This is a genomic window from Gardnerella nova, assembly GCF_049244055.1.
Lineage (GTDB): Bacteria > Actinomycetota > Actinomycetes > Actinomycetales > Bifidobacteriaceae > Bifidobacterium > Bifidobacterium vaginale_H.
On sequence record NZ_CP058369.1, the window covers coordinates 1,268,292 to 1,325,962 of the forward strand.

At 46.4% G+C, this 57,671-nt stretch carries 40 protein-coding genes, 1 other RNA gene and 1 riboswitch (1 of these 42 only partly in view); of the genes, 9 read left to right on the forward strand and 32 right to left on the reverse strand.

Features of this window, described 5'->3' with window-relative positions; translation table 11 throughout:
* Window positions 1-1,016 precede the first annotated feature (1,016 nt).
* Window positions 1,017-2,888, reverse strand: a complete 1,872-nt coding sequence (gene metG, locus HXT56_RS04965; protein WP_421777922.1) for a methionine--tRNA ligase — start codon at window positions 2,886-2,888, stop codon at window positions 1,017-1,019.
* Between the two features lie 276 nt (window positions 2,889-3,164).
* Here metG and HXT56_RS04970 point away from each other — a divergent pair, with 276 nt between their 5' ends.
* Window positions 3,165-3,821 carry a hypothetical protein gene (locus HXT56_RS04970; protein WP_421777923.1) on the forward strand — a complete coding sequence of 219 codons (657 nt, stop codon included), beginning with the start codon at window positions 3,165-3,167 and terminating at the stop codon, window positions 3,819-3,821.
* Entirely contained in the window at window positions 3,818-4,081 is a 264-nt protein-coding gene (locus tag HXT56_RS04975) for a hypothetical protein (protein ID WP_116712386.1), read from the forward strand. The genes HXT56_RS04970 and HXT56_RS04975 overlap by 4 nt, the downstream gene beginning before the upstream one ends.
* Window positions 4,082-4,184: 103 nt before the next feature.
* On the opposite strand, the gene rsmI is transcribed toward HXT56_RS04975, so the two are convergent.
* From rsmI to HXT56_RS05035, 12 genes are all read right to left on the reverse strand, one after another.
* The gene (gene rsmI, locus HXT56_RS04980) at window positions 4,185-5,126 is read right to left on the reverse strand and encodes a 16S rRNA (cytidine(1402)-2'-O)-methyltransferase (protein WP_421777924.1); all 942 of its coding nucleotides are present in this window, start codon (window positions 5,124-5,126) and stop codon (window positions 4,185-4,187) included.
* A gap of 123 nt (window positions 5,127-5,249) precedes the next feature.
* The gene (locus HXT56_RS04985) at window positions 5,250-5,558 is read right to left on the reverse strand and encodes a hypothetical protein (protein ID WP_421777925.1); all 309 of its coding nucleotides are present in this window, start codon (window positions 5,556-5,558) and stop codon (window positions 5,250-5,252) included.
* Window positions 5,559-5,607: 49 nt separating this feature from the next.
* Window positions 5,608-5,895: a hypothetical protein gene (locus HXT56_RS04990; RefSeq protein ID WP_421777926.1), complete on the reverse strand. Its 288-nt coding sequence runs from the start codon at window positions 5,893-5,895 to the stop codon at window positions 5,608-5,610.
* A 171-nt stretch (window positions 5,896-6,066) separates the two neighbouring features.
* Window positions 6,067-7,584 (reverse strand): formate--tetrahydrofolate ligase, encoded by a 1,518-nt coding sequence (locus HXT56_RS04995; protein WP_421777927.1) that lies wholly within the window; start codon window positions 7,582-7,584, stop codon window positions 6,067-6,069.
* 243 nt (window positions 7,585-7,827) lie between these two features.
* Window positions 7,828-9,429, reverse strand: coding sequence for a C69 family dipeptidase (locus HXT56_RS05000; RefSeq protein ID WP_421777928.1), 1,602 nt, complete (start codon window positions 9,427-9,429; stop codon window positions 7,828-7,830).
* A 68-nt stretch (window positions 9,430-9,497) separates the two neighbouring features.
* Window positions 9,498-10,049: a YbhB/YbcL family Raf kinase inhibitor-like protein gene (locus HXT56_RS05005; protein ID WP_421777929.1), complete on the reverse strand. Its 552-nt coding sequence runs from the start codon at window positions 10,047-10,049 to the stop codon at window positions 9,498-9,500.
* A gap of 96 nt (window positions 10,050-10,145) precedes the next feature.
* Entirely contained in the window at window positions 10,146-11,300 is a 1,155-nt protein-coding gene (locus HXT56_RS05010) for a DNA polymerase III subunit delta' (RefSeq protein ID WP_421777930.1), read from the reverse strand.
* 44 nt (window positions 11,301-11,344) lie between these two features.
* Window positions 11,345-12,040: a dTMP kinase gene (gene tmk / locus HXT56_RS05015; protein WP_421777931.1), complete on the reverse strand. Its 696-nt coding sequence runs from the start codon at window positions 12,038-12,040 to the stop codon at window positions 11,345-11,347.
* Between the two features lie 22 nt (window positions 12,041-12,062).
* Window positions 12,063-14,996, reverse strand: a complete 2,934-nt coding sequence (topA, locus tag HXT56_RS05020) for a type I DNA topoisomerase (protein WP_421777932.1) — start codon at window positions 14,994-14,996, stop codon at window positions 12,063-12,065.
* Between the two features lie 215 nt (window positions 14,997-15,211).
* Window positions 15,212-16,645, reverse strand: a complete 1,434-nt coding sequence (locus tag HXT56_RS05025; RefSeq protein WP_421777933.1) for a phosphoesterase — start codon at window positions 16,643-16,645, stop codon at window positions 15,212-15,214.
* Window positions 16,646-16,707: 62 nt separating this feature from the next.
* Window positions 16,708-16,804, reverse strand: an RNA gene (gene ffs / locus HXT56_RS05030) — signal recognition particle sRNA small type.
* Window positions 16,805-16,862: 58 nt separating this feature from the next.
* Window positions 16,863-18,005 carry an inositol-3-phosphate synthase gene (locus HXT56_RS05035; protein ID WP_421777934.1) on the reverse strand — a complete coding sequence of 381 codons (1,143 nt, stop codon included), beginning with the start codon at window positions 18,003-18,005 and terminating at the stop codon, window positions 16,863-16,865.
* 203 nt (window positions 18,006-18,208) lie between these two features.
* Between HXT56_RS05035 and HXT56_RS05040 the strand changes: the two genes are divergently transcribed.
* Window positions 18,209-20,611: a transglycosylase domain-containing protein gene (locus HXT56_RS05040; protein ID WP_421778497.1), complete on the forward strand. Its 2,403-nt coding sequence runs from the start codon at window positions 18,209-18,211 to the stop codon at window positions 20,609-20,611.
* A 94-nt stretch (window positions 20,612-20,705) separates the two neighbouring features.
* On the opposite strand, the gene HXT56_RS05045 is transcribed toward HXT56_RS05040, so the two are convergent.
* The 14 genes from HXT56_RS05045 to HXT56_RS05110 form a co-directional block, all read right to left on the reverse strand.
* Window positions 20,706-21,452, reverse strand: coding sequence for an HAD family hydrolase (locus tag HXT56_RS05045; RefSeq protein WP_421777935.1), 747 nt, complete (start codon window positions 21,450-21,452; stop codon window positions 20,706-20,708).
* A 52-nt stretch (window positions 21,453-21,504) separates the two neighbouring features.
* Window positions 21,505-22,098 carry a heat shock protein transcriptional repressor HspR gene (locus HXT56_RS05050; RefSeq protein ID WP_421777936.1) on the reverse strand — a complete coding sequence of 198 codons (594 nt, stop codon included), beginning with the start codon at window positions 22,096-22,098 and terminating at the stop codon, window positions 21,505-21,507.
* 188 nt (window positions 22,099-22,286) lie between these two features.
* Window positions 22,287-23,354, reverse strand: coding sequence for a DnaJ C-terminal domain-containing protein (locus HXT56_RS05055; RefSeq protein WP_421777937.1), 1,068 nt, complete (start codon window positions 23,352-23,354; stop codon window positions 22,287-22,289).
* Between the two features lie 170 nt (window positions 23,355-23,524).
* Entirely contained in the window at window positions 23,525-24,265 is a 741-nt protein-coding gene (grpE, locus tag HXT56_RS05060; RefSeq protein ID WP_116712373.1) for a nucleotide exchange factor GrpE, read from the reverse strand.
* Window positions 24,265-26,160, reverse strand: a complete 1,896-nt coding sequence (gene dnaK / locus HXT56_RS05065; protein WP_116712372.1) for a molecular chaperone DnaK — start codon at window positions 26,158-26,160, stop codon at window positions 24,265-24,267. The genes grpE and dnaK overlap by 1 nt, the downstream gene beginning before the upstream one ends.
* 246 nt (window positions 26,161-26,406) lie before the next feature.
* Window positions 26,407-27,147 carry a HesA/MoeB/ThiF family protein gene (locus tag HXT56_RS05070; protein ID WP_421777938.1) on the reverse strand — a complete coding sequence of 247 codons (741 nt, stop codon included), beginning with the start codon at window positions 27,145-27,147 and terminating at the stop codon, window positions 26,407-26,409.
* Window positions 27,144-27,968 (reverse strand): thiazole synthase, encoded by an 825-nt coding sequence (locus HXT56_RS05075; protein WP_421777939.1) that lies wholly within the window; start codon window positions 27,966-27,968, stop codon window positions 27,144-27,146. Before HXT56_RS05075 ends, HXT56_RS05070 begins: the two co-directional genes overlap by 4 nt.
* Window positions 27,969-28,006: 38 nt before the next feature.
* A complete protein-coding gene (gene thiS / locus HXT56_RS05080) occupies window positions 28,007-28,213 on the reverse strand; it encodes a sulfur carrier protein ThiS (protein ID WP_421777940.1) in 207 nt (68 codons plus the stop codon).
* 66 nt (window positions 28,214-28,279) lie between these two features.
* Entirely contained in the window at window positions 28,280-29,350 is a 1,071-nt protein-coding gene (gene thiO, locus HXT56_RS05085; RefSeq protein WP_004129299.1) for a glycine oxidase ThiO, read from the reverse strand.
* A riboswitch (TPP riboswitch) is annotated at window positions 29,342-29,446 on the reverse strand. Its footprint overlaps the gene before it by 9 nt.
* Before the next feature lie 377 nt (window positions 29,447-29,823).
* Complete coding sequence (locus tag HXT56_RS05090) at window positions 29,824-35,784, reverse strand: peptidase (RefSeq protein WP_421777941.1); 5,961 nt, start codon at window positions 35,782-35,784, stop codon at window positions 29,824-29,826.
* Between the two features lie 545 nt (window positions 35,785-36,329).
* Complete coding sequence (locus tag HXT56_RS05095; protein WP_421778498.1) at window positions 36,330-39,098, reverse strand: TIM-barrel domain-containing protein; 2,769 nt, start codon at window positions 39,096-39,098, stop codon at window positions 36,330-36,332.
* A gap of 128 nt (window positions 39,099-39,226) precedes the next feature.
* Complete coding sequence (locus tag HXT56_RS05100) at window positions 39,227-40,138, reverse strand: carbohydrate ABC transporter permease (RefSeq protein ID WP_250310037.1); 912 nt, start codon at window positions 40,136-40,138, stop codon at window positions 39,227-39,229.
* Window positions 40,135-41,070 (reverse strand): carbohydrate ABC transporter permease, encoded by a 936-nt coding sequence (locus HXT56_RS05105; protein WP_116712644.1) that lies wholly within the window; start codon window positions 41,068-41,070, stop codon window positions 40,135-40,137. The genes HXT56_RS05100 and HXT56_RS05105 overlap by 4 nt, the downstream gene beginning before the upstream one ends.
* 48 nt (window positions 41,071-41,118) lie before the next feature.
* On the reverse strand, window positions 41,119-42,504 hold the full coding sequence (locus HXT56_RS05110; RefSeq protein ID WP_421777942.1) for an extracellular solute-binding protein: 1,386 nt from the start codon (window positions 42,502-42,504) through the stop codon (window positions 41,119-41,121).
* 279 nt (window positions 42,505-42,783) lie between these two features.
* Here HXT56_RS05110 and HXT56_RS05115 point away from each other — a divergent pair, with 279 nt between their 5' ends.
* A complete protein-coding gene (locus HXT56_RS05115; RefSeq protein WP_421777943.1) occupies window positions 42,784-43,809 on the forward strand; it encodes a LacI family DNA-binding transcriptional regulator in 1,026 nt (341 codons plus the stop codon).
* A 53-nt stretch (window positions 43,810-43,862) separates the two neighbouring features.
* Here HXT56_RS05115 and HXT56_RS05120 read toward each other — a convergent pair whose 3' ends face one another.
* Window positions 43,863-44,639, reverse strand: coding sequence for a TraX family protein (locus HXT56_RS05120; RefSeq protein ID WP_116712647.1), 777 nt, complete (start codon window positions 44,637-44,639; stop codon window positions 43,863-43,865).
* 140 nt (window positions 44,640-44,779) lie between these two features.
* On the reverse strand, window positions 44,780-46,486 hold the full coding sequence (locus HXT56_RS05125; protein WP_421777944.1) for an alpha-amylase family glycosyl hydrolase: 1,707 nt from the start codon (window positions 46,484-46,486) through the stop codon (window positions 44,780-44,782).
* Between the two features lie 262 nt (window positions 46,487-46,748).
* Between HXT56_RS05125 and HXT56_RS05130 the strand changes: the two genes are divergently transcribed.
* The 5 genes from HXT56_RS05130 (at window position 46,749) to malQ (ending at window position 55,445) form a co-directional block, all read left to right on the forward strand.
* Entirely contained in the window at window positions 46,749-47,978 is a 1,230-nt protein-coding gene (locus tag HXT56_RS05130) for an extracellular solute-binding protein (RefSeq protein ID WP_116712649.1), read from the forward strand.
* Window positions 47,979-48,147: 169 nt separating this feature from the next.
* Complete coding sequence (locus HXT56_RS05135) at window positions 48,148-49,545, forward strand: carbohydrate ABC transporter permease (protein WP_116712650.1); 1,398 nt, start codon at window positions 48,148-48,150, stop codon at window positions 49,543-49,545.
* Window positions 49,542-50,462: a sugar ABC transporter permease gene (locus HXT56_RS05140; protein WP_116712651.1), complete on the forward strand. Its 921-nt coding sequence runs from the start codon at window positions 49,542-49,544 to the stop codon at window positions 50,460-50,462. Before HXT56_RS05135 ends, HXT56_RS05140 begins: the two co-directional genes overlap by 4 nt.
* 379 nt (window positions 50,463-50,841) lie before the next feature.
* Window positions 50,842-52,857, forward strand: a complete 2,016-nt coding sequence (gene pulA, locus HXT56_RS05145) for a type I pullulanase (RefSeq protein ID WP_421777945.1) — start codon at window positions 50,842-50,844, stop codon at window positions 52,855-52,857.
* A gap of 344 nt (window positions 52,858-53,201) precedes the next feature.
* Complete coding sequence (malQ, locus tag HXT56_RS05150) at window positions 53,202-55,445, forward strand: 4-alpha-glucanotransferase (protein ID WP_250310030.1); 2,244 nt, start codon at window positions 53,202-53,204, stop codon at window positions 55,443-55,445.
* 451 nt (window positions 55,446-55,896) lie between these two features.
* On the opposite strand, the gene HXT56_RS05155 is transcribed toward malQ, so the two are convergent.
* The 3 genes from HXT56_RS05155 to HXT56_RS05165 form a co-directional block, all read right to left on the reverse strand.
* The gene (locus HXT56_RS05155) at window positions 55,897-56,502 is read right to left on the reverse strand and encodes a DUF624 domain-containing protein (RefSeq protein WP_421777946.1); all 606 of its coding nucleotides are present in this window, start codon (window positions 56,500-56,502) and stop codon (window positions 55,897-55,899) included.
* Window positions 56,503-56,653: 151 nt separating this feature from the next.
* On the reverse strand, window positions 56,654-57,487 hold the full coding sequence (locus tag HXT56_RS05160) for a carbohydrate ABC transporter permease (RefSeq protein ID WP_116712655.1): 834 nt from the start codon (window positions 57,485-57,487) through the stop codon (window positions 56,654-56,656).
* A protein-coding gene (locus tag HXT56_RS05165; protein WP_116712656.1) for a carbohydrate ABC transporter permease crosses the window boundary here: on the reverse strand, window positions 57,484-57,671 show its 3' end. The gene runs 667 nt beyond the window's last position; 188 of the gene's 855 nt are visible here — the last part of the coding sequence; its start codon lies beyond the right edge, outside the window; the stop codon is at window positions 57,484-57,486. The genes HXT56_RS05160 and HXT56_RS05165 overlap by 4 nt, the downstream gene beginning before the upstream one ends.

Sequence of the window (57,671 nt, forward strand, 5' to 3'; positions counted from 1 at the left end):
TTTTGGAACATTTGCGGGAGCTTTAACTGGGTTTTGTAGCTGTTTTGGCTGGTGTTTGGCTGCGCGACGTAAATAGTTACTCTTATGAGCCTCGAAAGTTTTCAGCATCGCAAGTCCCGTCCTTCGTCGCTCTGGTTGTTAAAGGTTCTAATGTCTGCTTCGTTCTCTATGAATGTTGCTTCCTCAGTCCTCTTTTATTGCTCTGCCCGAAAACTTTTGAGGCTCTACCACACGAAAGTTTGTACAGCTCAAGCAGTTCCTATATTCCACTCGCAAATTCACCCACCATTATTTTTTGGTGTGGTAGGAGTTTCTGGTGTTGTGTGTGCAGCAGCAATAACGCTAGTGTTCTCTAGGCAATAAATACTCAACGTCCGCGGAGCAATACTGTTAAAGCCCACTAATCAACAAATACTCACTGTTCGCAGAAGCAATACTGCAAAGCTACAGGAACATTTGCGGGAGTTTTTTCTCCGGGTTTTGTAGCTGTTTTGGCGTTATTTTGGAACATTTGCCGGAAAATTCCCGGCGTTTGTTGTTGTTTTGGTGGTTTTATGGAACATTTGCCGGAGATAGTTCCGACAGTTTCTTTACAACGCTGTAAAGAAACTATCACTTTTTAGCGAGATTCCGACAGTTTCTTTACACGCCTGTAAAGTATTAATCGTTTTTTCGCAAAATTCCGACATTTCCTTTACACGCACGTATAGAAAATGTCACCTTTAGCGATTTGGAACATGGGTTATAGACCAAACTTTGCGAATACTCGCAAACTATAAAAAGAAGCCCGGCGGGGAAGAAAACCCGCCGGGGCAGAGAGAAAGAGAGAAGAAGGTTTCAATTATGGGGTTCGCGAACGAACCTCGCTAATGGCGAACCATTAACATTTGTTAGTATAGCTAAACATTCGTTCAAAGAAAAGAGGTTTTTCCTTAAAATTTCCTTAAAATATTTTCCAATAAGAAAACAACCGCTATTTTTTACTATGCTACGACAATTTAGCTAAATTTTTCAACCTATTCCCCACTATTTTCCAAAGATTTTTTTGCCGCAGCTAAACGTTCAGCTTCAGCACGCTGACGTTCAACCAACGCAGAAGCAAAACGCTCAAGCTCTTCATCCACAGCTTCCTTAGGAATCTTCGCAAAAATAGGCGTTGGCTTCGGCACAGGCGTGCCAGCAACCAACTCTTCACTCTCCCAAGGATGCACCGTCTCACCCAAACGATAATCACCAGTAATAATCGGATACTTAAAGTCCGGATTATCCAAATCCTCTACTTCCTCAATACGAGGTAACGGGGAGAACACACCAGTACCACCAAGCGCTTCCCAGACCTTTTGCGCAGAATGAGGCAAGAATGGAGCAAGCAAGTGATTAGCATCCGACACAGCTTGGGCCGCAACATGCAGTACGGTTCCTAGGCGCGCTTCATCATCCTTAATCTTCCAAGGCTCGGTAGCGGAAATATATTTATTAATATCCGCAACCACACGCATAGCTTCAGTAAGAGCATTCTTCTGATGGTGACGCTCAATCAAACCGCCAACCAAAGCAAAAGCGTCAGAAGTCTGATCGAGCAAAGCACGATCCATAGCAGTCATCGAATCTTCATCAAGTGGAGGAATAACACCAAAATTCTTGTTAATAAGATTTGCTACGCGGTTGACAAGATTACCCCAACTTGCGGCAAGCTCCTCATTATTGTGACGAGCAAACTCAGACCAAGTAAAATCGGCGTCGGAATTTTCCGGACCTGCAATAGAAATGTAATAGCGAACCGCATCCACAGGGTAACGAGCCAAAATATCCTTCACATAAATCACAATGCCACGCGAAGAACTAAACTTCTTACCTTCCATAGTCATGAACTCAGAAGCCACAACCTGCTCCGGCATATTAAGCGGGCCATAAACGCCTGCCTCGCCGCCCTTAGAGCCTGCTCCGTTATAGGCGAGCATTTCCGAAGGCCAAATCTGAGAATGGAAAGTAATATTATCTTTACCCATAAAGTAGTAGCCAGGAGACTTAGGATCACACCACCAGTCGCGCCAAGCATCCGGCTTACCTTGGCGACGCGCCCATTCGATAGACGCAGACAAGTAACCGATTACCGCATCAAACCACACGTACAAACGCTTATTTGGATTATCAACCCAACCTTCCACAGGAACCGGAATACCCCAGTCGATATCGCGCGTAATAGCACGCGGCTTTACTTCCTTAAACAAACCAAGCGAGAAATTAATAACGTTTGTGCGCCAGCCGTCACGAGAACGAAGCCAATTAACATTTGCTTCAGCCAACGCCGGCAAATCGAGGAAATAATGCTCAGTTTCTTCAAAACGAGGCGTTTCACCATTAATCTTAGAAATTGGGTTAATCAATTCATCAGGATCAAGCTCATTGCCACACGCATCACACTGGTCGCCGCGAGCGCCATCCGCGCCACACAACGGGCATGTACCTTCGATATAGCGATCCGGCAAAGTGCGTCCAGTGGAAGGAGAAATAGCAACCTTCTGCGTACCCTTATAAATATAACCGTTCTTCAAACACTGTCGGAACATCTCCTGCACAACATGTTCGTGATTTGCGGTAGTTGTGCGCGTAAACAAATCGTAGCTCAAGCCCAAATCGCACAAATCTTTAGTAATCACGCGATTATAACGGTTCGCAAGCTCCTGCGCACTCACGCCTTCTTTATCTGCCTCAACCAAAATTGGCGTGCCGTGTTCATCTGTACCCGACACCATCAATACGTCATTGCCTTTCATGCGCTCGTAGCGCGCATACACGTCTGAAGGAACTCCAAATCCAGCAACGTGACCAATATGACGAGGGCCGTTAGCATACGGCCAAGCAACATTCACCAAAATATGACTCATAGCCCAATATTATCTTGTTCAGCGCGGACAGTGCTAGTACTTGCATACACATATCCACAACTTTTTAACGCACTATGGCGCACGCAAAACTCTCAAGTTAATCTCATCTCTATGCACAAACAAGACACTTCGCAAACGCAACAACAATAGACCTCACCCCAAGGTCAGCGAAGTCAAATATACCGAGAAAGAAGGTGAGTTATGCAACACAACCAGATGCTACACGCCGCGCCCGCTCTGCCAGCAGCACACAACCCCCTGCCAGCAGCACACGCGTTGACAACACCCCAGGAACACTACGCTATTCGCACCAACGCAAATCTCCAGATCAGCGCAACTTTGGAAGACGTCAATAAATCTAGCAACAATGAATTCCCAACATTACTTGGCAACAGTCAACTTCCAGGACCTATGTGCATGAAAAAACTTTCTCAATTGGGAGTATTCAACCAGCTGAGCACGCAAAGCGGATATACGCAATCCCTGGCACTTTCCACCAAAGGGCGAGGCAAAATTATAAGTAATCTCATACCAGAGGAGAGTATTGTCTGTTCATTTACCGCAGCCTGGGTATGGTTAGGCGGAACATTCCCGGTAAATATCGATATTATTAACTACAGCAATTGTCGAAGGAAGCCGCACGATCACGCAATACGCTCATTTCGCAGACAGCTTAGTGACGAAGATTATGTTGTTATTGGAGACGTTCGAGTAACTACTCCGGAACGTACTATTTGCGATTTAGCGTATACGCCATGCGAAAACGAATATTACGAACCGTATCGAAAAAGTGTTGCGCACTCATTAATAGAGCGCTATTGCATCGATTTGAATAATTGCATACGGATTCTTAACGCAAACCCCTACTTCCCCGGTTCCGTTCGCGCACGTGAGTGGATACATCATCTTAAAGAAGAAATGAGGACAACATGACAAAACCGACGCAAGCAGTGCAGCCGACGCCACCACCGCAACCTCCAATAATACTTACGCCACAAGTTGCTATAAATCCAGACACTCCAACGAAAATACTATGGCATATTGCGAAACATATTCCAGAGTTGCGTCGATGGGTTATTGCAAATCCCGCCGCCGACGCCAAATTATTAGAATACATTGCACAACAAGGCGGTCCAGATGTGCGATATAGTTTCGACATACTATTTGCAGCGTACGATTATTGCCAACGTTAAGTAAAGGTTAGTTTAACTTTCGTTTCGCTGATACTCGTCTTAATGCAGAGTGTTACCTTTTTGCAAAACACGTTACTCTTGTACGTTACTTTTGTACGTTACTCTACTCTTGTACATCACCTTTGCGCTTCAGCACTGCTTCATACACTTGCTTGCGATGAGCGAAAGAACCGTCCGCAAATGGATGCTCCCGTACTACTTTAGTAATCGCTTCTTTAATGCGTAAGCCTTCCGTTTCGGCGCAATTAATTGCAAGATCGGCAAGCGCTTCCACACTTAAATCGGTACTTTCTTCCCGCACTTCATCATCGTTAGCGCCACCAATAACCAGCACTATTTCGCCGCGAGGAGGATCCGCCAAAACGCCGTCACGAATACTCTGCACGCTTCCGCGACGAATCTCCTCAAAATCTTTGGTGAGTTCTCGGCACAATGCCATTGGTCGATTAGGGCCGAGCACAGCTAGCACGTCCTCCATGGCTTCCGCAATGCGGTGTGGAGCCTCATAGAACACAATCGTTCGACGCTCTGCGCGCAACGAACGCAAATGCTGCTGACGCTCACCAGATTTGCGCGGCAAGAAGCCTTCGTAGCAGAAGCGGTCAGTTGGGAGCCCGGAAAGCGCAAGCGCATCCAGAACAGCGCTAGGACCTGGAGCACAGGTAACAGGAAGACCACGCTCGATTGCGCGACGAACAATAGCTAAGCCAGGATCGTTAATAGTTGGCATGCCAGCATCGGAAACTACAAGAACTTTAGCGCCTTGCTCCACTTCATCGAGTAGGCCGTCCGCCTTATTGCGCTCGTTGTGATCGTGGTAAGCGACAACTCGCCCAACGACGTGAACGCCAAGACGGTTTGCTAAATCGTAGAGGCGGCGCGTATCTTCAGCCGCCACAATATCCGCTGTTTCAAGGAGATTGATTAGTCGCGCAGAAGCGTCACCCATATTGCCAATAGGAGTTGCTGCGAGAAAGACTTTGCCGCATTCATTGCGATTTTCTGAAGTATTATTTTTAGTTTCTTCAGATTCAATCTCGCTCATTTTTACTCCTAGCCAACTACTGATATGCGTTATACGCACCATATACGCTTATTACTTTACAGCCGAGTATATTACTACATTTGCGCAATAAAATGCCCGCAGGGTGCGCAGCGGCTATACAGCCTAAACTGATTGCAATTCTTTATGACGCCTAATTAATAACGAACGTAGATACTCGCTAATTGTAGATTCGCCCTCTTTTTTTGCATCTTCCGCAATTTTATCCTTCCAGGATTTAGGTATACGAAATTGAATAATCGTGGACGCTTCAAGATCACTCATAATAGGTGGTCGTCCAACAAGCGCAACATGAGCGTCTTCCATATTGTCAGTATCTGTAAGGTTCATTATTAAATTATTCATATGTTCGCGCGCTTCGTTACCTTCTCGCTGAACAATAGTGGTCCCATTATGTTCAATTACTTTGGCCATGCTTTTACCTTCTAAATCCATAAATAATCTTATATAAACAAACTATAAACTATTTTACCCTGTATCTCTTTATCCAATCATCAAAAGGTAAATCCCAAAATGATTTTTCGCCACTTCCAGCATGATAAATACGCAAAGTATTTTTTTCAATTTTCATAACAATACCAATAGATTGCATTAATACATCATTATGCTTACCAGTTAAACGTATATACAAAACACCTTTATACTCCATTTCTTCTGTTCTTATTGGGTTCTCTACAGCATAAGCAATATCTTCTGGAGTTAAGCCATGCTTATTACTATGATCTTCAAATATGATTCTTATTCTCTTCATAAGAATATTGTAATACAATATTGTATTACAATAAATAGGTAAGTAAATAAATTTTTAAAATTTAAGAATAATAAAATGCCCGCAGGGTGCATAGAAGCTCCCGCGGGCATATTTACAAAGTGCAATTAAAAGCACAATTAAAGTGCGATTGAGTCAAACGCACCAAATAAATCACACGATTTTTGGCATAGGAGTTGTGAGAGAAGAAGTAAGATTCACTTGCACAACGCCAGCACCAGCGTGAACTTCAACCTTCTTTAAGGTAACAGTACGCTCCTCAAACGGCTTGTGATCGTCGTCAGTCATAGTCGCAGGAGACTTAACTGCCACCAACGCAAGGCTGTCAAAATCAACGCCAGCATTTGCGCACAAATCAGCAGCTGCAGATAATGAATCCTCAAAACCATCTTTTTCAATCACACGCTCAGACGGCACGCCATACGCTTCTTCACACAGCAACTTAACGCGATCCAAAAGCGCTTGACCTCTGCGACTTTCTGGCACTTGCGTTTCAGCATCAGCACTAATTACCGACACAAAATCGTCAAGCTGATCCGCCAAACCATCGCCGCCATCGCGGAACAAATTGCCAACAATCGGCTCACGGAAGCCCAACGTCTTAGCCTGCTCCAACAATTCAGGCACTTGATCATCCTCGCCTTCCCACAAATTAATAAGCGGGAAAGTAGGAATATTAAGCGACTCAAGGCGAGCAACATGGAACGGATAACGCCAAGCCAAGGTTTCGTCATCGCGCCAAGTCGTCGCGCGCGTAACAACCACAGCCGCAGCCGGCCATGCAGCACCAAATTCGCGAGAAGCAATATCCAACCACTTTTGAGCGCCAGCATCCGTGCCGTATCCTGCTTCAACAACTACAACATCGTGTTCAGCGCAAGCCATTTCAACGCTTACCAAACTTGGAATACCAAGCGAAACGTTTGCGAACGGACCGCAATGCACATAAATCGGAGAGCCGTTAATAGTTTCCGTTTTTGCAGGCTTTACAGCATCGGCGAGAATATTCGTAATACGCCACAAGTCAACAAAATCGCCAAACTTAACAGGCTTACCATCCTTCGTGCCAGCAATCATAGCGGCAACACGCTCGGAAATTTCATCCATACTACGAGACAACACCACAATTTGCATAAGCTCGCAAGTTGGCGTCAACACCACACGCTCAGGAACAGTGCCCTTGCCAAAATCAACAGCAATACTGCGCAACGAGCGCGAAGGAACCTCACTTACACGAGGCACCAAAATGGTATCAAGCAAGCCATCGTCAATCGCCTTTTCAGCGAACGAAACTAGTAAATTCTGAGCACAGGCAATAGCAGCCATCTCGCCACACAAGCCCCAGTCAATCAGCTCAGGGTGTGCAAGCGAAGACTTACCGCCGCCACTTGCGCCACCTTTAGAACCAGCTGCCGTAATGCCCATGCTTGGCTGACGAAGAACCGCAGCCGCATCTACACCACGCTCGCGCAACGCATCCACCAAAGCAATAGTGGTGGTTGTTTTGCCCTCGCCACGAGATGCTTTAAGAGGAGTATCCGCAGTAACCAGAAGCACTTTGCCATGCTTTCGAGGCTCCTCAGGATGCTGTTTCAAATAATTTAGATACCCAAAAGCATCAATTTTTTTAACCAAACCGAAAGTCGTAGTGTATGAATCAAGAATGCTCATGTACCCCTCTTTCATAGGCATGCTAAGCACAACAATGCGTGCAAATAACGTAAAACGACAAGATTTATACTATACGATTGCTCGCTCGCAGCATAGTCACCACGCGCAATATCTATGCGCGTTATTACTAACTTCTATAGCGAAATAACAAAAGGTAACAAAAGCGCCTCCCTTATGAAATAAAAAGTTCATTTCACGAGGGAGGCTCTTAAGGAAGGCACTTAATTATTAAAAAATTTAACTTTAGTGATCAGAACGATTAAAACCATTCTTCATACGCATGCTGGTAATGTACAGCACAGTGTCGAGCAAAGAATCGGTTTCTTTCTTCAACTTTGCTGCCATATCGTCATTTGCTTCAGCCAAAGCCTCACGCACTTTTTCGTTACGAAGCTCCGCAATAATCGCTTCAGGATCGCGAACTAAATCATCGTAATCTTCATCGCCTTCGCGCTCCGGCTCGTAATCAGCCAAAGAAAGGCCAAGAAGATCCGCCACCGTAGCATCCGTAGCCTTTACCATTGCGTGGCCAAGGGAACCAACAGTTTCCTGGTAGCGCTCGATTGCGTTGGCAGTGTCGTTAAAAGCAGCGTCCGCAAGAGCTGCAATAATACGATTTTCCCAGTAGAAGTTTTCGCTTGTTACGCGAGTAGTGGTGTCTTCCAAATACTTTGGAGTGCGATTTACGTTTGGATAGAACGGAATCAAAGAGTTGAAAGGATTAGATCCGTAGGTAATCCACTGAATTGCGCGCATTGCTTCCGGCATATAAGGGCGGATTTGCATTACAGCAAGCTCACTTTGACGGTTAATTCCAATCGGACGCAACATGTGGCGAGTATGCTCGTCACCAAGCTTGCCGTAAGGATCGTATTCGGTGCCCTGGTAGTGAGAGCTGAGTACGTACTTAATATCCTCAATCGTCACCTTACGTTCTGGCTGACGCGCCCAAGGAATATCGTTGCTGTCCGGACGATGGTCAGCATCTTTACCGTCCCACACTTCGTCATACGGATTCAAGAAACGCTCCATAAACCATGCGCGAGGCGTGTTGTACACGTGATCGGCATCCGAATGAGAACCGAAAGCGTCGCGAGGATTGAACGGAGAAGCGTTTTCAACCGACAAATCCAAATGATTTTCTTCAATAAACTCAAGCAAATCAGCCGAGCAGATATGCTCTTCCTGATCGCCAAAAGCATCGTCTAAATCAAACTCGTCAATCCCAAGCTGGTTTGGCATCACAACATAAGCCTCATCCGGCACACGCTTAGCAATCCAATGATGGCCGCCAACGGTTTCGAACCACCAAATCTCGTTCACGTCAGAAAAAGCAACGCCGTTCATCTCGTAAGTGCCATACTTTTCAAGCAACGCACCCAAGCGCTCAACGCCTTCGCGAGCGCTACGAATATAAGGCAAAACAAGCGTTAGGAAATCTTCCTCACCAATTCCGCCTGGAACTTCCGGCTTGTAGTCAGCATCGCCAACTTTGCCTTGTGCTTTCTGCAATTCAACCATCGGATCAGCGCCTAGCACACGCTCGTTGGAAGTAAGCGTTTCGGTTGCGCTCATTGCGACGTTTGCTTCGTTAACGCCAGCTTCTCCCCAAATTCCTTCGCGCAAGTCCGCGTTTGGCACGCTAGTGTACTGCATTGGATTGTCTGGCAACTCAACCGTTACGTGGCTAAGAACAGACTTGTAAACGCGCGGCTGATCTTCCGGCTTTACTACCACTAAACGTTTTGGATTAAATTCGCCATTCGCGGAATCTTCGTTACGCGCGATAAGCGTGGACCCGTCGTAGCTTGCGCCGCGTCCGACGAGAATTGTTGTGCATGCCATATTTGCATCCTCTTTGTTGAAATTGTTTATTTATTCTTACCGATTGATTCTATCGCCGATGGCGAAAGTTATGCGCGGCCAGTTAAGAACATGCCACCAGCGTCGACAACAGTTCCACTATTTCGCACTTCGCACAGTAATTCATTCATATAAAATCCTTGCTGAAGATGCGGCAACGGACGTTCACTTCCGAACACTTCAAGCATGTACTCGTGGTCTTTATCTGGCGGCTGTGGGCCGTTATAACGCGTAGTTACAGACGGATCTGTGCAACCGACAAATCTACTTGCCTGCGAATTTCGACCTTGTAATGCTTCCGGAATCATAGCCGACATTGTTCTGGAAAAATCTGCCGGAATTTGCAGCGCGTGAGAATCGTTAAAATCGAACATTAACGCCTCTACCGGAACGTTGGCAACCGTCCAATGAATCCATTCAAAACCGCATACCGGTATGGCATCGTCGTCAACAAATCGCCAATGCAAATAATGCGCGCGAGGATCAAGATTATCGATATAAAACGGGAAGGAAACTACCGGCACTCCACCAATTTTGTTCTGCTCCGGTGCAGCTTTGGAGTATTCATCAGGCACGATAGTGAAATCTGTAGAAATGTTCATACTGTAAGTATCTACTATCTCAATGACTATCCGCAACTAGCAACTAACAAGTAGCGAAATCAAACAAACCTAATGGTAATCACTCCACAATCGCAATCACAACAGAGAACACAACAACGCCTCAAAGACGAGTGTTGCGTTACCGTTACCAGCTAAACGACGCCGGGCGGTAGCAATACTATCCACGCACAACAGCGCGTGAGAAGAAGTAAGCCTTTGCGCTAATTGCACAATCCCAGACTGAAACTCTTGGTTAATAAACGGCGCAACCTCCTGCGCGTTGTTGAGCACTACAAGAACGTCGCGATATACGCTAGCTATAGCACTCAGAGAACGGCTGAGGACATCGCGACTTACGCGCGTAACTTTGCGCTTTACGTCATCTTTTTTGCCGATCGCATTGTAAGCAGTACGCAACTTAGGCGGTACACGATCACTTTGAGACAAACCGTTAATACGACGAAACTCTTGCTGCTGAATCTCAACATTTCGCTGCACTTCGTCCTCTGCTTGCGCCGTCGCTTCCTCAATCAGCATGGCCGCAAGTAACACAGCGTCACTAGCGTCGTGCATACGCAACAAGCCAGCAACCAACTCGTCCCGCCTACTCAACGCACGTTCATCAGTCGCATAAAGCAATGCTGTGGCAACATCCCCCTGAGAAAGTCTAGCCGAACGACTAGCAAGCTTATTATCTGCGCCAGTTTTCGCAGCAACATACTCCGCTACCGCTTGAGTGTCAGGAGTAGTTAATTGCACACGTTGCGTGCGTGAACGAATTGTTGGAAGCACCTGTTGCGCGTCTGAAGCGCACAAAAGCCATATTGTGTGCTCGCTCGGCTCCTCAATCTCTTTAAGCAGAACGTTAGTGCTGCGTTCAAGCATGCGTTCAACATCTTCAATAATGATAATTCGCCACGGCGCAATACTCGGCATTTGCTCCGACAAGCCGATTACTTCGCGCACAGCATCAACGCTGAGGGTTACACCATCCGTATGTAACGTGCGAACATCCGGGTGAGAACCAGCAAGCACTTCGCGAGCCTCTTTGCTGAGCTGGCTATCCTCACTTTCGCCATGATCTGGACTTTCAAGAGCCGCAGCAAAAGCGTGTGCGACTTGGGAGGTGCCGACACCAGCAGCGCCACAAATAAGCCAAGATTGCGGTATATCACTAGGACTTGCACACGCAACTTTTCGCAACCGCGCAACAACCTGCGTCTGCCCGACTACAGCATCCCACACGCTCATCGCTTCACCCCCCTAAATTTCACTGTTAGCGCATCTTATTCGAATTAAATTTTTGCAATTAAATTATTTACATCATTAGAAATAAGCTCAGCTAACGATTTCGCAGAACAAGTGGCGTCAAGCACGCGGTAGCGATCCTCATTTTCATGCGCTAAATCCAAAAAAGCCTCACGCGTGCGTCTTGCGAAATCAATTCCAGCAGATTCCATGCGGTCCTGCTTACGATGCAAACGCTCAAAAGCTGCTTCCGGCTGCATATCCAGTAAATACGTGCGATCAGGCCACAAAGAACCCGTAGCCCACTCGCTCAATTCGCGCACATCGTCCATTGTTAATTCTCGCCCGCCAGCTTGGTATGCCAGCGAAGAGTCGATATAACGATCCGTAATTACTACTGCACCGCGATTAAGTGCAGGGCGAATTATTTCAGCCACGTGTTGAGCGCGATCGGCCGCAAACAATAGAGCTTCAGTCCTAGAGGCCACAAAAGATCCGTGCAACAGTATTTTGCGCAGGGACTTGCCCAGTTCCGTTCCGCCAGGTTCGCGCGTCACCACTACTTCACGACCTAAAGATTGCAGATGATTCCGAAGAGCCTCAACTTGCGTGGTTTTACCGACGCCATCAATGCCCTCAAAAGATATAAACAACCCTTTGTTTTCAGCCGCTTCAGCACCGCCGCAACCGCAGTTTCCGCCGCATGCGCAACCGCCAGAAAAATCACTACCGTAAGATTCCATAAGTCAACCCTACTTATAATCTTTACTCTTCTGCTTTTGCTGACGCTACTTTTTTAGCAGCTGACTTCGCAGTCGACTTGGCAGTTGCTTTCTTTGCAGGTGTCTTTTTTGCTGTCGTCTTCTTTGCGGCAGCTGATTTTGTAGCTGACTTCGCAGTCGACTTAGCAGCGCTTTTAGTCGTACGCTTCTTACGCTTTACAGGACCTGCAGCACGCTTTTGCGCTAACAGCTCAAACGCAACCTGCGGATCAACTGACTCAGGCGTGTACTGTTTTGGCAAAGTGCGATTCGTTTCGCCGTCGGTAATATAAGCGCCATAGAAACCATCTTTAATTACCACCGGCTTACCAGTTTCCGGATCCGCACCAAGCTCACGAAGCGGCGGCTTAGCTGCACCTCTAGTACGCTTACCGTACTTTGGTTGCGCAAACAAAGCTTGAGCTTCTTCTAAAGTCGTACTAAAAATAGCGTCTTCACTTGCAAGCGAACGCGTCTCCGGCTTGGATTCTACCGTTTCTCCCGCAGCAGTGTCCACAGCAGCATAAGTTTTGGTTAAGTACGGGCCGTAACGTCCGTTACTTGCTTCAATTCGTGCAAGTTTTACTACGCCTTCGGAATCAACTTCCTCATACTCACCCACCAAACGCGGCAAGTTCAAAAGTCGCAAAGCATCTTGCAAACTTAAAGTTGCAGGATCCATAGTCTTAAACAAAGACGCCATTTTTGGACGTGGCTTAGTCGTTTTTGCTTCAGTTTTAGAAGATTTAGCAGACTTGGAAGTCTTATCGGAAGGGTTTTCAGATTCGTTTTCGGAATCATCCTGCGCTTCTACCAACGCCACGTACGGGCCAAAACGACCGTTTCGCACTTCCACAGTACCGCCAGTTTCCGGATCGGTACCAAGAACGCGCGGACCTTCCGCATTATTCTCGAGCAACTCATGAGCCACGGCAACAGTAAGCTCATCTGGAGCCAACGTTTCCGGCAGCGAAGCGTGACGAGGATTACCTTCCGCATCTAAATGCTCAGTATCTTCCAAATATGGGCCGTAACGGCCAACGCGCACATGCAACCCATCGCCGATATCAATCGTGTTGATTTCGCGCGCGTCAATTTCACCAAGTTCCGCAACCTGCTGCTGCAATCCACTCTGAGCATCGTCAGAAGATTGAGCAGAACCATCGCCAGAACCAAAATAGAATCTAGTCAACCAATCGCGACCGGTTTCTTCACCATGCGCAATCCTGTCCAGGCCATTTTCCATATCTGCAGTAAACGCGTAGTCAACATACTTTGGGAAATTAGCTTCCAACAGCTTAATCACAGCGAAAGCGAGCCAAGAAGGAATTAACGCACGCCCACGCTCGTACACATATCCGCGATCAATAATCGTCGAAATAATACTCGCGTACGTAGAAGGTCGGCCAATTTCCTTAGCTTCCAACGTTTTTACTAACGACGCTTCCGTATAACGGGCAGGAGGCTGCGTTTCGTGATCGTGAGCTGTAACTTCGCGAGCAGCAAGCACATCGCCAGCTTCCATCGGAGGTAGCGCTTTAGTCTCCTCACCCTCAGAGGCGGCAGTTCCGAACACTTTCATAAAACCGGCAAACGTAATTACCGTGCCAGAAGCTTGGAATAATGCAGTACCAAACTCCCCAGCCTCAGCATTCAGCTTAACCGTCGCAGTAAAACCGGTAGCGTCAGCCATTTGAGAAGCAAGAGTGCGCTGCCAAATAAGCGTATACAACTTCAACTGATCTGCAGGAAGTTTGTCAGCGAGACTTGCAGGATTTTGGAAATGCGCTCCAGCTGGACGAATACACTCATGCGCTTCCTGAGCGCCGGCAGTGGTGGTTGCATACTGCTTAGGAGAATCAGCAACGTACTCAGCGCCAAAAGCTTCACGCGCAGCAGCACGCGCGGCCTTAATTGCTTCTTTAGAAAGCGTTACCGAATCCGTACGCATGTAAGTAATGTAGCCGTTTTCGTACAAAGATTGCGCCGCACGCATAGTTTGGCGAGAGCTCATTGACAAACGATTTCCAGCCGTCTGCTGCAAAGTTGACGTAGTAAAAGGCGGCAAAGGACGACGACGATACGGCTTAGTCTCCATATCTTTCACTACAAAATCTACATTCTGCAGCGATTTTGCAAGATTGCCAGCAAACGTAGCGTCTATATGTAGGGCAGATTGAGACTCACCTTTAGGAGTAATTAATTCGCCATTTGCGTTGAAATCCTTAGAACCAGCCAAACGCTGACCGTTCAGCTCGCTCATGCGCGCTTCAAACTCAACGTCCTTACCTTCAGCACTAGGAGCACTCAAAGTGGCACTAATATCCCAATAAGACGCCTTAGTAAACGCCATTCGCTCGCGTTCGCGCTCAACAATAAGTCGGGTAGCAACAGACTGCACGCGTCCAGCCGAAAGTCCCGGACCAACTTTGCGCCACAACACTGGCGAAAGTTCGTAACCGTACAATCGATCAAGCACACGCCTCGTTTCCTGAGCATCAACCATATTGTCGTCAACGTCACGCGTGTTACTTAACGAAGATTGAATAGCATCTTTCGTAATTTCGTGGAAAACCATGCGCTTAACCGGCACTTTTGGTTTCAAAGCTTCCACCAAATGCCAAGCAATAGCCTCACCTTCGCGATCCTCATCAGTTGCCAGATACAGTTCGTCAGCTTTGGCGAGCGCATCCTTCAAATCAGCAACCGTTTTCTTTTTATCCGCCCCAACCACATAGTACGGAGCAAAACCATGATCGACATCTACACCAAACTTGCCGAACGCTGCTTTGCGTGAAGCCGGCACCTGGCTTGGCTGAGCGAGGTCGCGAATATGCCCCACCGACGCCATCACGGTGTATCCATTACCCAAATACCCGCCAATCTTTCGCGCCTTCGTGGGAGACTCCACAATGACAAGCTTATGTTCCGCTGCCATATTCGCTCCTTTCTTCAAACAATCAAACATATAAGCGTAAACTTTGTACGTTTCACGCTAACTGTATCGCAAATATATGCTATACGTCTATCAAATTCCACCTCGGTGGATAAAAGCAGATAGAGTAGACATATTGGTGCAAAACGCACAATATTACACGTAACACAACACGCCGTTAGCTGGTTTGTTATACAACATTTTTACGCAAGTATTCACTAAGCAGCTGGCGGCGGAGTCGGCGGCGCGCCAACTAAACCGAGCCTACTTAATGGAGCCGCTGTCGCATGGCGCATAACCATGATAACACCATACACCAGTAGGGTTATTCCAATAATCACCCAGTACGTAGCAATATACGACACATTCGACGCCCAACGAGCAGCAACGGAAACTCCCGGCATAATTTGCCATATAAGATACGCAGAATATAAGCAAGACAACACGCCTAAAGTGATCATGGAGCTACCAACAATCTGTACGCTCATTGAAGAACACCGGTGTTCTGGATTATCCATACCACTCGAACGAGTACATGCCAACACACCCAGCGTAACAGCTCCCACAATAAGCACAGACATAAGCACATCTGCCGACCGGTGCCAATGACCCGCAATTAACGAAAGCTCAACCAGCACGTTCACAACCGCAGACAAAAGAGCCACCCACGCACGCCACCTACGAGACACTGCGCAAACAAGAAGTGCGCACGCTGCGGAAATAAGCAGAGCATGCCCAGAAGGTGCGGAATTTGCAGCCAAATATTCAATATGCACAAGTAACGGACGCGGCAAAATCTTCTTCAACGGCTCCGCTGCGGCAGAAACAACAATAATTGCAGCACACTGTCCAAGCAGCCACCAACGTTTGCGCACGCAGACAATTACCAACGCAACTATCGCAAGAATAATACCGAGCGCAACAACCGCTATCGAATTACATATTGGACGCAAGAGAAAAGCAAGCCAAGATGGCACACCTTGGGTACCAAAACCGTCAATAAGCATTTCTTCGTAACTTTGTCCGGCAACTGTTCTCACCGTCATAAACCACAAAGCTACCGCCGACGTCAAAAAGCCAATTGCGAGAACAACGCACCATAGTATGGTAGACAATCGCGGACGTTTCATAAGCGGATCGACTTGCGCTACTTCATCGTCTGCGGAAGAAAAATCTTGCGCTAGCGAATTGGCGACTTTTTGCGCAGTATTCGCACCTAACGCACTATTTGTTACTAACGCAGTATCCATCTGCGAAAGAACGGGATTAGTGACATCAGAGCTTACTGTACCGTCGTCGGAGGCAACAGCACTATTCGAATCCAATGACTCAAAATCGGTAGAACGAAAAGTGGCAGCACGAAAAGCAGGAGTATCGTGCCTTTTAGTTTGGGACGCAGTATGCTCATCGAATAGTGGCGTCACATTGTCGCTGTTAGACGAATCAGGAGTATCAGAAGATGGCACCGCAACAGGCGTAAACGGGGCAATCGGCTGCGACTGCAGAGAGTCAGAGCCTTCCCGAACGCTACTATCGTGTTTCATGGCTTGTTGCAAAGTTTCACCTAACAATGCTGCCTCATGCTTCTCAGCAGCACGTTGAGAATGTTCAGCATCAGGATCGAACTGCGTTCCTGTCAATTCTTCGCTCATACCTTAGACTTTACGACAGCCTCTGCGACAGCGCTAGTTGTAAACGAAATAAAATCGCGGATATAAAGAAACCCCCGCGCACCCACCAGAGGCCACTTACCCTTGCTGCATTCCTGCCCTGGGGGGATTGGGTGACATAGCGCCACGCGGAGGCTTTACCTATATTACACGATATTCGCTACATGTCGAGAACAAGACACGTCTAGAACAAATTGAGTTAAGCGCGCCAAACGCTTTTACCATGCTCTTTTGCCGACTCCACGTCTGCCGCAAGTTGCGAAGCATCCGCTTCAACTTCGCCGGCAATATAACGCTCGACCAGCTCTCGCGCCTCACTATCTTCATGCTGTACAGCTGGAGATTTCATAAAGTAGGAGCTTGGAGCCAAAATCGGCCCCGACAAATGGCGATCCAACGCGATTTTTGCCGCGCGAACTGCGTCAATAACAATGCCGGCAGAATTTGGAGAATCCCAAACTTCGAGCTTGTATTCCAAGTTCAACGGAACATCGCCAAACGTAGTACCTTCCAAACGCACAAAAGCAAACTTACGGTCGTCCAGCCATGCCACGTAATCTGATGGGCCAATATGAACGTTATGCTCATCCATTTCGTGAGGAACAATTGACGTCACTGCACGCGTCTTAGAAATCTTCTTAGACTCAAGCCTGGAACGCTGAAGCATATTCATGAAGTCCATATTGCCGCCAACATTCAGCTGATAGGTGCGATCCAAACGAACTCCACGATCCTCAAAAAGACGCGCCATCACACGGTGCGTAATGGTTGCGCCCACTTGACTTTTGATATCGTCGCCAATAATCGGCACGCCAGCATCACGGAACTTTTGCGCCCACTCAGGATCAGAAGCAATAAATACTGGAAGACAATTTACAAAAGCGCAGCCAGCTTCCATCGCAGCCGTAGCATAAGCCTTATCTGCTTCTTCGGATCCAACCGGAAGATAAGAAACCAAAACGTCCACTTTCTTATCCCGCAAAACTTGAGCTATGTCAACCGGCTCAACCTCAGACTCATCAATCATCTCACGATAATAGTCACCCAAACCGTCGTAAGTAGGCCCACGCATAACCTGTACGCCCAAATTTGGTACGTCTGCAAAACGAATAGTGTTATTTTGCGAAGCGCCAATTGCTTCACTTAAATCGTGACCAACCTTCAACGAATCAACATCAAACGCTGCTACAAACTCAATATCGCGCACACGATACTGACCGAACACAGCGTGCATCAACCCTGGAATTTTCTCACCGTCATCAGCGTTTTTGTAATATTCAACGCCCTGAACCAGCGACGAAGCGCAATTACCTACACCGGCAATGGCAACGCGGATGCTCATATAGACTCCTTGCCTGCAAAAAATCAGCGGCATTACATTATGTCGCACTCATACACACTTCATCATACTATGCTCTAACCAATATAAAACAATATAAAACATTTCTAGTTGTTTCCACACAACTCTGCTCTGCCTTCGTCAAAATAAAAGAATAAAAAAACAGTTTTGTGAAAAATTCAATACCGGGCGCTACGGTGGAAAGTATGGTTGTACACAATACTGGGCGACGAGCATCTACTTCACGATCCAACACGCCAAGAAGCGTTTCGTCTCAATCGCAGAAACGTACGGACGCGTCAGCCGCGGCACCGTCGCGTAGGCTCAACACGTCCGACTACGATGCAAATTACGACGCGAATTACGACCCAGATTCGTCACCAACTTCAAATTACCGGAGGAATTCCCAAAGAAACTCCCGAAGGAACTCTAGTGGCTCAGGCACACGAAAAGAACGCTCTCTTAACTACACGCGTCAGCAACGCCGCAGAACTTGGCGCGGCAGGCACCCCATTCTTTTCTGGATGCTTATAGCAATACTCGTTCCCCCGCTGTTAGGTGCGCTTGTTTTCGCTTACATGTACGCAACTACAGACATACCTGCCCCAGACAAAGTTGCTATGGCAGATAAAACGAAAGTGTATTATGCGGATGGCAAAACAGAATTAGGTTCTTTCGCCGAGCAAAATCGCGAAATTATTAACTGTTCAGTGCTACCAGATTACGTCGGTAAAGCAATTGTTGCTTCAGAAAATCGTTCCTTCTACCACGACGGCGGCATAGACTTTAAGGGTATCGGCCGTGCGCTTATTCATAACGTTACGAAACGCGGGCGCTGGGGCGGCTCTACAATCACCCAACAGTACGCAGAACGCTACTATCTTGGCGAAACAAAATCGTACCTGGGCAAACTTCACGAAGCTGTGTTAGCGCTGAAAATTGCACAAACGCAAGATAAAAATACGGTTCTGTGCAATTATATGAACACTATTTATTTGGGACGTGGCGCGTACGGCATTCAAGCGGCAGCGAAGGCTTATTTTGGCGTTGAAGCCAAAGATTTGACACTACCGCAAGCAGCACTGTTAGCTGGTATTATTCCGGCTCCGAGCAGCTGGGATCCGGCTATTGGTCCTAAGGAAGCAGGAATTCGTTTCAAACGCGTATTACGCATCATGAAACAGGACGGATATATTACCGCCGCACAAGCAGCGAGCGCAACTCTGCCAAAAACTATTGTGCAAACCGCGCAAAACGTGTATGCAGGGCCTCAAGGTTACCTGCTTCACATGGTTCGCGATGAGCTTACTCGCAACGGTGCCTTTACGCAAGAAGATCTTGACAGCGGCGGGTATCGCATTATTACAACTATTGATAAAGCTAAACAAGACTTGATGTTCCACGTAGCAAGTCCTTCGCAAGGCGGCCGCGGTATCGTGCCGGAAGGTCTGCAAGTTGGCGGCATATCAATTAACGCCAAGGACGGTTCAATTATTTCGGTTTATGCTGGCGACGACTATCTTAAAAAGCAGCTTAATAACGCAACGCAAGCACTGTATGAGCCTGGATCAACTATGAAACCGTTCGCATTATTGGGGGCAATCCAGGCCGGCACTAGCTTGAATACGCAATTTAATGGCAATTCGCCACGCAAGTTTGAGGGCATTGATACGCCGGTAGGAAACTTCTCTAATCGAAGCTTTGGTATGGTGAATTTGTATAGTGCTACGGCCAATTCTGTAAATACTGTGTACATGGATTTGCAGCAAAAGCTGGGCGCCCGTTCGGTAGCGCACATTGCTGTTACTGCCGGCTTGAGTCCGAAACGTGTTAACGGCAAGAATCCGTTTACCGTATTAGGCAATGATCCCGTACACGTGAGCGAGATTGCGCGCGCGTACGCAACGTTTGCCAATCAAGGCAAGCGTCCGGAATTGCATATTGTTGCGAGCGTGAAAAATCCGGATGGTAAGGAATTTTATCGTGCTCCAACTGCCGGAAAGCAAGTGTTCTCTCCAACTGATACTGCTCTCGCCACTCAAGCAATGATTGGTGTTGTGCAGCACGGCACTGCTGCCGAAGCGCGCGCGGTTGGACGTCCGATTGCTGGTAAGTCTGGCACGGCTAACGACATGACTGCCGGCAGTTTTGTGGGCTACACTCCGAACGTGGTCACTGCTTTTGCAATTTGGAACCCGGATGCTAACGGCAGCCCGCAGGTGATTAAACCGTTCCATGGCTACTTTGGCGGCGGCGACTATCCTGTGCACATGTTTACTCGCTACATGAAGCAAGCGTTGGCAGGGACGCCCGTTGTTAAGTTCCCTGAAGTTAAGGACAACGGCAAGATAGGCGGCCAAGATGGTACGTGGGGATTGGGAGAGCCACGCACCTATGAGCACAGCGATAGCAGCGAGGACGCAGATAACAAACGCAAGTCTGAAGGGGAAGCGCACGCTGACGGCCCGTCATCTAGCGATAATACTGCTTTAGACGGGTTCGACGGTGGAAGTGACAATTCTAGTAGTGCCGGCGGTGGTTCTTCCGCAGGTGGAGAGACAGGCCAATCTGGAACTGACCGTTCTTCTTATTCTTCCGACAGAAGGTAACGCAAAATAACGCAATTACTTGGCAGACAGCGTTACGTTACATTACGTTACGTTAGATTACGTTAGATTACGTTACGTTATTTATGGCGTTACTTTATTTACAGCGTTGCGCAACCAAGTCTTCAAGCGACGCAACTGTTACTCCCGCATAACCGTTCAGTTCCGCATGCTGCTTACTATCGCTCACATCCGCACGCGAGAAACCAGTTTGCGCAATCACTGTCGCACCTGAAGCAACGGCTGCGGCAAGTCCCGACGCGGAATCTTCTATAGCAATACAATGCGCCATGCCTTCAGCGATCTCCTCGTCACTGCCGTGGATACCAACCATTTTCCCAGCGGCAAGATACGGCTCCGCACTCGGTTTAGGCTTAAAACCGTCGTCGCCACACACATAGCCGGCAAAACTTCCTTCCGGCGCATGCTTCACAATATTTTCGACCAGGCATCTCGGTGAATTACTCACTAAAATCGAGGGAATACCCGCTTTAGCAAGATTTTCCAGCACATCCAGCACGCCCGGCACCCACGGCACATGTTCGGCTTCGCGAGCAGCAACGTAGTCAACCATTCCCTTGCCGACTTCTTCTACAGTAAGGCGAGTGCCAGAAGGAATCATTTTGTTTGCTACAGTTTCTAAAGATCCCCCGGAACATTCCCAAGCTAAATCTTCATCCCAATATCCGCCATATTTTTTTACTAAATAAAACTCGGATTCGTGCCAATAAGGTTCTGAATCGATGAGCGTACCGTCCATATCCCAAAAAACTGCTTTCAGTACACCCTTACCACTCTGAGGCGTTGGGCACGCGCAATTCATGTCCTTCGTCTGTTCAGTCATTCAATATCCTTTGTGTTGTTGAAATTGTTTCGCTATCGTTTCGCGCTTGCTATCACACGCTCCAAGCTCTCCACACCACTACCGATTTTTCTCCAGGCTTGCTGCCATCTACGGAATGCTCATACGCTGCGGACGAGTACGACGACGGCAAAGCTCGCCTTTCTGTCCGTATATCTCTCCTCCAACGGCGCGCATTTCTCGAACGTTGCATTTCCACAATATCCCCATCTGCGTTGGCAGTGAAAATATTCCGTTCAGAAGATTCTGCAACTTCCGCAAGATGACGAACCTGACGTTTAAGCTGCCTATTTTCTTCCTGCAACGCCAGAATTTGCATAATTCCTGCTAAATTAATGCCCTCTTCTTGGCTTAAACGCTGAGTTTGTACGATTCTACCTACGTCTCGCAGCGAGTATCTGCGAGCGCCACCTTCCGTACGCTGCGGCATGATTAAACGTAACCTGTCGTATTGTCGTAGTGTCTGTGGGTGCGTGTTGGTGAGGCGCGCTACGTGGCTGACGGTAAATATTGGCAAATCAAGTGTAAATCCTACTTCATCTGCGCCGTCGAGCGTAGCAGTACCACGCACCAAAGCAACTGCACACATTTCGTACAGTGCTTTAGTTTCACGCGTTATTGGTGTCATAGCACGCCTTCCCTGTTGTCTAGTAATAACCTTAATTGAGCCGTTTAGTAAGTATCGGCTAACTATTCAATAAGTTGTGTAATTTTATAGTACTTTATGAAGATTTTCCTATTTTCTTATTTTCCTATTTTCTTATTGTTCCCAACTTACGCTGGTTTGTTGCCGATTTGCGCTAGTTTGTTGCTATCTTACTGCCGCAGCTTTGTGACTTCCTTTATATAATCATCACCAGCTGTTTTGTCAAATTCTTTTGCAGCATGCTTAAGAAGCATAGTCGAGCGCTTTGGTATATGAATTTGCACTATTCCAACAAAATCACCGTTTCTACCCGGCACTCCAGCACCTTCAACGCGCACTTCGTCTCCACTAGAGGATCCAGCTGGCACTTTACATGTCACAGGCTCTCCGTCTACGTTGGAAAGCGTAATTTTCGCACCATGTACTGCTTCACTGAGGGTGAGCGGCAAATTGGTAACTACATCGTAGTCACACAACGTAAAACGGTCGGACGGTTCTACGTGCACTTGCAGGTACATGTCTCCCGCTTCCCCGCCAAACTTGCCCGGCTTACCTTTTGCTTTCAAACGAATTTTTTGACCGTTTTTTACTCCGGCTGGAATATGCGTTTTGAAGCTTTCTCCGCCTGAACGTAACGAAACGGTTGCACCTTTGAAAGATTGCTTAAAAGTGAGCGTAATTGGCGTAGTGATGTCGTCGCCTCGCTCAGGAGTGTTCGCTTGCTGAGCGTCGGCATACCCACCTTCGAAACCGCCTGCACTCTGGTATCCGTTTGGGAATCCTCCCGAGAATCCGGAGCTTTGTGGTTGTCCGGCAGCGCCAAACATAGAGAAGATATCACTCATATTTGGCCCTGCTCCGCTGGATGTAAAGCGAATACGCGAACCTTTTCCGCCCATTCCACCCATTCCGGAGCCGCCGTTAAACATGGAGAAGATATCGGAGAAGCTCGACGCATCGAAGCCGCCCGCACCTCCAGCACCTCCAGCGAAACGAGCGCCACCGGCACCAAATTGGCGAATCGCATCGTAACGTTGGCGAGTTTGTTTATCTTTGAGCACGTCGTAAGCTTCAGAAACGTCCTTAAACTTTTCTTCGGCTTCCTTTGTTTTATTCAAATCCGGATGATATTTGCGAGCTAATTTGCGATAGGCCTTAGTAATAGTCGCTTCGTCAGCGTCTTTGGAGACACCGAGAACTTTGTAAAAATCCTTAGCTAACCATTCATTTTCAGCCATGTGTGCCTCCTTCCTGTACCAGCACATTGGCATACGAGCTTAACGTTGCGCCGCTGAACTATAGTGCGGCATAATACAACCTACTCGTGCCGCAGGTTTAAGCAGCACGAGTAAGTTTCGTAAGTAGTTTGTTTACAAGCTTTACAAGATTCAGATTAAAGCTAGGTAAATCAGGCGTTGTTTGGAGATGCAACCACCACGCGGGCTGCGCGAATAACACGCTCACCAATGCGATACCCCGCTTCAACTACTGCATCCACGGTTTCTTTCGTGGCGTCAGGGTCTGGGCGGTGCAAAATTGCATCGTGCTTTGTTGGGTCGAAGTCTTCGCCTTTTACACCAAACTTTTCCACGCCAAATCTTGCAAAAGCCTTGTCAATCTTGGTTGCTACAGCCTTGAACGAGTCATCCATTTCGCTATGTTCTCGAATGCGATCAATATCATCCAATGCCGGCAACAGTGCGTCAAGAACATCGATTACGCCTTGCTCGCGGAATCGAGTTTGTTCTTTTACTGAACGCTTGCGGAAATTGATAAATTCTGCACGTTCGCGCTGTAACGCTTCTAAATATTCCGCCGCTTCTTTTTTGGCTTTGCCAAGAGGAGTCAAGGAATCTTCTTCGGCATTATGCGCATCGCTGGAATCATTCTTTTCTTGCGACTTAAGCGAGCTGGATTCACCATTGCTTGCTGAAGATTTTTCAGACTCAGCATCTGCGCTAGCGGCTGCGTCGTGAGCTTCCGCACTTTTCACTTCATGCGTTGCATTTGCAGGCTCAGCAGCTGAATCTGTGCTGGCAGAATCTGCCGAATCTCCGGCAGCCGAAGAGTTGTCTTCAAAGCTGCTGTTTTTAAGAGATTCGGCATTATCCATGCCGCTCAAGTAGTCGTTGGCGTTAAACTCGGACATTACTTGTTGTCCTTATCGTCCTTGTCGTCGTCCACCACTTCGGCGTCAACTACGTCATCATCCTTAGCTGCAGATTCAGCGCCCTGAGCGCCGGCACCTGCCGCAGCACCCTGAGCACCAGCACCTTGAGCGCCAGCACCATTCTGGGCGTACAACTGCTGACCAATCTTCTGAGCAGCCGTCATCAATTCGCTCTGAGCAGACTTAATCTTCTCAACGTCGTCACCCTTCAAAGCTTCCTTCAAAGCGTTCACCTTGTCGGTAACTTCCTTGGAGATTTCGTCAGAAATCTTGTCTTTATTGTCGTTTACGAGCTTCTCAGTTTGGTAAGCGAAGGATTCAGCCTGGTTGCGAACTTCAGCTTCTTCCTTACGCTTCTTGTCTTCAGCTTCGTGAGCTTCAGCTTCCTTCACCATGCGATCGATTTCGTCCTTTGGAAGGCCGGAACCGCCGGTAATAGTCATGGACTGTTCCTTACCAGTACCCTTATCCTTGGCGGAAACGTGCACAATGCCGTTAGCGTCAATATCGAAGGTGACTTCAATCTGTGGGACGCCACGAGGAGCTGGAGCAATACCAGTTAATTCAAAGGTGCCAAGAGGCTTGTTGTCGCGAGCAAACTCACGTTCGCCTTGGTAAACCTGAATCAACACGGACGGCTGATTGTCTTCAGCAGTGGAGAAGACTTCCGAGCGCTTCGTTGGAATAGCAGTATTGCGATCGATGAGCTTCGTCATAATGCCGCCCTTGGTTTCAATACCCAAGGAAAGTGGAGTTACGTCGATAAGCAAAACATCCTTGCGGTCGCCCTTAATAACGCCCGACTGCACAGCTGCACCAACAGCCACAACTTCATCCGGGTTCACGGACTGGTTAGCTTCCTTGCCACCGGTAAGTTCCTTTACCAAATCCTTCACAGCTGGCATACGAGTAGAACCACCAACAAGTACCACGTGATCAATCTGGCTTACAGAGATGCCTGCGTCAGAAAGAACGTTGTTAAATGGCGTACGGCAGCGACCGAGCAAGTCGGAAGTCATTTCCTCAAAGTGAGCACGAGTCAAAGTCTCGTCCAAATGCACTGGAGTGCCATCAGGAGTCATTGCCAAGTACTGCATAGAAATCGAGGTAGAAGTAGAAGAGCTAAGCTCCTTCTTCGCCTGCTCAGCAGCTTCCTTCAAGCGCTGCAAAGCAATCTTATCCTTGCTTAAATCAACGCCATACTTGTTCTTAACTTCGCCAACAAGCCAGTCGATAATCTTCTGATCCCAGTCGTCACCACCCAAGTGATTGTCGCCGTTAGTTGCCTGCACCTGAATCGTGGAGAAACCGTCGTCGTCCTTACCAATCTCAAGCAAAGACACGTCGAAAGTACCGCCACCCAAGTCGAATACCAAAATGCGCTCGTCTTCCTTGCCTTTTTCAAGACCGTAAGCCAAAGCTGCAGCAGTTGGTTCGTTAATAATACGAAGTACGTTCAAGCCTGCAATCTTACCTGCGTCCTTAGTTGCCTGACGCTGAGCATCGTTGAAGTATGCTGGGCAGGTAATAACGGCGTCGGTTACTGGCTCACCCAAGTAAGCTTCAGCATCGCGCTTCAACTTCATCAAAACCTGCGCGGAAATCTCCTGTGGGGTCCACTTCTTTCCGTCGATTTCAACAGTCCAATCAGTGCCCATGTGGCGCTTTACAGAGCTAATCGTGCGGTCGACGTTTGTTACGGCCTGGCGCTTAGCAACTTCACCAACCAAGATTTCGCCAGACTTGCTGAATGCCACCACAGATGGCGTGGTACGTGCGCCTTCAGCGTTTACGATAACAGTTGGGCTGCCACCTTCAAGAGTAGCAATGCAAGAGTTAGTTGTACCCAAATCAATACCTACTGCGCGTCCCATAATTTCTCCTTAACTCAGTATTGCACGCTTTGTGCAATCACGTTTCCTTCAAGTTATGTAGTTCGTAAGCCTAGCTTTTATTAGCTTCCGCATTGGAAACTAGGTAAAGCATCAGCTTTTTTGCTTTCCAAAACTTGAGCCTACTACACTCAACTTATAAAAGTCAACTTTTATTCCCAAAAATTACAAAAAACTTTATACAACCAGACTCAAGTTTTGTAAAAAAAGCAAGAGGTAAGGAAAAATTCACGCACTGAACTTAAAATGACGCAAAGAATTATTAAGTGCATTGTAACGCGCCAAAACTCCAATAAGCGGATTACCAATGCCAGTTATAAGCTTAATTACTTCAGTCGCCATCATTGCACCCACAATAGCTGCCGTCGCGCCCAATACTGCCGATTTTGGCACAGTTTCTTTCGGAGGAGGGCAAGGATACAAGTCGCGCAAGCAAGGCCCTTTTCCCGGCACAAAAACGCTTATCTGTCCTTCATAATAAAGCACCGAACCGTACACTTCCGGCGTTCCTGCACTCCACGCGGCATCCGCAATCAAAAAACGAGTATCAAAATTATCACAACCGTCAATTATTACGTCGTGATTTTTTACAAGTTGGCTTGCGTTATTTTTATTAAACCTTGAAATAAGGTTGATTTTCAACCCAGGAGACAATGCTTGCAAACGTTGTTTAGCGCACTGCGCTTTAGATTTGCCGCACTGATTGACAGTATATAAAGTTTGCCTTTGCAAGTTGGAAATTTCTACAACGTCGTCGTCACAAATCGTGATTTCACCAACTCCGGCAGCAGCGAGCGAAAGTAGGCACGGAGAACCAAGCCCTCCGGCCCCAACCATGCAAATTTTCGCATCACGCAGTAATTTCTGATGTTCCGCCGTAAAGCCCGGCAGGAGCAAGTGGCGAGAAGTGCGTTCCGTCTCAAGCTCCTGCACATCGCTATACGAATCGTTGCAAAACGTATTGTTCACAGTACAGAATCCGCCCAAGCGCGGCCTTCAACAGGCGAAGAAGCAAGCGCGTGATTTCGCATTGGAATACGTCCAGCGTCGTGAGCAAGCTTGCCGGCAATCACAGCTGCAGCCATTGCGCGACCCATAGTTACAGGGTCCGGGCAGCGAGTTACAGCGCTTGCAAGAAGCACGCCGGAGCAGCCGATTTCAAAAGCTTTAACAACGTCGGAAGCTGTGCCAACGCCGGCATCCAAAATCACAGGAACGCCAGCTTCCTTGCATTCGCGCACGATCAACTCAATATTTCGAGGGTTCAAAATACCAAGGCCGGTTCCAATTGGAGCGCCGCCAGGCATCACAGCCTTCACACCAAGCGAAACCAAACGACGAGCCACAATCGGGTCGTCATTCGTGTAGCACAGTACGTCAAAGCCTTCCTCAACCAGCTTTTCTGCAGCAAGCAACACTTCGCGAGTATCTGGAAGCAAAGTATCGTCGTCTGCAATAACTTCGAGCTTGATCCAGTCGGTTCCAAGAGATTCACGAGCCATTTTTGCCGTGAGCACAGCGTCATGCGCTGTCTTGCATCCTGCAGTATTTGGCAAAACGTTAATATTATGGCGCTGAAGCATTCCGTAAATATCTACGCCAGTCTTTGCGTGACGACGCAAAGCAACAGTTGCCACTTCCGCACCCGAAGCTACAAGCGTCTTTTCCATAATGTCAATGCTCGTCATGCCGCCAGTGCCAAGCAAAAGCCTTGAGTGTAAAGTTTTGCCGCAAAGCTGCCAAGTATCGACACTTTCTTCTGCATTATTTTCAGAATTATTTTCTGCCATTTTAAGCCTTTTATTTAAAATTTAATATTTTGTAAACGTCAGCCGCCTTGAACTGCGCTGAGAATCTCAATTTGATTACCATCGCAGATCACAGTCGACGCCCACTGATTGCGTGAAAGCACATCGTCGCCAATTGCAACAGCTATGCCAGGACCAGCGTCAGAACCGTAACGCTGAGCAATAAGCTCAGAAACAGTTAGCCCATCTTGAACTTCAATAGTTTCACCATTGACGACGATTTGCATAATTCAACCTTTATTAACGTCTATTAAAATTGCGTTACTAGAAACGTTTACTAGAAACTTGCGTAACTAGAAGCGAGCAGGATCGCAGCTTTCCAAGAAGCCCTTTTCCTTCTCAGTCAACTCTTGCTCAAGCACAAGCTTTGTAGTCAAAGAAGAACCCAAAGCGGTGAGCAAAATACCGTGACGGAAGTAGCCAGTGGAAATCGTAGTATGCGTCTTAGGATCAATACCAATGAACGGCAAATCGTCTGGAGTTCCAGGGCGGCCGCCAGCGGTAACCTCAGTAATCGAGCATTCCTGAATGCCAGGAAGCACGCTTGCAGCATCGCGAAGCAAGTCGAGCACGCCGCCAACCTTTGGAATATCGCGGTCGTCTTCGCGAGAAGTAGCGCCGAGCACAAGCTCGCCTGTTTCCTTAGCGCGAGGGACCAAATAAACTGGACGGTCATGCACAAAACCACGAACCACAGAGCTCAAAATTGGGCGCAGAGGCTCTGGAATAGTCATGCGAATCATATCGCCCCACACAGCGCGAAGCTTAAGCTGCGGAAGCATATCCTTAGCACCCAAGCCGGATGCCAAAACTGTGTCCGGTCCTAAATCATCTGGAGTCGAAGCGCGACGCTCAATAACAACACCGCGCTTTTCAAGTGCATCAATCATAGCTGCAGTGAAAAGACGAGGATTGATTTGATGGTCGTCCGGCACGCTTACAGCGCCAGCAATAGTTGGCGAAAGAGCAGGCTCAATTTCACGAAGCTTACTAACAGAAATATGCTCAGCTCTACGGCCGTAACGATGCTGCAAGTTTAGCAACTCGTTTACGTGCTCGTTATCTGCAGCGTCGCCGCCAATTACGTAAGAGCCGCACTCTAAGTAGCCGGTTGGCTTATCGGTGTACTTTGCAACCGAATCAACCAATTCCTTATACATGGTTGCAGACTCGAACATAAGTGGATACAACGCTTCTTGCTGATATTGCATTTCTGCGGTAGGCGCCAACATGCCGGCAGCATGGTGAGAAGCACCCGAAACTGGATCCGGATCAATAATACTGACTTTTACGCCAGCTTCCGTAAGTCTCCACGCTGTTGCTAAACCGATAATACCTGCACCAATAATACGAATATTTCGCATATATACTCCTTCCCTACGGCGGCATTACCCGCATCAGGTTTCCGGTCGGCTTCCGCCCTCTCAGCCTGTATAGAACAAGCTCCCGGGAGCATAGTTTGTGTTTCAAACTATGCACTTACAGCAAAATATTGCGGCCTTTTACAGCACTTTCACGCACGTATGCATACTTGCTTTGAAAATAGCCAGCAATTTTCGCGAATTTAATTTTGTAAATTTATATCACGCAGCTGCAAAATGGAAACGACATTGCTGACTTTTCACATCGCAACTAATGCAAAATTTTAACACTTTTATGAAGAACAGGCGCTAATTATCATAAAAAATAGGGCTTTATTTGTTTAATTTCGTATTAATTACGTTTAATTACCTACCACACTAATTACACTAATAAAAAACGTGCCGGCGTGAACTCATGGGAGAAAGTTCACACCAGCACGTTGGCTGCAATGTTAATTACATAAAGTAACTAACGCTTATTTGCGATTCTTGCGACGTCGCACTACGAAACCTGCAATACCTAATCCAGCAAGGGTCGCAGCAAGACCTGCGAATGCCGAGATGTTTGCACCGGTATCCGCAATCTTGCCACCGTTAGACTTTCCTTCGTTGCCAGCAAGCCGCTTTGACAGAGCATCCTTTGCGTTTCGCAAAGCGTTAAGTGCTTCGTCAACCTGAGCTTGTGTGGCGTTAGGGTCAGAAAGCACCTGCTTAGCGTGGTCGAGCGCGTTCTGGTAGTTCTTGGCTTCCGGCGTATTAGCAACAGTGACATACGAATGCGTGTATGCATTTTCGCCGTTGCCGATAGTGCTCACGGAATTATCTACTTCAACCTTCAGAGCAGATTTGTCAACGGTTTCTACTCTTCCAACGGTGCTTGTTCCGAACCCATTAGCAGAACCGTTATTATAGACGCCGCTATAGCTGCCGCCACTATAATTGCCGCCACCGTTATAATTGCCGTAGCCATTTTCGTTCGCGTCACTATCGTCGCCAAAGTCACCCAAATCACCAAGGCCGTCGAAGTCAAAATCGTCACCACTGTTGTAGTTGTCAATAATTCGCTGCCTTGCTTCCTTAAGCTTTCGCAACGCATCATCAACCTGCTTTTGGGTAGCCTTCGGATCGTTCAGCACGCGCTTAGCTTCAGTCAATGCACTCTTGTACGCCGCCAAGTCCGGATTTTCTTCGCCGTCTAAACCAATAGATACTAACGCACCATTGAATTCTGGCGAAGCTGTGAAGGATCCATCCTTGTCATATTCCTTCTGCAGCTCTTCCTTATTGGTCTTGTACTTCTTTGCAATTAGGTCTCTTGTTTCCCTCAGCTTGCTTAACGCGTCGTCAACTTGCTTTTGGGTTGCATTCGGGTCGTTCAGCACGCGCTTAGCTTCATCCAACGCCTTCTTGTACGCCGCCACATCCGGGTTGTTCCCGTTATTGTCTCCTGCGTTCAACGCATTCGTGTACTCAAGCGTCTTGCTAAACGGCTCATCCTTGTCGTATGCTCGCTGCAAATCATCCAAGACGGTCTTATACTTATCAGCAATAAGATCCTTGGCATGCTTCAACTTGCGCAACGCTTCGTCGACTTGCTTCTGCGTAGCATTCGGGTCGTTCAACAAGCGATTAGCTTCATCCAACGCCTTCTTGTACGCCGCTACATCCGGGTTTTCATTGTCTCCCGCACGATCAACTGCGTTCTGGAATTCAGTTGTCTTGGTGAAGTCGCCGTCTTTCCCGGCTTCGTCACGCAATTCCTTCGTTCTTGTAGCGTACTTTTGCAAATCTTCGCGCGCTTTCTGCAACCTCTTCAGAGCGTCGTCGATTTGTGCTTGCGTTGGTTTTTCACTGAGAGGCACATCTTTGCCGTTGTGCTTTGCGATGAGCTCACGAGCTTTTGCTAACGCCTTGTCGTACTCATGCTTTGCTTTTTGAGCATCTTCAGAAGCATTAGGGTCAGCAGCGTTTTTGTATGCAGGATCCTTCGTGCTGTCTATCTTTGTGGAGTCGTCGAGCTTAGTGATGTCGGTTTTGTACTCGTCTTGTATCTTCTTGCGAGCTTCATCCAACTTTTTCTTAACTTCGTCGACTTGCTTTTGCGTAGCCTTAGGATCGTTCGCAACTTTCTTTGCTTCTTCTAACGCATCGTCGTACGCCTTCTTTGCAGGCGTCTTAGAATTATCAGTTACCTTAGTTTTATCATTCGTGTAACCTTTGTCAGAAGAGTTCTTGTAAGAAGGACCTTTCTTAGTGTCCGAATCAGTGTCAATCGACTTCTTCAAAGCATCCGTCTTAGTTGCGTACTTTTGCAAATCCTTGCGAGCTTTATCGAGATCCTCCAAAGCTTTGTCAACATCGCTTTGCAAAGCGCGACCATCAGCATGCTTTTGTACGCCGTCAAGGAAGTCCTTGTCGTCGACTTTCTTATCCGTATTCTTCTTATCGTTAGGTATTACCTTTCCGTTTTCGTCAACGTCTTTATCTAACTTATTTCCGAGTACTTTCTTAGCTTCTTCAAGCGCGTCGTCGTAGGCTTTCTTTGCTTGCTTTGCTTCGTCAGAAGCATTTTCGTCCGAAACGTTTGCGTACGCAGGATCATCTTGCGTAGCTTTATCGTCATCTACTGAAGCCTTAAGCTTAGTAGCGTCGGTATTGTACTTTTCGATTACTTCGCGAGCTTTGTCAAGAGCTTTCTTTGCAGCCTCAATCTCCCTCGTATCAATATTGGCGTGAGGATCATCAGCAAGCTTATTCTTAATAGCTTTTGCTTTTTCGTAAGCTTCGTTGTAATCCTTGAATGCTTGAGCAGCATCCTTATCCCCAGCATTCGCCTTATCTTTAGCGTTGAAGTACGCAGGAAGCTTATTGCCGGCAAAGTTGTCTGCAACAGTCTTAGTAATATCCGTCGGATCGCTAGAAAGCTTATGCAAGTCGTCTTCTGCTTCCTTGAGCTTATCAAGCGCTTCGTCAACTTGTTTTTGCGTTGCCTTTGGATCCTTAAGAACGTTATTAGCGTTTTCAAGCGCCTTGTCGTAAGCGTCCGCGTATCCTAACGCAGTATCCTTATCGACTCCATTTAAGCTTTCGCCATCCTTAAGCTTCTTAGCGTTGCGGTAGAACACGCTTGCAGATTCAAGATCGTCAGCTTTGTCGTTATCGTGACTCTGCTGTACTTGAGCGTCAAGAAGCTTCTTGTTGGTTTCGCGCTTATCGAGCGCTTCCTTTGCTTCCTTAAGCTTATCCGCTGCAGTATCAGAGTCAGTCTGCGTTGCGTTAGGATCTTTAGCTAATTCCGCAGCCTTATTTACGGCATCGTCGTAAGCTTTACGCTCGTCTTCAGTAGCGTTCTGGTAGCGAGGATCAGCATCAGAATGGTCATCCGTAGTGCCCGTATCAATTCCGCTATTAGTATTGACTGATTCGTTAAGCTTGTCTTTGTCTGTTGCGAATTCGTCAAGAGCTTTGCGAGCCTTATCGAGAGTATCTCTTGCTGCATCAACTTGCTTTTGTGTAGCGTTAGGATTTGCTACCAGCTTTTGCGCTTCTGCTAAAGCATCGTCGTAAGCTTTCTTAGCTTCTTTAGCTTTCGCATTCTTAGCATCATCCGGCTTGCCTTCAGGAGTCTTAAACGATTCACCGTCCAAATTCTTGTATTTGTCGGTTGCTTGCGTTCCGCTATTAGCGTCGTCACCATGCTCCTTAACGGACTCTTGCAAAGGATTCTTATCGGTTGGATCACCGTCAAGATCCTTACGAGCTTTATCGAGCTTAAGCGTAACGTTATCAATTTTCGCCTGAAGTTCCGGATTCTTCTTAATATCTTCGTCGCTCTTCTTTTGAGCTTCTTCAGATACTTTCCTAGCTTCTTCTAATGCGTCGTCGTAAGCTTTCTGAAGCTCCGGAGTAGCGTTGTAATACGTTGGATCCGTAGGAGTTCCATCCGGCAAAGTCTTGTTCTTGTCAACGGAAGCGATTAAGTCCTGCTTCTTGTTCTTTGTTTGAGGAACGAACAGAATATTAATTGCTTTAGACGTATTGTAAACGTTCTTACCTTTGTCATATACATACATGTAGTAATACGGATGGTAAGGATCCACGAACAAACGCGCCTTATATACTTTTCCTTCCTTTGCTGCAACTGTTACAGACTCGCTATCTTTGTCAAAGCTGTACTTTCCAGCCTTTGACTCGGACTCGCTCATCTTTTCTCCAGAATTTGCTACAGCAAGACCTGGCTCATTAAGGCCCTTTGGAGTTTGAGAAAGTATATCGAGAACACCAGTTGGCTCACCGTTTTCATCCATGAAGAAATTAACGTGAGAATATACACGCTTACCGCCTGTGCCTTCACGACTAAAGTTAAAGCGGTCGGAGCCATCGAGGTTTCGCAAGCCTTTAGAAGCTAAATCTCCCTTAGGGGTTGCTTTGAGCATCCTAATCAGATCGTTAGTATTAAACTCGCTTCCGAGCGAAGAATCGTAACGATAAATAAGCGTCTTGTGATCTTCACTCCACTCCAAGCCTTCGTCACTGTCGCGGCCATCGAGCTTTGTTTTGTCGAATTTCACGTCGTAATCTTTACGCAAATCAACAGAACGCGTAATCTTACTATTTTGAATATCCGACTTAAACGAACCAACAGCTTTGTCTGTACTAATCTTAACGGTAATAGTGTTTTCGCCCCGTCCGTTTGAAATATCCTGATTAGATTTACCGGTTTTCGTAAGATTACCCTTAAGATACTCAAGAGTAATCTGATCCACGCTAGTAAGACCGAGCTTACTGTTGTTCTTATTCGCGTCGAAAATAGCTTGCTTAATTCGAGCAACATCATCCTTAGAATATGCAATCGGATTATAAACAGGCACAGCGTTTTCACCAGAAGGTAGCTCAATATCTCCATCTTGCAAGTGCAAGCGCTTCTTCATAACCAGCATATCTTTGCTAATAACAGGCTGGTTTTGCTGGAATAGATTATCGAAGTTGATTGTAGCGTTACCTTCGCTGTCTACGCTGACTTTACTTGCGTCAATATGATTCTTTTCAGCAACGCGCTTTGCAATAGCATTCCTGTCGTCAGCAGTAAGATTATTTGGATTTTCTACTTCCAACTTTTCGATGCGATCGTCGTAACGAACTACAGTAAGCGGTATTGCTGGGGACTTTATGCCAAGATCCGTCACCATGTAGGTATTAAGAGTGTTCGAACCAAGTGCGTAGTCGTCGCCATTTTTAGTGTTGATTTTGGAGAACATGTCGTCGTCGTATGCGCCCATGCTTTCAGGAATTTTTGCATCGACTGTATCTGGAGTGTTGTTCACAGTATTCTCGTCAACACGCAAGCCAACACCCCCTGACTTACTTTGTGAAACAAGCTGGTCAGCAACGCTCATATTGTCTACGTCGTTGCCAGCTTTGTGATCAGTTGGAAGGTTCACTGCTTCGTGAAGCATTTTGCGCACAGTATCTGCAGAAAGGCGCTCGTTGTACTTTAATACGATTGACTTTGCGACCTTTGGCGGCACAAGCGTTGCGGTACGGAAGTTGTTAGATGTTGCGTTGTGCTGCAAATCACCTTCGTTATAGTAAAGGAAGATTGAGCGGTTTGCGCAATAACCTTGGCCTGTTTTAATTCCTGCATCCCTAAACGGCTGCTTCATAATCAAATCTGCACTGCCGTCAGGATTCTTCTTGAACTCATAAATTCCAGAATACGTCTGATGCATATCGTCTACGCGTTCAGAATCATACTCAATTAAGTTCTTATATGCAGCTTCCTCATCAGTATTAATGCCATCTCTCGAATCTGGCAAAATCACAACGCGCACAATCTTCTTGCCATCTTCTGGCTTTGGAAGGTGATACACAACTTCTTGCTTTGCAAGATTAGTGTCAAAAGTATTGTTTGGAGTTGCCCAACCGTAAATATTTGGCATTGACTTGGAAAAGTCTACTTCGTTAGGCTTCTTTTCTTCGCCTGCCCTGTCTTCTTTAATAGATTGCTTTTCTTCGTTTGATTTAGTTTCATCGCTGGCGGTACTTTGGCTTGCGTTTTGTGCATTGTCTTCATCTTCCGTCAAATTCAAATCGCTTAAATCTAAATCATCATTGAATAAGTCTAAGTCTTGAGATTCTTTGCCGGACTGATTGTCAGTTGCATCTGTGTCAGACTGATTACCAATGGCGTCTACATCGAAATCATAAATATCTTCCGCAGACTGTTGCTTTTCCGCTGAAGAGTGAGAATCAAGAGCGTTTGTTTCCGCAGCCATCGCAGGCGCTGTTCCGAAAGCGAGTGAAGCGCCAACTATCACTCCTGCGGCACCAACTGTCAACGCTGTAACTTTGCGAGCATCAACAGTTTTTGCAAGAGCTTGGTTAATTGTGGCGTCCAAACTCACTTTACGCGCATGCTTCATAGATCTTCTACTCATGTTTCCTCCTTGCAACTGTTACAAAACCAGTGATTTCTTTAGTTTTGAGATTTAATATCCGTCTCTGTTATGGTTACTGCTATTAATTTTTCAACGTCAATGTAGAAATTTCAGCATCCAAAACTCAACGCACATTGACAATGTTCCTTTATAAGCCAATAGCTGTATCTATATGAATAAATACAGCTAGCCCGTTAAGACATTATATCATTAGAAAAATATTTTGTGGAGAGATTAAACAACTGTTTAATGAAAGAAAAAATATACCCCCCCCCCGATTTATTACTAAAATCAAGCCCATTGATCGCAAATTTGTATCAAAAATCTTCAAAAAAGCACAACAAAACTTTAATTGTCTATACAAATCTAAACTTTTGTTATTAATATCAATTTAATTATATACAGTATATTTGCAAGATATATACAAAAAGTTGGAAGCCACCCACGCAATAATTGCAATGAACAATTAAGCTAAGCCGCTTCCAACTTCACACAAGCACGCAACGCTGCAATCAACTGCAACACAAGCTCAACAATCAATCCACCTACTCAACTGAGCGAAGTAGAATCTCCTCAAGCGCATGCTTTACAGAAACCGGCAACGTACAACGCCACTGCGCCCACTTCACTACGGAAGGCTGATCAGTTGCGTAAGCGTTAAGCATATCAACATTGTTGCGATACTTTTCTGCTTCCGATTCGTTTTCGTATTCAAGAGTTGAGATTGCAGCAATAGCGCTTGCACTTCCGCCAGCCTCACGCACTGCGTCAAAAGCCATTTCCTTACCACGGTACGGCACTTGCGCTTGAAGAAGGAATCGGTAAGCGTCGCCAACTTTAGGGTCGGCAGCAATTTGCAATCCGCCGTCAACAATTACACGAACTTCTTCGCAAGCAGGAACGTCATTTACGGAAACAGTTAAGCTCAAAGTTGAATCTTCGCCTTCGTAAGAAACTACAAACTCGCTTGCGTTAAGCTCTCGACCTCCTACAAATACACGAACGTTCGAGAAGTCTGCGCAATCTACGCCTCTAAATACCACGTTCCAGTTGCGGGTTTGCGGCACAGATTCTACAGCAGCTTCCGCACCTTCTACGCCAGAAATAATAAATTGCGAAGAACTATTGCCGTCGCGCCACACAAAATTCATACGTGTGTCGGCAGTATTCCCCGCAGACGCGGCAGCAAAGTCGCCGTTATCCTCGCGCATCACAAATTCGCCATCCGCACCCGGGAATGTGAGAACGCGCAAACTACGAGGATTTGCAATACTGTTAACCGATTCAGCAGCTTCAGCACTACGCTCGCAATCTGCAACTTCCGGCAAAACTTGCAGCGGCACAATTGCTCCGGCTCGCGCAAAAGCAGGCACTCGATCAAGCTCGCGCCATGCTTCAAACCTGCGACCATTCCAGCCGCGAGACACGTACCTGCGCCCGTCAAACAAATCGTACCAGTCACCTTCAGGCAACCAAACTCCAGCGCATCCGCGCAAAGCAGCAGAATCATTAGGCAAAACAATCGGCGATACTATAAGCTCGCTTCCAAAACGGTACTCGTTAGGAATTTCGTAAGCCATTCCAACTTCCGGCGACTGCCAGTACATTGGCTCAATAATCGGCCTGCCCTCAAAAGCTGCGCGATAATTCATCGTATAAACGTACGGCAAAAGTTCCGCGCGCAAACGAAGCATTTTCACCATTGCTTCGCGAGTCTCCTTAGGGAAATTCCACGGCTCTTTTCCAGCAAACGGCGAGCAAGTCGAGTGCAAACGATTAATGGGACTAAACGAACCGAAAGCGTACCATCGCGCTTCTAACTCATTATTTCGCACGCCAAGCATGTGACCGCCAATATCGTGACTCCACCATCCGTAGCCAATATTTGAAGCTGTAGAAGTGAAGTAAGTTTGGAAAGCAAGCGAATCCCAAGTAGTAACAGTATCTCCCGAGAATCCAACTGGGTAACGATGCGAACCAGGCCCCGCATAGCGAGAGAATGTAAGCGGCCAGCGGCCGTCGCGCGCAGCATCCTCATAATGCATGTGGTTCAGCATCCAAAGCGGGTCCAAACCAGGCTCGCGCGTCACACCTCCCTGCTGCCAGTCAATCCACCAAAATCGCACGCCTTCATCTTCCATGCGATGATGCATGTTGAAGTAAGCTTCCACGAATTGCGGATTCGTTAAATCAAATTCCACAGCTTTCCCACTCGCCGGATCAATACCAGCATCTCGCGCAACCTGCGGATAATCTTTTTCAAACGCACGCACTCCGTCACGCGGATGCAAGTTCAAAGTTGGAGCCAAACCAGCCGCGTTAAGTTTACGCAAGAAAGCACGATGGTCTGGGAAAAGCTCCTCGTTCCAAGTGTAACCAGTCCAACCTGAACCGTATTTCGCATCAACGTCAGTAACATGCCAGTCCATATCTATAACGGCTGCACTAAAAGGTATTCCTTCGCCCTTAAAACGATTGTGCAATTGCAAATATTCGTCTTGACGATAACGATAGTAGCGACTCCACCAATTACCTAGAGCAAAGCGCGGCAGTAACGGCTGCGAACCAGTAAGCCGGTAAAAATCTCGAATTGCATCAATATAGCGATGTCCGTAACCAAAGAAGTACAGGTCTTTGTATCTGCCGTCTTGTTCGCTAACTTTTTGTGCGCGCGGCTGCACCCAAGCCCCATACGGATTCGGTTTGCCATCAACTTTTTCAGCAGACACAATTTCGCAAGTTGCAGAATCATCTAAAACAGACCATCCGTCGCGCGAAAGAATGCCCGTACCGAGTTTTACCGGACCATTCGCTTGATCCAAAGTTCTAAAAGTTCCAAGAAGATTGCCAGGGCACGCGTCACCATAGTGCCACGTATTAAACTGCGTACACGGCACTCCGCGAACGACAATACTTAAACCTTCTTTACTAAAAGGTTTGCAATTGTAAGTGAGCAGCAGTTTTTCTGTTTCAACTTCCAACCAGCCGCCTTCGTTTTTGCGCACAGAAAACTTCGGCTGCACGCCAGGATTCGCGTCACTGCTGGCATTGTCATCATTGCTGGCATTGTTATCGGCAAAATTGCGTCGAATTATCGTCTGAGTAGGAGCATCTGCAAATTCGCCGTCGTCACTCCACTCAAGGCGCAGTAGCGAATCTGTAATAACCGTAATCCGCCACTTTTCGCCCTTAATTACCTGAATATCCTGTGCTTTGGCATACTGCGAATTTGCAACGTCAGCAAAAATTTGAGATTGCGAATCCGAATACTTCACAGCTTTACCGATAATTTGTGATTCATTTTGCTTGCTCATATTTACCACACTCATAGCAGCACCTTTACTTCAGTACGCAAGGCCACACTGCAACATTCGTTACGCAACACTTGTTGCACCACACTTTCGCGCACAGCACTTACGTATCTATCTTTCACTTCTGCGTGTTACTTACCGCTACCAGTGGAAATACCGGCAATAAACTGCTTTTGGAAAATTACGTACACTATAATAACTGGCACAATCGCCAAAGAAGTCGCTGCAAACAAGCCACCATAATCAGTGCCATATCGCCCACTAAACACCTTCAAACCCACTGCGAGCAGCTGCTTCTTTTCGTCCGAAATCATCAAGAACGGCCACAGATAATCTTCCCAATTCCACAAGAAAGTGAAGATGGCGAGCGCAGCAATCGTGTTATGACTCATAGGAAGGATGATGCTGTGGAAAATACGGAAATCAGATGCGCCATCGAGTTTTGCAGCCTCAATGAGTTCGTCAGAAATACCTGTTATTGACTGACGGAAAAGGAAAATGCCGAAAGCACTAATTAATCCCGGCACAATTAAGGCTCGATACGTATCCTGCCAACCGAAGCTTGTCATCATATCGTACTGCGGAATAATAGTTACGGCCCACGGAACCATCATGGTGCTCATTACTATACCAAAAAGCAAATTACGGCAACGGAAACGCATTTTTGCAAATACGTACCCCAACACTGCACTGGTGTAAATAGCAATTACCGTTTTTGCTACGGCAACAAACAACGAGTTGCAGAACAATCTCAAGAAATCAAATTTTTCCTGAATCCCAACATAGTTATCGAACGTACTCGGTATAGGGAACAGTCCGCCATCGACACGCACAATATCACTATTTGGCGCAAATGAAGAAATGAACATCCACACAAACGGAATAATTGTCAGCGCAGAAAGCAGAAAAAGAAAAATAGTAAGCGACCAACTCAACACCGCATGACGAGTGCTGCTTCTTGCACGATTACGTAATTTTTTCACAATACCCCCCTTAGCCGGCGCCGTAACAGCAACTTCCACCGTTTTCGTCTTATTGCTCATACCAACTCACCGTCCTCAGAAGCTTTGAACATGATTATCGTGAGTGCGCCAGTAAAGATAAAAAGCACTACGCTCATGGCCGACGCAATACCAAAGTTATACTTTTGGAAAGCTTGATCAAAGATTAAGTAGCTAATAGTGTAAGTTGCTGTTCCTGGACCACCGTTAGTCATAACTAAAATCTGTACATAGGCTTGCAGGTAAGCAATCATTGACGTAATCACAATGAATAACGTTGTTGGTTTGAGTAGCGGCAAAGTAATACGGAAGAATTTTTGCACACTGTTAGCGCCATCAATATCGGCGGCTTCATACACGTCTTTGGGAAGATTCATTAAGCCTGCCAAATATAGCACGGTTGCGTAGCCAAAATCTTTCCAAATGGTCATGATAATAATTGCCGGCATAGCCCAAGTAGAACTATGCAACCAATTAATATTCAATCCCGTAACTTTATCAATCATGCCAAACTGCGGATCAAACATCCACATCCACACGAAGCTTACTGCCACAAGTGGCGTAATCGTTGGCATATAAAATAGGCCGCGCAGCGAATCTTTGCAATGCACGAGCTTGGAGCTGAGCAACATTGCCAAGCCCAAACCGAGAATAATGCGGAAAATCACGGATACTGCCATGAAAATCGCCGTATTCCCGATTGACTTCCAGAATAAGCCGTCGGTTAAAATCTGCTTGAAATTATCGAGCCCAACCCAGTTGTACGTTCCAACCAACGGATTCCACTCGTGGAAGCTGCCGGCAAACGCTTTATAAATAGGATAGGCAAGGAAAATCGCGAAATAAGCAACCAGAAATGTCACTGCCACATTGCGAAAGGAGAAGGTTCGAGACAACGCAGCGGTTACTTTTGCTATACCACCAAATTTTTTTCTCAGAGGAGTTGAATGAGATTTCTGATTTACTTGTTCCATGATTTCCCTTGCCTTACTTGCGAGAACACACTTCAGTTTATGAATCTTTTACTTGTGTTCTTTGAAGAATTCATACTTGCTTTCTGCGGACTTAAAGTTGGAATTCTTCATGTCTTTTACCATGGTCGCTTGTGCTTCTTTTACTGCGGAATCAATAGATTGACCATTTTGCATAACGTTTTGGAACGCTGCTTTGCTGCTGGTTTCCACCGTAGAAGGAGTGATGCCTGGCCAAATCAACCTATTCACGCGAGGCTGAATAGCAGCCATTACCGGGGCCTTAAGAATCTCTGGATCATTCTGTAGCGATTTCTTCGCTGGGAACGAGTTCAGATGTTTCACTGCAGAGCGAATAAAAGCGTCGTTAGCGAGAATGAACTTGATAAAGTCTTGTGCCACGGCCTGCTGTTCTTTGCTTTGGTGAGCGTTGATTCCTGGAGTGGATTCGCCGTTGTAGCGATCGTAGGCAAATGGCGTTTCTTTCGTGAATGTTGGAGTTGGGAAAATACCGTATTCTATGTTCGGATATTTTTCTTTCAGTAGGCCTTCAAGCCAACCCCAAGCGTATACCATTCCGGATTGTCCGTTGCCAAAGCTTTGCGTGTAATCAGTACCGAAGTCTGTTGCAATAACTTTGTCTTTGTCGTACAAATTCTTTAAGAATTGCATGTTTTCGCGCGTAATTTTGTTGTCAAAATTAGGCTTTTTACCACTTTTATCGAACGCAAGTTCGCCACGTTGATAGTTCAAGCCTTGGTTGATTGCAGGGTATGCGTCACCATTAACATTGAAACCAGCTTGTACCATCTTAGAACCGTTCCACTTGGTGAGTTTCTTTGCCACCTCGCGTAGTTCGTCCCAAGTCTTAGGAATATCTGCTTCCGTTAAACCGGCTTCTTTCCAAAGCTTTTTATTGTAGTAAATATTGCCGGTATTGATAACCGAGTCAATATACTTTACTTTTCCGTTGGCGTCTTCGTGTGCAACAGAGGAGCTGTAATCGGCTTCCATTGCTGCCTTGTCAACGTTATAGTCGGCAGCGTATGGGCGTATAAGCTCATCCTTGGAATTGTGAATATTGAACAGAGCCGGGCCGTTTTTGCCTTTGAGCGCTAACGGCAGTTTCGTCCAATAATCGTCCCAAGCAACATTCTTCGTTTTGAACGTTACATTAGGGTAGATTTTCGTATACTGCTTAATCATATCGTAGATTGGGTCTGTACTGCTGTCTCCCCAGCTCCAATATTCCAAAGCAATTGGCTTGCCTTGATTAACAAGGTGGTTAGGATCATATTTCAATGCCTCGCCCATTACCGGCAAACCTTTGTCTTTTTTCGCGTCGGTGACACCGGCAGAATTGCTGCCGCATGCGCTAACACTAGCAAGCATGCCTAAAACGGCAACACATGAAATACACATTTTTCTAATGTTCATTGTTACTCCACTTCTTCGTGAAATTAATGGGTAAAATCTATGATATTGCGAAAAGTTTTTACTGGTCAAACAGAAAAAATGTTAATGTAAAGGTTTTCATTTCAAATCCGTTAAACTGCACTATTTTTGCAAAAATAAATACTTTTTTACCCGCGTGTCTAAAAATGTAAACCTTTACATTTATTGTATTTACATAACACTTATATGTTCTTTTTAAGGCGTATATGTAACACTCTTCATATTTGAGCAAAAAGAGGCAGAAGATCAGAAGGGAACAAAATGTCAAAAAATAGTATTAGCGATGTAGCTACGCTAGCAGGGGTTTCTATAGCAACTGTCTCTAGAACTTTCGCCCACCCAGACAAAGTAACACCAGCAACACGAGCAAAAGTTACACAAGCAGCAGAACAACTCGACTTTACTGTATCAAGAACCGCAGGAGTACTGAAATCAGGCAAATCATACCGCATAGCATTACTCATTGGCAGCAGTCGCATAGAATGGTTCAGCGCTTGTATTATTGAAGGATTAAACGCTACATTGCACGCAGCCGGATACGATTTAGTAATTTATTCAGTAGATGGTATCGAACAGCGTAAAACTTTCTTCAAAGAACTACCTTTACGCGGTAATACTGATGCCGTAATCGTATCTTCTTTCGATATCAGCAACAATGAAGCAGAACAGCTTCAACGCATAAAAGTACCTATTGTGGGTATTAATTGCGTGGCGTCTAAAATTCTTTCTGCAGCAATCAGCATTGACGATGCGGCAGGAATTAAACTTGCAGTGCGCCATCTCACTACTTTAGGCCACAAAAGACTACTGTACGTTTACGAACATTTTAATTCACCACTTCGCTTCAGCTCTTCGAGGCGAATCACCAGCTTTGAAACAATATGCAACGATACACCCGGAGTCCAAGGGAAAATCCTACCAATTGACTTTGGAGACAATCCCTTAGATGCCACTATTTCAGAACTATTTTCGAGCAGCAACCCTCCTACTGCACTGTGCTTTCACCAAGATTCCACAGCAATACCGTTCCTGTTTCGTTTACAAAAACTAGGCATACGAGTGCCAGAAGATTTGTCCATTATTGGTTTTGACAACAGTACTTTTGCAGAAGCAGTAGGCTTAACTACCATTCGACAAAATCCGTGTCTAATGGCTCAGCAAGCCGCCAATATTGCTTTAGCACTTATTAACGAGCAGCCAATCACAAGACGCCATGTTACAGCTCCGCTTCAGCTTCTAATACGAAACTCAACTGGTCCTGCCCCAGACATTACATCTGCAAACTGATTTGCAGTAAAACTCGCCGTACAAACAAATTCGAAAACTGCTACGAAATGTTTTCAACGCAAAAATACTGCAAACAATGCTGCAACCGCCAGCATTACCGGATACCACGCGTACATAATCCAGCGAAATACCGGCGAATCCTTATGCCCATCACCGTAAGGGCTGCGATAATGCAACACTGCCACGCCAATACCAGGCGCAAGCATCGACATAGCGCCAAACATTCCAGAAATAAGTTCCATGCGAATTTCATGCTTTTGCATCAGCTCAAAAATCAGCACAAATACAAGAAATATTGCGCCTCCCCAGAAAATTTGCTGGCGCACATAAACTTTACCAATAATATTCCACAGCAATCCTGCAACCACTAGCGCAACGTACGCAGCGCCACGCGAAAAACCGCTAAAACGCTCTCGAATCATGTCGATTCCCATAAGAACGAATAACGCAATTACCAGCGCAAATACAGGGTTTTGCGAGCGCAAATCAAACGCGCAACCGGATGTAGTGAGATCGTACGGCAATTCGCAAATTACTGCCAAAATCAGCAGTCGCAGTATGTAAAGATTCACATTATGCGTATTGTGATATCCGCGCATAAGAATCCACGCGTACCATGGCATCGCCGTCCAACTAACTACTTCGGCAAGAACGGCGAATGTAAGAGCGAGCATATTATCTCTTCTTAAACCGCCAAACAAATGCGGTATTACGGGAGCACTAAATGCACTAAGCATCATCATAAACGCGCCAAGCATCTTAAACTTGCGCAAAGTAATGCCCATTTTTATGTTTTTATCTGCACGAATTTTAGGCTTTAGCGTATCCATAACTTTCGCACTCCCTTGTATTTACACGCATACTGTCTTAAGTAACGTTGTCTTAAGTAACGTTGTCTTAAGTAACGTTGTCTTATTTTTCTACTGCTCTGTTTTACTACCGTTTATTGTATCGCAGTATTTATTGCGAATTAAAGCGGCAAATCGAATACTGCAAAACTTTGTGCGCCGAGTTTCAAGGAATTTCCGTCACTTAGCACTTCGCCAATTTTCAACAGAGGATTTTCGACTGCTTCCTGAGTAAGATTTGCCAACGTTGCAAACGGTACCGTTTCGGCACTTACTCCAGGATTCATAACCACAATGCTTCTTTCGGCAGCTGATTCTCCCTCGTTGCTTTTTGCACAACGCTCGTAAGCAAATCCGCGGCCATCAACAGGAGCATACAGCACTCGCCAAGACGCGTCAGCTTGCAAAGAAGCGCGATTGTGACGAAGCGCAATAAGCGCGCGAACCCAAGAAAGGAAGGAATCTTCGCAATTAATTTGCGCAGAAACCGTTGGAATTTCGCCACTTTCTACAGCTTGTTTGCGAGAGTTTGCGCAAGTGCGCCCGTCCGCTCGCGCTTCGACAGGTAAATATAGTTTCGATTTTGCAGCCGTTGAGAAACCGAGATTTTTTGTGTCATCCCACTGCATTGGCGTGCGCGTGCCGGTTCGAGCATAGCCGCCTTCTTTTGTTGGAATATCGCGATATTTCATGCCAATTTCGTCACCATAGTAAACGAAAGGTACTCCCGGCATAGTCAGTAGCATACCAAAAGCTACGCGACGCTCACGATCGTCTAGGCGTGGAGCCATGCGAGGCGTATCGTGATTGCACGAAATAAAACTAAAATATCCTTGGTTGCAGGTCGACTCGTATTGCGGGCAGTAATCGTCTAAGAACGGACAAATACTTCCGCCGCCGCGCGCAGAAAAGTAGCTGTGATCGTGCTCAGGATTGTTATCTAAAGCGTTATCAACGTCACGAAGCAAACGTGCATAACCATTAGGATTGCCATCCCAGCGCCAACTCAAATAAAAGTCCATATCAAAGCCAGCAGAAAGCGCCTGACGCGGCCTGCCCCACTCGGAAACGAAAGCAGCTTCAGGGTATTCCTCTTTAACAATTCCAAGCATTTCCTGCCAAGCGCGAATCGTATTATCCTTGCCAAGGCTTCCTTCGCCATTGTTGTCGTCATTTTTTACGAGAGAATCAGCCATATCAACGCGGAAGCCATCCGCGCCGAGCGAAAGCCAAAATCGCATAACATCAACCATTGCTGCGCGAGTTTCAGCCGCTTCTTCAGAATCAGGCGAAGATTGCCAAGCGCGATCTCGATGCGCAAAACCGTAATTTAGCGCAGGCTGACATTTGAAAAAGTTGAGAATATACGTTGCGTCGCGCTCGCTTTCACCACCAATAAACGGCATGGAATAGCCGGAAAATGCGCTATCGGTCCAAATATAGCGCTTGCTGAACTCGTTTTCTTCAGCTTTAGAACTTTCCTTAAACCACTCGTGTTCTTCACTTGTGTGTCCTGGCACTAAATCAAGCAAAATACGCATTTCGCGCTTGTGTGCTTCACTGAAAAGCTGTTGTAAGTCTTCATTAGTTCCGTAACGCGCCGCAACTTTTTTGTAGTCACGCACATCGTAACCAGCATCCTTAAAAGACGAGTCGTAGCAAGGATTAAGCCAAATTGCGTTGCAACCAAGCGATTTCACATAATCCAATTTTTTAATAATTCCTTGAATGTCACCTATACCGTCACCGTTTGTATCGCAAAAACTTTGCGGATAAATTTCGTAAAAAACAGCGTTTTTTAGCCAAGTTGCATGGTCATACAATGCCATTATTCCACCCTTCTCGTGTTGTATTATTTAGTTTACTCGATACCGCTTGAAAACACTGTGTTTGTTTGAACACATAAACCAAGCCGCCACTCATTTGCAAACGACATCATATTCGTGTATACTGCACATTGCTTACGAACGGATTTTGTGAGACATGTGACGCTGCTCTATGCAATAACATCGCAATGTTGCACCACAATAAGATTCGTTACTACGCCACCAAATGATATGCCAATTTTTGGCATGATATAGGAGGTCAAGGATGACGAATATTAAGAAGATGCTGGGCGCAGGCCTCGCAGTTGCTACTCTCTTCGGTTTTGCAGCATGCGGTTCTAGCACCAACAGCGACAAGAAGGCTGCTGATTCCACTGTTCAGCTCACTGTTTGGTCTGCTTCTGAGGATCAGAAGGCAGGCGGCTGGGTTGACACCGTTGAGAAGGAATTCCAGAAGGCCAATCCAAACGTTAAGTTCAAGAACACTGTTGTTGAGCCACCAAAAGCTGCTGAGTCTGTAAAGAAGGATGCAAAGGCTGCTGCTGACGTTTACCTCTTCCCTAACGATCAGCTTGGCGACTTGGTCAAGGCTGGCGCAATCGGCGAGTTAAGCGATGACGCTGTAAAGCAGGTTAAGGAACAGAACGAAGAAACTTTGGTTAATTCCGTCACCGCTCAGGATGGCAAGATGTACGGCGTTCCTTACACCGGTAACACTTGGTTCATGTACTACAACAAGTCCAAGTTCTCTGCTGACGACATCAAGTCTCTCGACGCAATGCTTGAGAAGGGCAAGGTTGCATTCAGCGTTTCCAACGCTTGGTACCTCCCAGGCTTCTACCTCGATGGCAACATGACACTCTTCGGCGAGAAGAGCAACGATGCTAAGGCTGGCATGAAGCTCGGCGACAAGGCTGCTGAAATCACTAAGTACCTCGCGAAGTTAGTTCTTAACAAGAACTTCGCTATTGATAGCGATGGCAGCGGCTTGTCCGGTTTGAAGGACGGCTCCGTCGACGCCATCTTCTCTGGCTCTTGGGATGCCGCAAACGTAAAGGCAGCTTTGGGCGACAACTATGCAGCTGCTTCTCTTCCAAAGTTCAAGACCGAATCCGGCGAGCACCAGATGAAGTCCTTCGCTGGCTCCAAGGCTGTTGCTTACAACCCTAACTCCAAGCACCCAGAGATGGCTGCTAAGTTTGCTGCATTCTTGGGCTCCAAGAAGTCCCAGCAGATTGCTTACGAGAAGCAGGGCGTAATTCCTTCCGACAAGTCTCTTGCTGATTCCGTAAAGTCTGATCCAGCTGCTGTTGCTCAGATGGAAACCATTGCTAAGACTTCTGTACTGCAGCCAACAGTCCCTGAGATGGGCACCTTCTGGGATCCAACCCAGACTTTAGGCGCAGCAATCGCAGGTAAGAAGGACGTTACCGAAAGCAATGCTGCAGAGAAGACTGCAGAATATGCCAAGGGTTTGGCTGAAACAGCAAAGTAAGCATTAGCTTTGCTTAATAAATAAATCTATATAGAATGCATAAACGAATAATAATTGTTTTATGCATTCACAAATAACACGCCCCAGTCCCCACTCTAGTGAAAAGGGGCCGGGGCGTGTTATTTATATACTTCTCTAAAGCACTCACTGTTTATATGAAAGGTATGTCATGACTGGCACGACATCCACAAAGCGAGAAAGGCGCCAGAAGACGTCAGTTGTAGAACGCTTTGCTCCTTCGCCATATTCACTGAAAGAGGCTGCAGAGCACGCAGACATTCTTTCGTGGATTTCCATCGTTATCTTCGGCTTCGGCACTTTTGTTCGCAAACAATTCACTAAAGGCATTTTGTTCCTTCTGTGTGAAGCTGTTCTTTTCGGATTCTTATTCACAACCGGTTCAGAATACCTTCCAAAGATTCTTACGCTTGGCACAAAAAAGCAAGGTAAGATTAAGATAAATGGTTTCTGGCATTATACCGCAGGTGATAATTCCGTTGAAATTTTGCTGTACGGCGTTATGTCTCTTGCAGCAATTATTGTGCTCATTTATTTAGCAACGCTCTCCCTACGTAGCGCTTATAAGGCACAAGTTATTACAGCAAGTGGAGAAAAGCCAGCAAACTTTGTTAAAGACGCTTCATCTTTGCTCGACAGCAAGGCACACGTTGGTTTTATGACACTTCCAACCGCTGGCATCATTCTCTTTACTATTTTGCCATTGCTCTTCATGATTTCTATGGCATTTACCTCTTACGATAAGCACCATCCAACCTTATTCACTTGGACTGGTTTAAATAACTTCTTCGCAATTGGTAACCCTAAGAGCTCTATTAACGCAGCAACGTTCTTCGACGTTTTGGTTTGGACTCTTGTTTGGGCATTCTTTGCAACATTCCTTAACTTCTTCTTCGGCATGTTCATTGCAATGATTATTAACCGCAAGAGCACGCGCCTTAAGGGATTGTGGCGCACATGCTTCTCCCTTACCATCGCAGTTCCACAGTTCGTATCCTTGCTCGTCATGAACAACATGCTTCAGCAGAATGGAGCAATTAACCGACTGCTTATGGAAAATGGTTGGATTGATCAACCTCTTCCATTCTTCCAGGACGCAACATGGGCTCGAGTAACAGTTATTCTTGTTAACCTTTGGGTTGGTATTCCATTCACGATTATGCAGATTACGGGTATTTTGCAGAACGTTCCTGCAGAGCTCTACGAAGCTGCAGAACTCGATGGTGCAACCTGGTGGCAGCGTTTCATGAACGTTACCATGCCATACATCGTCTTCGTAATGACTCCATACTTGATTACTACCTTCACTGGCAACATCAATAACTTCAACGTTATTTACCTCTTGTCTGGCGGCGCACCAACATCACTTGGTTCTACAGCAGGCAAGACTGATTTGCTTATTACTTGGCTTTACAAGTTAACAGTGGATCGCGGAGACTACAACATCGGTGCTGTTATCGGCATTATGACGTTTATTGTTCTTGCCGTCGTAGCACTTGTTACGTACCGCAACTCTGGATCTTATAAGAACGAGGAGGGATTCCGGTGAGTGAAAAAAATACCACTAAGAGCACAAACGCTGTTGTACACAGCACTCGTAGTGTTTCTCTGCTCAAAGACCAGCGCGTAAGAAGAATAATTGGTGACGTATTCTCTCACCTATTCTTGGCTGTGTTGTCAATTATTTGGTTGATTCCAATTGTTTGGGTTTTCTTGGAAAGCTTCAACAAGAACGAATCCCCATTCCAAAAGACATTCTTCCCAACAGAGTACTCGTTCAATAACTATATCCGCTTGTTCACCGAGCGCGAAGCCTTGGACTTCCCACGCATGTTCTTGAACACTTTGATTGTGTCCATTTTCGTGTGCATTATCTCCTTGTTCTTCGTACTTGCCGTGTCGTTCTGCATGTCTCGCCTTCGCTTCCGCGGTCGTAAGACATTCATGAATATTGCTTTGATTCTGGGCATGTTCCCAGGCATCATGGCAGTTATCGCTATCTACTTCATTTTGAAGGCTCTCGGTTTGACGAATGGTTCGGTTGTTCTAATCGCACTTATTATCGTCTACTCTGCAGGTAGCGGCGCCGGCTTCTACGTTATGAAGGGCTACATGGATACTATTCCAAAATCTTTGGATGAAGCTGCTTACTTGGATGGCTGCACTACTTGGCAGGTCTTCTACAAGATTATCCTCCCAATCTGCAAGCCTATGATTGTGTTCCAGGCAATTACAAGCTTCTTGGGTCCATGGCTTGACTTCGTTATGGTTAAGACGATTGCCAACAGCCAAGACAACTACACTGTTGCTTTGGGCTTGTGGAAGATGCTCGATAGGGAATTCATTAGCAACTGGTTCGCACGATTCTGCGCGGGCGCTGTGTGCGTTTCGATTCCTATCGCAATCCTGTTCATCATCATGCAGCGATTCTACGAAGAGTCGATGTCTGGTTCTGTTAAGGGCTGATAACAACAGATTGTAAAGTTAAAGAAGGCCGAGGCGCTTTCGAGCGTTTCGGCTTTCTTTATTCCACAACTCAACGCTTCAAAAAATCAATTAACTAAATAATTTAAAAATAAAAAATTAAATAGTCGAGGCTAAAAAATAATTTAAAATAACTTAAGCCACTCGCAGTTTGACTCAAAACGATACTGGTTAACAAACCTTACTGCATTAAGCCAAATAACGCTCGAATAAAGTTACGTACAAATAAAAATTGCAAATAATAAATTAAAAATAAGTAAATCGTAAAATTTAATATCACACTTAATTGCAAAATATACAGTAAGTAAAATATACAGTAAGATAGTACTTACGAAATAACAAAATAAGAAGGATATTACACATGACGTTCCCATCTTCGGCAACTTGGCCAGTGTACGAAGGTCCTCTCGGTTTTTCTTTGAACCCTAAGTCCACCACTTTTACTGCGTGGGCACCAACTGCACAAGCTGTAACTTTAAGACTTTTTGAAACCGGAAATAATAGCGAACCAACGCAGACGCACGAAATGAAACCTCTACGCGATGGCGCTTGGCGCGCAATCTTCCGTAAACGTCTCGATGGAGTTTACTACGACTATCTTGTTACTTTCCCTGACGGAACGGTAAAGCGCACTTGCGACCCTTGGGGTATTGCTAGCGGCGTGAACGGCGAGCGCAGCTTGGTAATTGATGAGGATCGCGTCACTCCGGCAAACTGGCATAAAGATAAGTCACCTAAGTTTGTACGTCACGCCATGGTTGTGTGGGAAACGCATGCTGCTGATTTCAGCAGCGACCCTCGTGGCGGCTTTAAGCCTGAACATCGCGGTCAATATCTTGCTTTTACTGACGAGCACACTACTTTGCAAAGCGAAAGCTCCTCTGCTACTGCTACTACCCTGCCTACTGGCTTGGATTATATTAAGCAGCTCGGCGTTACGCACGTGCAGCTTGAACCAATTTACGATTTTTCTACAGTCGACGAGGTTGCAATCGATAATGCACGCAAAAATAATGCCTCTGCAGAAGAACTGGATTCTTTGTATAACTGGGGCTATGACCCTCACGCATACAATGTTCCGGAAGGTGCTTACTCGAGTAATCCGTACGATGGCACTGTGCGCGTACGAGAATGTAAAGCAATGATTGCGGCATTGCATGCAAATGGTCAACGCGTAATTATGGATGTGGTTTACAATCACATGTATAAAGCTGCTGAAAATGCTTTCGAATGCATGGCTCCTGGCTATTTCTGCAGGCGCAATGAAGATGGCACTTTTGCAAATGGTTCCGGCTGTGGAAACGAAATGGCTTCCGAACACCCTATGTTCCGCAAGTTTATTATTGAATCGTTGCTTCATTGGGCAAAGGATTACCATATTGACGGCTTCCGTTTCGATCTTATGGGCTTGATGGATACTGAAACTTTGAATCAGGCTCGAGCAGCGCTGGATGAGCTTCCTGGCGGCAAGGATATTGTTATGTATGGCGAACCTTGGGGAGCTTCGGAGCCTGCGGTAGATGAAAAATTGCCAATGGGAGATAAAGAAGGCCGCGAAACTCTTAACGAGCGTATTGGTTGGTTTAGTGACGAGTCGCGCGATTCCCTTAAGGGTAATGTGATGAATCACCTCGATCGCGGTTACGTTAACGGCAACGAGTTTTGGTGCGCCGATGCTGCTCGACAAGCCTTAGACGCTTGGCGAGATACTCCTTCTGCTGGAAAAGAAGTCGGCCAAATTGTGCAGTATACTTCTGCGCACGATGATTTGACGTTGTGGGATAAGCTCTGCATTTCCATGCGCGACAATGCTGGAGAATCCGATTTTAATGCTTGCGATGCGCAACAAGTGGCAGATATCATTAACGCCAACATGTTTGCTGCAGGCATGATTTTATGCTCGGCTGGCACACCATTTATGCTCAGCGGAGAAGAGTTTGGTCGCACAAAGTACGGCTGTGACAATTCTTATAATCGTGGCATCATTCTGAATCAGTTGGATTGGGCACGCACCGAGCAGTTCCAGCCGCTTGTGAAGTGGTACCGCGCGCTTATTGCGCTTCGTGCCGAACACAGTGCGTTGTACGATGGCAAACGTAAGCAGCTTCCTGCATCTAATAAGACGGTTTTGGCTACGCGCGTTGGCAACAATCTTATTGTCTGCGCTAACCCTATGTACAATGCTGACGCAACAGTTGAGTTGCCTGTAATTCATAGCGAAAAAACTCAAGGCTGGCATTGCGTGCTCGATTCTACCGACTATTTTGCAGAATGGACACATACGCAACCAACTCAAGCCGCTTCTATTGTCAATGACGGGAATACCCACACTTTGCATATTCCAAGCCGCACTTTTGTAGTTTTGAGTTCTAAATAAGCGATACGTTGCGCAAGTTGCGCAAGTTGCGTAAGTTGCTTAAGTTGCTTAAGTTGCTTAATAATTCGTGTGTTGCGTAACAATTCGTAAGTAGACTGCACTAAAGCAAATTGCGATACCCAATCATGATACAAATTGTGATTGGGTATTGTCGTACTTGGCGTGTTCCCAACTCGCCATACTGCAGCTTATATTGCAAACGATGTCAGTTATTTATATAATTGTCGCTTAGGGTGTATTCCAATCCAGAGATGTGCCGGGATACACACTCTCGCCATTACCGCACTTGGCACGCTTACGACGAAGTTAGAAATGTGCCAAAACCACGAGATAGAAGGAGCATTATGAGCACAACAGCTACCAGCAAAGCTGAAGATGCCACGCCTGTGGAAGAGGAAAGTCCAGAGCGTCTCGCACGCCCGTTGATTAAACTTGCAAAAGCATGTGGAGTCGCTACTTTCTACATTGACCAGCAGGGCAGCTACACAGAGATTACCGACGAAGCATTGGTTGGGGTACTTGAAGCGTTGGGTATGCCAGCAAACACGCCAGAAAATATTGAAGCATCATACGAAAGTGTGTTGCGTAAGCGTGCAAGTGAACTGCTTCCGCCAACTGTTGTTTCGTTTAGTGGGGCTAAAACGCGCGTGCCTGTTCACGCTGGCGCTGCTAAGCCTCAAAATATTCGCGTAACGCTTGCGTTAGAAGATGGCACCACTTACGAGGGTGAGTTAAGTGCTATTACAGCTGACGGCGATGACTTATACTTGGAGCTTCCAGACGATTTGCCAATGGGCTACCATACGCTGCACGCTCAGGTTGTAGATGAGCACGGTGGAGTCGTAAGCCATGCTGACGCCACGCTTATTGCCGCTCCAGCGCGTATTCCTCTTCCAGAAAGCGTAAAGGCTCGTCATCGTTGGGGTTACATGACGCAAATGTATTCCGTACGCTCCAAAGATTCCTGGGGTATCGGTGATTATGGTGACTTACGGCGCTTACTTAAGGATGCAGCTGAGATTGGCAAAGCTGATTTTATGCTGATTAATCCAATTCACGCCAGCGCACCGGTCACTCCTCTTGAGCCTTCGCCTTATTTACCTGAGTCGCGTAGGTTCTTGAACGTTACGTATATTCGTCCGCAAGATATTCCTGAATATGCTGAATTGAGCGGCGAGGATCTCGCCAAGGTAGAGCAGTTGCACGAGTCAATCGCTCCGCAGAATAACAATCCAAATCCTATGGATATTAATGCCGCATGGGATGCTAAACTTCCTGCGCTGCGCATCATCTTTAAGCAACCTCGTTCTGCTGAGCGTGAACGTGAATTTACTGAGTTTAAGCATCGTTCTGGCGAAGATCTTGATGCTTTTGCAACGTGGTGCGTCGCGTTTGAAGTGTGGGGTGCCCCTTGGGGAGATAACCTGTGGTTTGATACAACCGGTAAGGGTACGCCACAAATTGAAACGCTTAAACGTGAACATGCCGACTTGTTTGAGTTCCATCGCTGGTTGCAATGGATTGCTGACGAACAGGTTGCTGCCGCTCATGCGGAAGCTAAAGCTGCTGGCATGGCAATTGGTCTTATGCAAGATATGGCTGTTGGCGTGCACGGTTACGGTGCCGACGTGTGGTGGAGTCCAGAACGCTTTGCTAATGGCGTAAGCGTGGGCGCTCCTCCTGACTTCTATAACCAGCAAGGCCAGGATTGGGGCCAGCCTCCGTTTGATCCGAATTACCTGGATGAAACTGGTTATATTGCTTACCGCGACATGGTTCACAATGTGTTCCTGCACGCGGGTGCAGCTCGCATTGACCACGTACTTGGATTGTTCCGCTTGTGGTGGATTCCACAAGGTCAGGGCGCAAGAAATGGCGCTTACGTTTACTATAACGTGGATGCTATGCTCGCGGTGCTCACCATTGAGGCAACGCGTGCGGGAGGCGTGGTAATCGGCGAAGACTTGGGAACGGTACCAAAGTATGTTTCTAAGGTTCTTGCAGCCCATGGTGTGCTTGGCACTGTTGTCGAGTGGTTTACGCATGACGATGAGGCTGAGGCTGCCTCTAAGAAAGCTGGAAAGAAGCAGATTATTTTCGCCGATCCTTCTACTTATCGTGAGTACGCACTTGCTTCTGTCACAACGCACGATATGCCACCTACAGCGGGTTATCTTGCGTTTGAGCATGTGAAGCTTCGCGAGCAGCTTCACTTACTCACAGACTCCGTAGAAACCTTCCAGGAAGCAGCTCAAGCGGAACGCGACGCAATGATGAAGATGCTTCTTAAGGGCGGCTGGATTAGTGAGGAAGCTGCTGAGGATGTAGAAGGTCACGTGCAAGAGATTGTGGAAGCGATGCACGCAATTATGCGCACTTCCCCATCGTTACTATTGCAGGTTGCACTGGTTGATGCTGTTGGCGAGCGCCGCTCTCAGAATCAGCCTGGCACTAGCACTGAGTATCCAAACTGGCGCATTCCGCTTGCTGATGCAGACGGTCGCGTAGTACACACTGATGAAGTATTTAAGTCGCCACGCGTACTTGCTATGGCGGCTGTTATGTGCGGCGAAAATACAAGGAAGTGAGTATAATTAAACTGTTGGTTTAATGAGAACCGACTCAATTCCCCTGCAAGAAATACGGTTTGCATAGTAGCAAATCAAAAGTATTGCTTGCAATGATGTCCTAAGTGAGGCGAGCGTCTATGATGATGCTCGCCTCATTAATTATTTAGCGTTACGCACCCAAGCCTCGGGTAAGCGGCAATACAATCAAATCTTCAGTCAAGCAGCTGAAAAAGTAGCGGTTATGCGATGGAACAAACCTCGGAAATTCTCCGGCAAATGTTCCATAAAAGTGATTTTCCCTTTACAGCGTTGTACAGAAAATAACGAAATTTCGCCGAAAAACGATAATTACTTTACATGGCTGTAAAGGAAAAAACGAAATCTCGCCAAAAAACGACAGTCCCTTTACACGAGTGTAAAGAAACTAACGCGCTAAATCGCAGCGCTCAAGCAGGTCGTCAGCGCAGAATTACTTCTTAATATACTTTGCGAAAATACGCTCTAATAAAGGCGTATGAAGCATAATGGTCGATCCCCAACCAATGAATAATAGCAAGGGTAAACCTTGCGGAAAGTAAATAATTGAAGCAGCTACAAGTCCTACGAAAACGGCGTCTATAATAATCATTCCAATCGTTGCCGGCCAGTATACAACGCTGAAAATAAGCGCATTTAAGAGGGTTCTCCCAATAGAATTTTCGAAACGCGCCTGCAATGCGAAAACCCATTCTGCTATAAGCAGCCAGATTAAGCTTATTGCAAATTGCGGGATTAAAAGCGGCGGTATTCTAACTGCAATCCAAGCCCATAATATAAGCGCAAGAAGCGGCCCCATCACGATCCAGATTACAGTTGATTTCAAAAAGTTGCTAGAAAAAGCGCGGAAGTAGGCAGAAGTCATGTGTCCTTCCGCATTTTCTACGCGTCTTGCAGCATCATGCCCGGCGGAAAGAGAAGCGCCTATAGTAATCAATGGAATGCTTGTTATAACCATCAATACAGTAAGCCATACTGCATTAGCAAATGCTTCCATACCTTGCGCAAACTTTGAATCCGGGCTTCCGAATGAGAACATTATGCGCTATCTCCTTTACGTTTTGTTTGCGCTATTTATAGCCAACTTATTAACTACGCTTACTAACAATACAATGGTGGTGACTACAAATCTTACGACCGTAGTCACCACCATTATTTTAACCACTTGAGATTTTGGAGGAGAAGAAATCTCAGCCTTTTACCGCACCAGCCATAACGCCTTTGATAATATACTTCTGGCAGATGAGGTAGAAGACGATAATTGGAAGAATGGCCAGAACCAAGCATCCCATCATGGCACCCATCTCAACGGAGCCATAGCCACCCTTCAAATACTGAACTGCAATCGAAACCGTCTTGTACTTGTTCAAGTCCAAGGTAAGGTACGGAAGCAGGAAGTCATTCCAAATCCACATAGTTTGCAAAATGGATACAGACACGATTGCTGGCTTCATAATCGGCACAATAATCTGGAAGAATATACGTGGCACAGAAGCGCCATCAATCATCGCAGACTCTTCAAGCTCTTGCGGAATGCCCTTAATTACGCCAGTGAAAATAAACACTGCAAGACCAGCGCCAAAGCCTAAGTAAATAATCCACAATCCCCATGGAGTGTTCAATCCGAGCTTGTTAGTGATGTCGGAAAGGGTGAACATAACCATCTGGAATGGCACAATCATGTTGAACAGGAACAAAACGTACAAAAGTTTTGCAGCCCAATTGTTCACACGAACAATCCACCATGCGCACATCGACGTGCAAAGCAGAATCAAAATCACGGCTCCAACGGTGATCACGATGGTCCACCAGAAGCTCATTATAAGATTCGTGCGCTCAATGCCTAGGGAGTAATTCCCAAGTCCAATAAAAGATTTTGGAGTTAAGCTGAAAGGCTCACTTGCAATGTAAATCTTCGACTTGAAAGAGTTTATAAAAACTATAGCAATCGGGAAAATCCAAAGTAAGCTTACAACAGTAAAGAAGATTGTCCACAGTGTAGAATGCTTCATTTTCTCGTTCATGCCACTACCTCCTTAGACCTAGTAAGCATATTCTGAACCAAAGCAAGCACAGCCACAATCACGAAGAACACAACTGCCTTTGCCTGGCCAACGCCTTCACCGTTTGTACGTCCGTAGAACGTGTTGAAAATGTTCAATGCCAACATTTCAGACTTATGCGAAGGCATACCATTAGTCAAAGCCA

Coding starts and splice junctions, on each gene's coding strand:
- metG (WP_421777922.1), bottom strand. CDS start 2,888: ATGAGTCATATTTTGGTGAATGTTGCTTGGCCGTATGCTAACGGCCCT.
- HXT56_RS04975 (WP_116712386.1), top strand. CDS start 3,818: ATGACAAAACCGACGCAAGCAGTGCAGCCGACGCCACCACCGCAACCT.
- rsmI (WP_421777924.1), bottom strand. CDS start 5,126: ATGAGCGAGATTGAATCTGAAGAAACTAAAAATAATACTTCAGAAAAT.
- HXT56_RS04985 (WP_421777925.1), bottom strand. CDS start 5,558: ATGGCCAAAGTAATTGAACATAATGGGACCACTATTGTTCAGCGAGAA.
- HXT56_RS04990 (WP_421777926.1), bottom strand. CDS start 5,895: ATGAAGAGAATAAGAATCATATTTGAAGATCATAGTAATAAGCATGGC.
- HXT56_RS04995 (WP_421777927.1), bottom strand. CDS start 7,584: ATGAGCATTCTTGATTCATACACTACGACTTTCGGTTTGGTTAAAAAA.
- HXT56_RS05000 (WP_421777928.1), bottom strand. CDS start 9,429: ATGGCATGCACAACAATTCTCGTCGGACGCGGCGCAAGCTACGACGGG.
- HXT56_RS05005 (WP_421777929.1), bottom strand. CDS start 10,049: ATGAACATTTCTACAGATTTCACTATCGTGCCTGATGAATACTCCAAA.
- HXT56_RS05010 (WP_421777930.1), bottom strand. CDS start 11,300: ATGAGCGTGTGGGATGCTGTAGTCGGGCAGACGCAGGTTGTTGCGCGG.
- tmk (WP_421777931.1), bottom strand. CDS start 12,040: ATGGAATCTTACGGTAGTGATTTTTCTGGCGGTTGCGCATGCGGCGGA.
- topA (WP_421777932.1), bottom strand. CDS start 14,996: ATGGCAGCGGAACATAAGCTTGTCATTGTGGAGTCTCCCACGAAGGCG.
- HXT56_RS05025 (WP_421777933.1), bottom strand. CDS start 16,645: ATGAGCGAAGAATTGACAGGAACGCAGTTCGATCCTGATGCTGAACAT.
- HXT56_RS05035 (WP_421777934.1), bottom strand. CDS start 18,005: ATGAGCATCCGCGTTGCCATTGCCGGTGTAGGTAATTGCGCTTCGTCG.
- HXT56_RS05040 (WP_421778497.1), top strand. CDS start 18,209: ATGGTTGTACACAATACTGGGCGACGAGCATCTACTTCACGATCCAAC.
- HXT56_RS05045 (WP_421777935.1), bottom strand. CDS start 21,452: ATGACTGAACAGACGAAGGACATGAATTGCGCGTGCCCAACGCCTCAG.
- HXT56_RS05050 (WP_421777936.1), bottom strand. CDS start 22,098: ATGACACCAATAACGCGTGAAACTAAAGCACTGTACGAAATGTGTGCA.
- HXT56_RS05055 (WP_421777937.1), bottom strand. CDS start 23,354: ATGGCTGAAAATGAATGGTTAGCTAAGGATTTTTACAAAGTTCTCGGT.
- grpE (WP_116712373.1), bottom strand. CDS start 24,265: ATGTCCGAGTTTAACGCCAACGACTACTTGAGCGGCATGGATAATGCC.
- dnaK (WP_116712372.1), bottom strand. CDS start 26,160: ATGGGACGCGCAGTAGGTATTGATTTGGGTACAACTAACTCTTGCATT.
- HXT56_RS05075 (WP_421777939.1), bottom strand. CDS start 27,968: ATGGCAGAAAATAATTCTGAAAATAATGCAGAAGAAAGTGTCGATACT.
- thiS (WP_421777940.1), bottom strand. CDS start 28,213: ATGCAAATCGTCGTCAATGGTGAAACTATTGAAGTTCAAGATGGGCTA.
- thiO (WP_004129299.1), bottom strand. CDS start 29,350: ATGCGAAATATTCGTATTATTGGTGCAGGTATTATCGGTTTAGCAACA.
- HXT56_RS05090 (WP_421777941.1), bottom strand. CDS start 35,784: ATGAGTAGAAGATCTATGAAGCATGCGCGTAAAGTGAGTTTGGACGCC.
- HXT56_RS05095 (WP_421778498.1), bottom strand. CDS start 39,098: ATGAGCAAGCAAAATGAATCACAAATTATCGGTAAAGCTGTGAAGTAT.
- HXT56_RS05100 (WP_250310037.1), bottom strand. CDS start 40,138: ATGAGCAATAAGACGAAAACGGTGGAAGTTGCTGTTACGGCGCCGGCT.
- HXT56_RS05105 (WP_116712644.1), bottom strand. CDS start 41,070: ATGGAACAAGTAAATCAGAAATCTCATTCAACTCCTCTGAGAAAAAAA.
- HXT56_RS05110 (WP_421777942.1), bottom strand. CDS start 42,504: ATGAACATTAGAAAAATGTGTATTTCATGTGTTGCCGTTTTAGGCATG.
- HXT56_RS05115 (WP_421777943.1), top strand. CDS start 42,784: ATGTCAAAAAATAGTATTAGCGATGTAGCTACGCTAGCAGGGGTTTCT.
- HXT56_RS05120 (WP_116712647.1), bottom strand. CDS start 44,639: ATGGATACGCTAAAGCCTAAAATTCGTGCAGATAAAAACATAAAAATG.
- HXT56_RS05125 (WP_421777944.1), bottom strand. CDS start 46,486: ATGGCATTGTATGACCATGCAACTTGGCTAAAAAACGCTGTTTTTTAC.
- HXT56_RS05130 (WP_116712649.1), top strand. CDS start 46,749: ATGACGAATATTAAGAAGATGCTGGGCGCAGGCCTCGCAGTTGCTACT.
- HXT56_RS05135 (WP_116712650.1), top strand. CDS start 48,148: ATGACTGGCACGACATCCACAAAGCGAGAAAGGCGCCAGAAGACGTCA.
- pulA (WP_421777945.1), top strand. CDS start 50,842: ATGACGTTCCCATCTTCGGCAACTTGGCCAGTGTACGAAGGTCCTCTC.
- malQ (WP_250310030.1), top strand. CDS start 53,202: ATGAGCACAACAGCTACCAGCAAAGCTGAAGATGCCACGCCTGTGGAA.
- HXT56_RS05155 (WP_421777946.1), bottom strand. CDS start 56,502: ATGTTCTCATTCGGAAGCCCGGATTCAAAGTTTGCGCAAGGTATGGAA.
- HXT56_RS05160 (WP_116712655.1), bottom strand. CDS start 57,487: ATGAACGAGAAAATGAAGCATTCTACACTGTGGACAATCTTCTTTACT.